We start from the raw sequence: 55,575 nt of genomic DNA, 5'->3' as shown, positions 1-55,575 counted from the left end.
CGTCGACTGGGACGGTGGGTGACTCCTATGACAAGGACCGCGCAGTTCCAGGGCATTGGGAAGGCGATCTCATCATCGGACAAGGAGGAACCACTGCACTTGTAACCTGTGTAGAACGCAGTACTCGCTACACCATGATCCGCAAACTAGATGTTCATGATTCCGCCACGACTGTCGATAAGTTGATCGAGATGTTTACCGGCAAAATACGCAACATCACTAAAACTCTGGCCTGGGACCAAGGCGTAGAACTAGCCCAAGTAGACAAGCTGAGCATCGCACGTGGACTAGCAGTCTACTTCTGTGATCCACACTCGCCGTGGCAACGTCCTACCAACGAAAACACCAACGGGCTAGTCAGAGACTTCCTGCCCGAAGGAAGCGACTTTAGTGCCCTGACCGACAAGGATGTCCAACACATTCAAGACCTTCTCAACGGGCGCCCCAGAAAAGTCCTCAACTGGTATAAACCAGAAGAGAAGATACAAGAACTATTCAAGTGATGCATCCACCACTTGAAACCGCCGAACTTTTTTGCTCACGATTTGGCATCTGGGGCGGTTTCGGCCGCATCTTCGGCGCCGTCTGCAGCGGGTTGTGCGCTCCCACCGTCTTGCGGTTGGTCCTCCCACTGCGTGGTAACCGGCCACATCTCGGTGATGGACTCCCATTCTTCCTTCCAGTCCTCGCCGATGGCTTGGTCTTGGAGCATGCGTACCTGCTGGGCAGGCATCGGCGGCTTGGGCCCCAGCTTCGGAGGCAGGACGGGGCGGTTGACCTTGGGGGCGAAGGGGGAAAGCGGCACGCGCGGAATGCGTGGCTTGCGGGCAGCTAGGCGGCTGGCCTGGTGGAACGAGAAGTGGCCCACGCGCTTGATGGTGGCATAAGGGCGGAAGTACTGCGGGCGACGCAGGCGGCGGGCCACGCGTTCGCCCAGCACAACTCCGGCAGCCAGCGCACCGGCGATGGCTAGTGCTCGTGACAGGTTGGTAAAGCCGGAGATCATCTGCTCATTCAGCGAGGCGTACATGCCGCGGTAGAGGGTAAGGCCAGGCAGCATCGGCGTATAGCCCACGATCATTGTGATGAGCGGCGGCATCATGTAGCGGCGCGAGAGCAGGCCGCCGGCCAGGCCCACCGCCGTGGCGGAGATGCCGCAGGCTACGACGTCGCTCACGCCGAAAGGAATGACTACGAAGTAGTAGAAGAGCATACCGGCGCCGGCGGTAAGTCCAGAGACGGTAACCTCAATCCAGGAAGCGCCGCAGGCCAGGGCGAAGGCGCCTGAACCGATGCTGCCGCAGAGGATGAGCAGCGGGACCTGGTGATAGACCGGCGGCGCGAGCGTAGCCAGGGGCGGCAGGGTAAAGCCCATCCAGTCAGAGAACTGAATGCCCACGCCGACGCCGGCGATGATGGCGCCGGTGGCCAGCATGGCTTCGAAGAAGCGAGCGGCCGATGTTACCGGTGCGCGGGTGATGCCGTCGACCAAACATTGCACCAGGGTAAGGCCGGCGACGAGCACAATGATGCCTGAACCAATGATCTGGGAAGGCGAGAAGGTAATGCCGATTCCGGCGGCCATGTTGTAGAGGATCGCCGCCGGTACGACGGCGAGGAATCCGCCCATGATGTTTTGGTAGAAGGGTGGCACGCGGAACTTTGCCGCCCAGGCGTTGACGCCCATAACCAGCAAAGAGACGAAAAACGCCATGACGCCCACCAAGGCGTCGCCGCCGAGCATCACGGAGAGAATGCCGCCCATAACGCCCCAGCCCAAAAGGACGGTGGAGGTGCGATAAGGCGGCTTCATGTTGTTGATCTCGTCCAAGACGCGCTCGGCCATGGCCGGTGGTGTGGCGCCGGAGCGGATCGAGTAGATCAGGCGGTCTACCGCGGAAAGCTTGGAAAAGTCCACCGAAATTGAAGGGGCCACGCGGAAGACGTGTAGGTTACGGCGGTTAGAGCCCGCGCCCATCGCGGTGTGAATGGTGATGGTATTCATCATGATGTCCACATGGCAGTAGTGGAGACCATAGGAAGAAGCCACCAGGTGAATCTGTGCCTTGGCATCGGAGTTGGCAGTGCCGGCGCTGATGAGGACTTCGCCCACGCGCGCAGCGATTTCCATGACACCGGTGACCTGCGCGGCGTCGGTCAGATCGACTGGCGCCAGCGGCGATGGTGGTGGCGCGGCCTTTGCCGCATCGATGGTGGCAACGTAGCCGGAAGAAGCACTAAAACGCTCCCTCAGTGCGGAAATAAATGACACGCAACAAACCCTTAAAAACCGATTGAGACTCTTGCTTGCACTCTATCCGCTGGGGTTGCGCGACGCACGGGCCACCCCAGTGTTTTCGTCCGCTCGCCTGCTCGGGTACGATTCTTCGCAGCGGCTCAATCCGCGGTGCTGGAGTGGCGCAATTGGTAGCGCAACGCACTTGTAATGCGTAGGTTGCGAGTTCAAGTCTCGTCTCCAGCTCAATGGCCCTGGTGAGATTTATTTCTACCGGGGCTAATTTCATTGGAAAGCAACGCCGAGCTTCTGACTTGGCAGTCGCCGACTGAGATTAATACCCCGTGACAATTGTCATCGCCGACTAATGACAATTGCTATACGTACTCTTCGCGGTGTCGCATGAGACTTGAACCATGGCAAACACGGAGTCCACGTTAAGAGTTGAATCACTAACAAAGTCATTTGGTGAGGTTTGTGCAGTAAAGGACCTCAGTTTCTCGATTGAGCGCGGTGAGGTCGTAGCCCTTTTGGGACCTAATGGTGCGGGTAAGACTTCCACCATCGATCTCATCTTGGGTCTAAGCAAACCAGATTCAGGAAACATTGAAGTATGCGGGACGACGCCGCGCAACGCGGTGGTGCTCGGTCGAGTTTCTGCAATGATGCAGTCGGGAGGCCTGCTTCCTAACTTAAAGGTTCGCGAAACGGTTGAGCTTATGGCCAGTTTCCATCGTGATTCCTTAAGCGCAGAGGAAGCGTTAGAACGCGCTGGTGCTGGCGAGTTTGCAGAACGGTACGTGGGTAAATGCTCAGGAGGCCAGCAACAAAAGCTACGTTTTGCAATGGCTTTGGTCAGCAATCCTGAACTCATCGTCTTAGACGAACCTACAGCTGGCGTGGATGTAGAAGCTCGACGCGATTTTTGGGCGAATATACGTGAAGATGCTCGCGAGGGACGAACCGTTATCTTCGCTACCCATTATTTGGAAGAAGCCGACGATTTTGCAGATCGAATCGTGATGATGAATCACGGTGTCCTTGTAGCGGACGGCAGCCCACAGGAGCTACGAGCGCAAGTTTCAGGAAAAACAATTCATGCCAAACTTCAAGCTTCGCAGTCAGAAGTGGAACAAGCATTAAGAGATTTTCCTCAGATATCGCTCGATATGCGCAGGGAAGAATTCGTTTTGGTAGCCGAGGATACTGACAAAATCGCACGCTTGCTTTTAACTCGAGGTCTTGCGAGAGACATCAGCATTACTGCGCGCAGCCTTGATGACGCCTTTATCGACCTAGCTCATCAGGAAAGGTAGATATGTATTTATACAAATTGGAAATGAAGCGCATTTTGCGCAATGTCCGTGGTCTAGTTTTCGTCGTGGTTATCCCCATTGCCTTTCTGTTCATATTTGCTACTGCAGACTATGCACAGCAGGAATATGGGAATGGAAACTGGGCAGCAAATATCTTAATAAGTCTTGCCCTTTATGCTGGGTTAATGGCGACTGCTGGAACTGGTGCAGCAGTCGGCATCGAAAGAGCAAGTGGGTGGAGTCGGCAGCTGCGTTTAACTCCTCTTCGCCCAATTAACTATGTAGGAGCTAAAGCCACAGCGGGATTAGCTCTGAGCGGTATAGCCTTGCTCACGGTTTATATCTGTGGACCGCTGGTCCATGCACACATGCCGGCTCTGGCTTGGGCTCAGTCTTTTGTCATCGCATGGTTGGGCTCAATCATTTTTATGTCTTTTGGGTTGTTCATGGGATACCTTTTGCCTGCAGAGACCACAATGCAGGTAGTTGGGCCTTTGTTAGCGTTGCTGTCTTTCCTCGGGGGAGTATTTATGCCACTGACTCCTGGATCGACTTTCGACAAGATTGGAAGTCTTACCCCGCTCTACGGACTTCATAAGTTGGCGCTTTCGCCGATGGACGCGAGCAACTTTTCGTGGGCTGCAGTGGCCAATGTTGTGGTTTGGCTGTTCGTATTCTTGGTCGGGGCAGCCCGGAAGATGCGCTATGATACGGCTCGGGTTTAGCTAAGATGAAAAAGTGATGACTCGGTATATTACCTGGCCAAACAGTATTTGGGCCATTTTCTGGTTGGCCCTTACTGTTCCAATTCTTTTGACGGTTCGAAGCCACCCGTATCCGGTTTCAAGCGCGGTTCTTGTTCTTTGCTGCGTATTTTGTCTCATTGGTTCCTGGGCTATCGCAATCGATGATCTGCGCCTAGGTGTGATGCGGGTCAATCTCCGTGCAGTTTCGTTGTTAGTGGTTGGAACCTTTCTCGCACTGATCGTGCTTAATCTTGTCGGAACCGATGCGATTCAACTTGCATACTTCATTGCCTCGGCTGTTGCATTTGTATTTCCGTGGCAGGTTTCCCTGCCTTTTACTGCAGTCGCCGCGATAGCGATTCCTCAGTCGCTATGGCCGTTCGGCCACTTGTCTTTGATTACAACCGGCATTGCCTGTTTAGCAAGCCGAATGGCGATTACTAGCCAAGCGCAAAGGAAGATACAGGAAGTTCGATCCCAAGAACTCGAAGTAAACGAAGAGCGCAACCGCATGGCTCGCGACATGCACGATATTTTGGGACATTCTCTCACAACGGTGACACTTAAAGCGGAGCTTGCAAAGAAGCTCATTGAGCTCGACCCGAATACGGCGAAGTCACAAATTGCAGAAATTGAGGAAATCTCGAGGTCTGCGCTGGCAGAAGTTCGCACCGCAATAAATGGCTATCGAGAGCTCAGCCTTTCCGGTGAACTAGCTCGGGCATTAAGCCTCCTTCAAAGCGCAGGTATTAAAGCGAAGATGCCGAATTCGGTAGATGAAGTACAGGTTGATTTGAGGGAAGTGTTTGCTTGGGTAGTGCGTGAAGGGACTACGAATGTTGTCCGACATTCCGGTGCAAAGAGATGCTCCATCAGTCTGACCTCCAAATCTGTATTGATTGAAGACGACGGAGTCGGAATAGCAGAGATAAGGGAAGGAAATGGTCTGCGAGGGCTGCGGGAGCGATGCCAAAATAACGGAGTCGAATTGTGCTTGGGTGAAACCACCATGGGAGGTCTGAAGCTTACAGCCCAGGCCGTTCAAACCGGGCCATGGGCTAAGGAGCATTAATGATAAAAGTGATGCTTGCTGATGATCAGGCTATGGTGCGAGGCGCATTAAGCGCCTTGCTTAGCTTGGAAAGTGACATTGAGGTAGTGGCCGACGTTGGCGACGGAAGCGAGGTCATGGAGGTCGCCTCGGTGGCTTGTCCTGATGTTATTTTGATGGATGTAGATATGCCGAATGTGGACGGTCTGACTGCTACGAAACGCCTTAGAGAAGCGCTACCGCAGGTAAAGATATTGATAGTTACAACGTTCGGGCGCCCGGGTTTCTTGCGTCGCGCGGTTTCCGCGGGAGCACATGGCTTCATCGTTAAAGACGCGCCTGCCGCAGAGCTCGCTGATGCGGTGCGCCGAGTTCACTCCGGCTTGCGTGTAGTTGATCCCAAACTTGCTGCAGATTCTTTTCTATTCGGTGAATCGCCTCTCACCGTTCGAGAATCCGAAGTGCTTCAAGCAGCCGCCGATGGTGCGGTCGTCGCGGAAATCGCGAAGCGGGTTAACTTATCGGAGGGCACGGTGCGCAATCACTTGTCGCGTGCGATGGCTAAGACTGGTGCTGACACTCGTGCAGCGGCAGTAAATCTTGCCATTGAGCGGGGCTGGATTATCAGTTGACGTTGCTTAATCTTTAAGCGGTGCGGTTTGTAGCTTTCCTGAATCTAGGAATTCCAAGACGAGTTCCACTGTCTTTTTGCGAGTAGCTGTGGGTATCTTTCGTTCAGTCAAGTGGTCGTGGACCCAGAGGCCATTGCCAAGGATGGTGGCGATGAGCGCGGTTTGGTCATCAGCTGCCGGATCTGGCAGCCAGCGCTTGTCGACGTCGCGCCATTGTTCCATGAAGTCCGGGTGTTGCTGGGAGTGGATGCTCATCAGCAGTTCGATCAGAGGGTCGTTCTTGCCTAGGGATTGCACGAGTGCGCGCAGGCGTTCCTTTTTGTCTAGCTCCGCGGCCTGCTTGCCGCCGGCTAGCTCTTCGAGTTCCGCTTCCCAGCGCGCGGCGCAGAAGCGGTGGCACTCGATGAGCAGATCGTGGCGGGAAGGAAAGTGATAGATGAGCCCGGACTTTGACATTCCCGTGGCGGTTGCCAGCGCGTCGTAGGTCACGGCATGCACGCCCTCGTTCTCGATGATGGTGAGGGCGGCTTTTAGCACTTCGGTCTTTTTACTGATGCGCGGCATCGTAGCCTCCCGACTTCGGGTTGTTTTTAAACAAATAGCCGGTCACTGCGGCGAAGAGCAGCATCATCGCGAGCAAGCCGCCGAGGGTCGTGAGGTAAGCGTTGTCGTAGGCGGCTGCGGCGAGGTCGTGGGTCGCGGCGTCGTAAAGCGCCTGCATGCCCTCGATATCCGCGGTTAGATTGCGGGAGTAAAGCAAAGGCACAATGGAGCCGGTGATAGCGATGGATAGCAGCGTGCCGAGCTCGTAGGAGACCTCCTCGACGCCTGCGGCCATGCCGGAACGATGGGGTGGTGCCGCGCCGATGATGGCGGTTGAGGCCACGGACATCGTGAGCCCCGCGCCGATGCCCATGCAGAGCAGCCCCGCAACGAAGCACCAAAAGATGCCGTGGTGGCCCGCCCACATCGCGATGGCGATGCCCGCAGCCATGAAAACAAACCCGCCGGCGATGATGGGCAGAAAGCCCCAGCGGTGCAGGTTGGCGCCGCCTAGGGTGGACATCGGAAGTGCCGCAATCGCCACCGCAGAAATGGTGATTCCCGCATGCAGGGGGCTTAAACCATTGACCATCTGCAGCTTCTGCGTGGTGAGCATCTCCAGCCCGGACATGCCAAACATCGCGCCGCCCGCAGCAATGACGCCGCCTGTGAAGACGGGGGAGCGGAAGACATCGAAGGTGAGCATCGGCTCAGAAAGCTGCTTTTGGCGGCGAGCAAACGCGAAGCTGCCGATGCCGCAGGCCACCAGCGCGCCGCCGGCCAGCCCATAATGGGAACCCGCCACCGACTTAATGGCCAGCACCAGGGAAGAAAGCGTAATAAGCGCATAGAGCGAGGATGCGAAATCCCAGTGCTTGTCCGGGTTCGGTTGGTTGGGCGGTGCCAAAAGGAAGGTCAGCAAGAGTGCGACGAGCACGATCGGCACGTTGATGAGAAAGACCGAGCCCCACCAGAAGTGCTCGAGGAGGAATCCGCCGACGGTAGGGCCGGCCGCAGCGCCTACGACCGCAACGGAGGCCCAGATGCCGATCGCGGTGTTGCGTTCGATTTCATCGTCGAAGGTCAGGCGAATCAGTGCCAAAGTAGCGGGCATCATCACGGCAGCGCCGAGGCCCAAGAATGCGCGCGCAGCCACCAAGAACCACGCGCCGGGGGCGAGCGCGGCGGCGAGGGATGCGCTGCCGAAAAGCACAAGGCCGATGACGAACATGCGGCGATGCCCAATGCGATCTCCCAGGGTGCCCGTGCCCAGCAATAAGCCGGCCAGCACTAACGCATAGGCGTTGATGATCCATAGCTGCTGGGTAGAGGTGGTGTGGAGCTGATCCGTCAGTGCCGGGAGGGCGGTGTAAAGGATTGAGTTATCGAGGCCGACCATGAGTAGGCCGAGCGAGATCACGGCAAAGAAAGTCCAGCGCTGTACGGCGGTGGACTCGGTGGTAGTGGCGGTGCTATTGGAATGGACTAAATCGGTGGCGGACATCGTATGAAAATGTACCGAACGTTCATTATAGTTTCAAACGCTCGAATGTGGCCTGTGTTTTGTATCACCAGTCAGGGGGCTTGGTGAGTCTTGAGTAAAAAGCTGGCACAAAGGGGAATTAATAAGGACACTGGATGGAGAAACTATTTACTATTCCTGAAAGAAGTAGTGATATGGCAAAGAATTACGCAGAACAGATCGTAGAAACTCTCGAGGCGCAAGGCGTCGAGCGCATTTATGGTCTGGTTGGTGACTCCCTGAACCCAATCGTGGATGCGGTGCGCCGTTCCTCCATCGAATGGGTCCACGTCCGCAACGAGGAAGCTGCTGCTTTTGCTGCTGAGGCAGACTCTCTGACCACCGGCAAGCTCGCCGTGTGTGCGGCTTCCTGCGGCCCGGGCAACACCCACTTGGTGCAGGGGCTTTACGACGCCCACCGCAACGGCGCCAAGGTTCTGGCCATCGCATCCCACATCCCATCTCGCCAGATTGGCTCCAAGTTCTTCCAGGAGACCCACCCGGAGATGCTCTTCACCGAGTGCTCCGCTTACTGCGAGATGGTCAACTCCGCTGACCAGGGCGGTGTCATTTTGCACCACGCTATCCAGTCCACCATGGCTGGCAAGGGCGTTTCCGTGCTCGTTATCCCAGGCGACGTTTCCACGCAGGAGGCTGAAGATGATACCTTCACCACCTCCACCATCTCCGCTGGACGTCCAGTTGTCTTCCCGGATCCGGCTGAAGCAGCCGCGCTAACCCAGGCTATTAATGAGGCTAAGACCGTCGCGCTCTTCGTCGGTGCTGGCGTCAAGGATGCCCGCGAGCAGGTGCTGGCGCTGGCGGAAAAGATTAAGGCGCCAATCGGCCACGCGCTGGGCGGCAAGATGTACATCCAGTACGACAACCCGTTCGACGTCGGCATGTCCGGCCTTCTGGGCTACGGCGCGGCACACGACGCCACCCACGAGGCCGACCTGCTTATCCTTCTGGGCACCGACTTCCCGTACAACGACTTCTTGCCCAAGGGCAACGTCGCACAGGTCGACATTGACGGCTCCCACATCGGCCGCCGCACCAAGATTAAGTACCCGGTTACCGGTGACGTGGCTGCCACCATCGAGAACATCCTTCCGCACATTGATGAGAAGAAGGATCGCCGCTTCCTCGACAAGATGCTCAAGGAGCACTACAACAAGCTCAACCACGTGGTGGAGGCATACACTAAGAAGGCTGAGAAGATGAAGCCTATCCACCCAGAGTTCGTGGCCAACATCATCGATGAAGAAGCAGCTGACAACGCCGTCTTCACCGTCGACACCGGCATGTGCAACGTCTGGGGCGCTCGCTACATCACCCCGAATGGCAAGCGTGAGCAGATCGGTTCCTTCCGCCACGGCACCATGGCTAACGCACTGCCGATGGCCATCGGCGCACAGGCCGCTAACGAAGGTCGCCAGGTCATCTCCTTCTCCGGTGATGGTGGACTGTCCATGCTGATGGGTGAGCTGCTGACCGTGAAGCTGCACAACCTGCCGGTGAAGACCTTCGTCTTCAACAACTCCTCGCTGGGCATGGTCAAGCTGGAGATGCTGGTCCAGGGTCTGCCAGAGCACGAGACCGACCATGAGCACGTGGATTATGCCGCGATCGCAGAGGCTGCCGGCATCAAGCACATCCACATCGAGGACCCGAAGAAGGCCCGCAAGCAGATTCGCGAGGCCATGGATTTCGATGGCCCGGTTCTGGTTGACATGATCACCGACCCGAACGCTCTTTCCATCCCGCCGACACTGACCTTCGAGCAGCTGCTGGGCTTCTCCAAGGCCGCCACCCGCACCGTCTTTGGCGGCGGCGTTGGTCAGATGCTGCAGCTCGCGCAGTCCAACCTGCGCAACATTCCGCGCCCGTAGGCGGCTAGCCGCTAGTCCGCTACGTACTCCATCGTTTCGAACCGTGCAGTTTCGGGTGTAGCCGTCAAGAACATTTCGGCAAGGCCTGAAGACTGCACCATGGTGTGGAAAGAAAGCGCGTCTTCCTTTTCACTGAGATCAGGAAATGCGCCCCACAGTCTGACCGTCCGCCCGTCATGGAGCTGTCGGTTCCACAAATCCAAGTGGTACCACGTGCTCTCTCCAGAAGGGTCTATGCTCCTGCGGGATTGAATTCCGACTCCGGTGAGAACGGTTCCTTCGGGCAGCATGTCGCTTTCAAAGACCTCGTTGGTGAGTTGGTCGATGAATCGGAACTGTTCTTCGGACAACGTGAGTTTCTTGCGCACTTGGAATCCTTCTTCAGATTGGTTGCCGTGATTGCCATCGGTGAAGTCGACTTGGTGTTCACCTTACGTATTCCGGCCTGGTTGTTGGCGCCGTTGGCTAGGATGGGAGTTCACAGGTGATGTCCAGACTCCCTTCAGTGCCCTTGGAAGGCTGGGTGTCATTATTGCGAAATAGCAACAAGCACTCGCTGAAGGAAGTAACAAGAGCTAATGGACGACAATAAAGAAGTAAAAGTCCTCGTCGTTGATGATGAGCCCAACATCGTGGAGTTACTCACCGTTTCCCTGAAGTTCCAGGGTTTCGAAGTATTCAGCGCAAACTCCGGCACTGAGGCGCTGCGGGTGGCCCGCGAGGTTAATCCTGATGCCTACATCATGGACGTCATGATGCCGGGCATGGACGGCTTCGAGCTGCTTGGCAAGCTGCGTCAGGAAGGCCTCGACGGCCCGGTGCTTTACTTGACCGCAAAGGACAGCGTCGATCAGCGCATCCATGGCCTGACCATCGGTGCCGATGATTACGTGACTAAGCCGTTCAGCCTGGAAGAGGTTATCACCCGCCTGCGCGTTATCCTGCGCCGCGGCGCGAACGTCGATGACGCAAACAGTGACGCCACCATTTCCTATGCTGACCTCACCTTGAATGATGACACCCACGAGGTCACCAAGGGAGGCGAAATCATCGAGCTGTCCCCAACCGAGTTCAACCTTCTGCGCTACCTCATGCAGAACAAGGAAGTGGTGCTGTCCAAGTCCAAGATCTTGGACAACGTCTGGCACTACGACTTCGGCGGCGATGGCAACGTAGTCGAGTCCTATATCTCCTACCTGCGCCGCAAGATCGACACCGGCGATACGCAGCTTATTCATACTGTTCGCGGCGTCGGCTATGTTCTGCGCATGCCGCGTAACTAGTAGTTCGCCACAGTCCTTTTTCGAGTACTAATACATGAGCACTACCCACTCGGCGGCGGAATCTACGCTGCCTGAAACCCCGTCCGTTGCGGTTCCCTCCGGGGAGCGCGCTAAGCGACGCCGCGTGCAGCGCCCCAAAGCGATGCCGCTGCGCACGTGGCTTTTGGTGCTCATGGTCTTGGTCTCTGGCCTCGGCCTGGCGGGTGCCTCTTTGGCGGTGTCCTCGATTATGTCCGACGTCATGTATGGCAACGTCGATGATCAGCTAAAGGATGCCACCAACGGCTGGGCGCGCAATATGAGCAACGACTACTATTTGGGGGACTACTCTAGGCGCCCGCCTACGGAATACGTGGCGCTTAGCTACCTGCCGAATGGCACCGTTTTATACACCGGCCCCAAGACCAGCATGCCGGACGCGAAGAACCTCTACATCGGTGACGAGCCTGCCACCGTCGGTTCCGTTGGAAACGACGAAACCAAGTGGCGCGCCGTGGCCATCAAGGTCGATGGCACCGTGACCGTAGTGGCCAAGGATCTCACCCACGAGCGGCTTATTCTCCGCGGTCTAGCGATCGTGCAAATAATCATCACTGCCGTGGTCATGGGCATTATCGCCGTGGTGGGCATGTGGTTTATCCGCCGCGCGCTGCGCCCGCTGCGCGTCGTTGAAAAGACCGCCTCCGAGATTGCCGCGGGTGACTTGGACAAGCGTGTGCCGGAGTGGCCGAAGCACACCGAGGTTGGTCAGCTCTCGGCTGCACTCAACGTGATGCTGGGTCAGCTGCAGCGCTCAGTTGTCCAAGCTCAAGATAAAGAGGAGCAGATGCGCCGTTTCGTCGGCGATGCTTCCCACGAGCTACGCACCCCGCTGACCAGTTTGCGTGGCTACACCGAGCTTTATCGCTCCGGCGCCACCAAGGATGTGGATCTCGTCTTTTCCAAGATCGATGACGAGTCCAAGCGAATGTCGCTATTGGTGGAGGACCTGCTTTCTCTGACCCGCGCCGAGGGCTCGCGCCTGGACATGCGCACTGTGGATATGCTGGAGCTGGTGCTTTCCGTCGGTTCCTCCGCGCGTGCCGCGTTTGCCGGCCGCCAGATCGACGTGGTTAACGAGACCCACGATATTCCGGTGGTCAAAGGCGACCCTGATCGCCTGCACCAGGTGCTGCTCAACCTCGTCTCCAACGGCATTCGCCACGGTGGCGAGGAAGCCAAGGTCAAACTCACCATCCGCGAAGAGGGCGAGGGCACAGACAAGGCAGTGCTTATCGACGTCGCCGATGACGGCAAGGGCATGTCCCCCGAGGACACCAGCCACATCTTTGAGCGTTTCTATCGCGCGGATTCTTCCCGCACCCGCGATACCGGCGGCTCGGGCTTGGGCCTGGCCATCGTGAAATCTTTGGTGGAGCAGCACGGCGGCAGCATTGCCGTGAGCTCCCAGCTGGGGGAGGGCTCCACCTTTACGGTGCGCCTCCCAGCTTCATAATTAATCGGCCGCTAACGAGGCCTTCTCACGAGGACGCTGCTAGTTAGCGGCGTCCTTCTTCGTCGGTGCCCAAGTGCTGGCGAATACGCGTCGCTGCCTCATCCATGGCGGCAGGATCGGTGGCGTCGGCAGCAAATGCCTTGGCGAAGTCATACTCTTCCATCTTCTCGGTGGGGAAGAGGTGGATGTGGGTATGTGGCACGTCGAAGCCGGCGATGATGTAGCCAGTGCGTGGCGAGTTAAACGCCGTCTTGATAGCGGCGCCAATCTCCAGTGCCACCTCGTTGAGGTGTGCCCAGGTCTGTGGGTCGAGGTCGGTCCACTTATCTATCTCCTCAATCGGAACCACCAGAGTGTGGCCGTAGTTGAGGGGCTCGATGGATAAAAAGGCCACGCAGGTCTCGTCGCGGTAGACAAAGCGTGCAGGCAGTTCACCATTAATAATCTTGGTAAATACAGAAGACATGGTGACTAGGCTACCTCCAGTTAAGATGGACGGCATGCGCATTCTCGTAATTGGCTCGGGCGGCCGCGAACACGCCCTGCTCAAAGGTCTCAAGGCAGATCCACTGACCACTGAACTCCACGTTGCCCCAGGCTCGCCGAACTTCGATTCCCTGGCCACGGTGCATCCTGAGTACTCCAAGGTTGATGACCCAGCACAGATGCTGGAGCTGGCGCAGAAAATTGACGCCGAGCTCGTCGTCGTTGGCCCCGAGGTGCCGCTGGTTGCCGGCGTCGCAGATGAGCTGCGCGCCAACGGCATCGCCGTCTTCGGCCCCTCCAAGGAGGCCGCGCAGATTGAGGGCTCCAAGGCCTTTGCCAAGGACGTCATGAATGCTGCTGGCGTTCGCACCGCTCGCGCGGAGCAGCTGGTGCCGGGGGCTTCCGACGCCGACATTGAGTCCGCCCTCGACCGTTTCGGCCCGCACTTCGTGGTGAAAGATGACGGCCTCGCCGGCGGCAAGGGCGTCGTTGTCACCGACGACCGCGCTGCCGCGAAGGAACATGTAAACGAGGTTCACGCGGCAGGAAACCCGGTCCTGCTCGAGTCCTTCCTCGATGGCCCAGAAGTTTCCCTGTTCTGCTTGGTCGACGGCGAGACCGTCGTTCCGTTGCTCCCAGCGCAGGACCACAAGCGCGCCTACGACAATGACGAAGGCCCCAACACCGGCGGCATGGGCGCCTATACGCCGCTGCCGTGGCTGCCTGCCGACGGCGTGCAGCGCATCGTCGACGAAGTCTGCAAGCCAGTTGCCGCCGAAATGGTGCGCCGCGGCACCCCGTACTCCGGCCTGCTTTATGCCGGCCTCGCGTGGGGCAAGGAGGGCATCGCCGTTGTCGAGTTCAACTGCCGCTTCGGCGACCCAGAAACCCAGGCAGTTCTTTCCATGCTCGAGTCCCCGCTGGCTGAGGCGCTTAACGCCACCGCCACCGGCAAGCTTGCCGAGCTGGACGAGCTGAAGTGGAAGGACGGCTACGCCGTTACCGTCGTCCTGGCCGCTGAGGGCTACCCAGCCTCCCCGCGTAAGGGCGACGTCATCACCGGCCCGGGCCTGGATGATCCGAACAAGGTCCTCCACGCCGGTACCTCGCAAGCCGAAGGCTCGCGCGGTGTTGAAGAGGAAGTCGATGTCATCTCCAACGGCGGCCGCGTGCTCAACGTCCTGGGCCAGGGCGCCACACTCGCCGAGGCCCGCGCCGCCGCCTACGAGGTGCTAGAAGGCCTTAAGTTGGACGGCAGCTTCTACCGTCGCGACATCGGAAAGCGTGCCGAAGACGGCGAGATTTCCATCTAGCTTTTCTCTCGCACCCCCGTATAGCCCAGCTTGCTACCAAAAGGTACAGGCTGGGCTTTGTACATGGAATAATGTTTCCCGTGGCTGAAAAGAAGAACATTTCCAACGTCCTATCCTCCCGCTATGCCTCCGCAGAGCTTTCCAATATTTGGAGCCCGGAGTACAAGATCATCCTGGAGCGCCAGCTGTGGATCGCCGTCATGCGCGCGCAAAAGGATTTGGGAGTCGATATTCCAGCAGAGGCCATTGCGGCCTACGAGTCCGTGGTTGAGCAGGTGGACCTCGAGTCCATCGCTGCCCGTGAGCGCGTAACGCGCCACGACGTCAAGGCCCGCATCGAGGAGTTCAACGCCCTCGCTGGCTTTGAGCACATCCACAAGGGCATGACCAGCCGAGATCTCACCGAGAACGTCGAGCAGCTGCAGATTCATTCCTCGCTGCGCCTCATCCGTGACAAGGCCATCGCGGTCGTCGCGCGCATCGGCAAGCATGCGGCTGCTTACCAGTCTCAGGTCATGGCCGGCCGTTCCCACAACGTTGCTGCTCAGGCCACCACCCTGGGCAAACGCTTTGCTTCCGCAGCCGATGAGATGCTGCTGGGCATCGAGCGCGTCGAATCGCTCCTGGCTGCCTATCCGCTGCGCGGCATCAAGGGCCCGATGGGCACCTCCCAGGACATGCTCGACCTGATGGGCGGCTCCGAGGACAAGCTGGCCTCCCTGGAGACTGCGATTGCTGATCACCTGGGCTTCCACCGCATCTTCAACTCCGTTGGTCAGGTTTACCCACGCTCCCTCGACTTCGACGCCGTTTCCGCTCTGGTTGAGCTGGGCGCCGGCCCGTCTTCCTTGGCCACCACCATCCGCTTGATGGCTGGCAATGAGACCGTCACCGAGGGCTTCAAGGAAGGCCAGGTTGGTTCTTCCGCGATGCCACACAAGATGAACGCCCGTTCCTGCGAGCGCGTGTGTGGCTTCCAGGTCATCCTGCGCGGCTACCTCACCATGGTTGCGGATCTCTCCGGTCAGCAGTGGAACGAGGGCGACGTATTCTGCTCCGTGGTGCGCCGCGTTGCGCTTCCCGACGCCTTCTTTGCCCTCGACGGCCAGTTCGAAACCTTCCTGACCGTGCTGGACGAGTTCGGTGCCTTCCCTGCGATGATCGACCGCGAGCTCGAGCGCTACCTGCCTTTCCTTGCCACCACCCGCATCCTGATGGCGGCCGTGCGTGCCGGCGTCGGCCGCGAGACCGCGCACGAGGTCATCAAGGAAAACGCCGTCGCAGTGGCGCTGAACATGCGCGAAAACGGCGGCGATCAGGACTTGGTCGAGCGCCTTGCCGCCGACGAGCGCCTGCCGATGTCCGCCGAGGACCTGGAGGCTGCCTTGGCCGATAAGCACGCCTTCATCGGCGCTGCGGAGTCCCAGGTCAACCAGGTTCTTACCCGCATCAACAACCTGGTCAGCGAGCACCCGAAGGCCGCCGCTTATACCCCAGGCGAGATTCTCTAAAAGCGAATTAGGATAGGACTCATGCGCCCAGAACTTTCTTCTTATAAGCACCTTGCTTCCGGCAAGGTCCGTGACATCTACGACGTCGACGAGAACACTCTGCTGATGGTCGTCTCTGACCGTATCTCGGCCTACGACCATTCCCTGGACCCGGCTATCCCGGACAAGGGTCGTGTTCTGACCGCGAACTCGAAGTTCTTCTTCGACGTCATCGATTTCCCGAATCACCTCGCCGGCCCGCTCGATGACGAGCGCATCCCGGAGGAGGTGCTGGGCCGCGCCATGGTGGTCAAGAAGCTCGACATGCTGCCTTTCGAGTGCGTCGCGCGCGGCTACCTTACCGGTTCCGGCCTAAAGGAGTATAAGGAAAGCGGTACCGTTTGCGGCATCGAGCTGCCGGAGGGCCTTACCGAGGCCTCCCGCCTGCCGGAGCCGATTTTTACTCCGGCCACTAAGGCGGAGCAGGGCGAGCATGATGAGAACGTGTCTTTTGACGCGGTCGTCGCCAAGCTGGGCAAAGAGCGTGCGGAAGAGCTGCGCGCTGCCACCCTGCGCATCTACTCCGAGGCCGCCCGCATCGCGGAGGAGAAGGGAATCATCCTGGCCGATACCAAGTTCGAGTTCGGTCTCGATGAAAATGGCACCCTGATTCTGGCCGATGAGGTCCTAACCCCGGATTCCTCCCGCTACTGGCCAGCCGATACGTATGAGGAGGGCAAGGTTCAGCCTTCCTTCGACAAGCAGTACGTGCGCAACTGGCTGACCTCGCCGGAATCCGGCTGGGACCAGGCTTCTGATGCCAAGCCGCCGCGCCTGCCTGACGACGTCGTCGAGGCCACCCGTGCGCGCTACGTCGAGGCTTACGAGCGTCTTTCGGGAAACTCCTTCTAAGGCCTAAAGCCTTCGTTACGGTAGGGTTTCGAGAAATCTCACTACAAATAAGCCCCCTAATCTAGCGAGGAGAACATGACTGAATTGACCCCGCCGATTGCCGCAAAACACCCCATCACCCGCGAGTTTCATGGCTGCAGCTTCGTGGATGATTACGAGTGGATGCGGGATAAAGAATCCGCAGAAACGCTCGATTATCTGCGCGCGGAGAATGCTTATACTGAGCAGGAGACTGCGCACCTTGAAGAGCTGACTGAGAACATCTTCCAGGAAGTAAAGTCGCGCGTGAAGGAAACGGACATGTCCGTGCCTTCGCGCAGGGGCCAGTACTGGTATTACGGTCGCTCTGTCGAGGGCAAGAACTATGGCATTAGCTGCCGCGTTCCGGTGACCGAAGGTGCTGACCCGTGGACCGCTCCCGTTATTCCAGAAGAAGGCGCGCCTGAGGGCGAGGAAATCCTCCTAGATGCCAACGAGCTAGCAGAAGGCACCGAATTCTTCGCGATGGGTGCCTCCACCGTCTCTGACTCCGGCAACCTGCTGGCTTATTCCGTGGATACCGCTGGCGACGAGCGTTTTTCTCTGGTCATCAAGGACTTGCGTACCGGTGAGCTGCTCTCCGACCGCCTCGAAGGCATCTTCTACGGTGCGACCTGGGTGGGCGATGACTACATCTTTTACACCACGGTCGATGATGCCTGGCGTCCAGATACCGTCTGGCGCCACAAGGTGGGAACCGCGCAGTCCGAAGACGTGCAAGTCATGCATGAAGCTGACGAGCATTTCAACATCGGCGTCGGCAGTATTCGCAGCGAGAAGTACCTGTTCATCGTTATCGGCTCGAAGCTGACCTCAGAGACCTGGGTGCTGGATCGTACGGACCCGGAAGGCGAATTCCAGGTTCTGTGGCAGCGCGAAGCAGGTGTTGACTACGACGTCGACTATGCCGAGATCGACGGCCAGGCCTATTGGTTTGTCACCCACAACGCCTCAGGCCCGAACTTCACCCTGGCCACCACGCCGCTGGCAGTAGGGGAGGACCTCGCACCGCTCCGCGAGCTCGATGTGCTGATTCCGCATCGCGAGGATGTGCGCCTGGAAGGCGTGGATACCTATCGCGACCAGGTCGTCGTAGGCTACCGCCGCGCCGGCATCGGGCGTGCCGCAATCATGGATGTACGCCATGGTTGGTCCGAATTTAAGGAGTTAAACTTCAACGAAGAGCTCTACACCGTGAGCGTTGGCGGCAACCCGGAATGGGATGCACCGGTACTGCGCGTGAGCTACACCTCCTTCATCCAGCCTTCGCAGCTTTTCGATTACCGCGTCGAGACTGGCGAGTACACCTTGCTCAAGGAACAAGAAGTCCCGGGCGGTTACAACAAGGATGACTACGTTGCTTACCGCATGTGGACGCAGGCTTCCGACGGCACGCAGATTCCGGTCTCCATCGTGCACCGCGCTGATCTTGACCGCACCAAAGCTAACCCGACGCTTCTCTACGGATACGGCTCTTATGAAACCAGCATGGACCCGTACTTCTCCGTATTCCGTCTGTCCCTGATGGACCGCGGGATGATTTTTGCGATGGCGCACGTCCGCGGCGGCGGCGAGATGGGCCGCACCTGGTACGACAGCGGCAAGCTTCTGCAGAAGAAGAACACCTTCACCGACTTCATCGCGGTGGCCGATGACCTCATCGCGCGCGGCGTCACCACCGCAGATCAGATGGTGGCTGAAGGCGGCTCCGCCGGAGGCCTGCTGATGGGCGCGGTGGCAAACATGGCCCCGGACCGCTTCACGGCCATCCAGGCCTCTGTGCCCTTCGTGGACCCGCTGACTTCCATCCTGAAGCCGGAGCTACCGCTGACGGTCATCGAGTGGGAAGAGTGGGGCGACCCGTACCACGACCCAGAGGTCTATGACTACATGAAGTCCTATGCGCCTTACGAGAACGTCACTGCGCAGAACTACCCGGACATTTTGGCGATTACCTCGCTCAACGACACTCGCGTGCTCTACGTGGAACCGGCGAAGTGGATTGCCAAGCTGCGTGATACCGCAAAGGGCGGGCAGTTCCTGCTCAAGACGGAGATGGTCGCTGGCCACGGTGGTGTTTCTGGACGCTATGACAAGTGGCGCCAGAATGCCTTCGAGTACGCGTGGACCATTAACAAGGCCACGGGGTTGAAAGCTTAGACGCTCCTCGCCGCGCGGACTCGCGGTGGCTGTGCGATAATTGCACTTATGCATGGCCACCTTCTAGTTTCGATTTCCAGCATCTTTTCTGACACGCGGAAGCAAACTAGTAACCTCCTCAAAGAACTAGACCGGGAAGAAATCCCGGTCTCTTTGCTGGTTGCCCCACACATTGATGGCAATTGGCACCTGGCCAAGGATGACAAGACCTTAGGCTTTCTCAAAGAGCAGGAATCCGCGGGTAGGTTGCTTATTCTGAATGGCTTCGACCAAGCGGTGCAAGGTCGTCGCGCTGAGTTCGCTAACCTCGACTCGCACGAGGCCAATCTCCGTTTGAAGGGCGCCACGCGGCAGATGGCCAAGTTGGGCTTCGAGTCGAGCATCTTCGCACCTCCACGCTGGCGTATGTCGCCTGGCACCTTGGAGGTCCTACCGAACTTTGCTTTCGACGTCGCGGTCTCCACGCGTGGCATTCACGAGCTGCGTTCCGGCAAGTTCCACCAGACCCGCAACCTGTCCTTCGGCGAGGGCTTCGGCGCGGCGAAGTGGTGGCGCCGCAACATTATTCGCGCAGCTGAGCGCTCCGCGCTGCGTGGCAACACCGTGCGTCTTTCCATCTCTGGCCGCAACCTTAATGACAGGAAAGTGGTCTCTGACTTCATCAAGGCGGTTGACCGCGCCGCGAGCGCCGGCGCGCAGCCCGCGGACTACGGCGTCTTTTTGACGAAGCGCTAAAAGCCTCCCGCGGAAGTGCACGCCGAGCGTGCACCGAACGCACGGCACGCGTGCAAAAGCGTGCACCGAACGCGCAAAAACGCACAATTTGCCAATTAGACTGCTGAATCCGCGCTAATTCAGGGCACTATTTGGCAAATTGTGCGTAGGGAGAGGAGACGCTCCGGGGAAGACGCCCCGGAGGAAACGCTCCCGGGAGCCTAGAGCTTGAGGAAATCCCGGACCTGCGGTGGCAGGGCGTCGATGAGCTGGGGTGTCAGGAACTTCAGCGAACCGCCGAGCAACATTGCGATGCCGGGGACGGCAACCGCAAGGATCAATGCGATGATGCTGCCGGTGCTCGAACCAGAGCTAGAGCCGTTACTGGAGCTGGAGCCTTTGTTGGTGCCGGGCTTGCTGTCTGGGTCGGTGTCTGGTTCTTCGTCTGGGTTAGCGGCCGCCTTGCCCAGGCTGAATCCGACCTTGACCGGGTCGTGGTCGGAGGCGCGGAACGGGGAATCGTCGTAGAAGTCCACGATGTTGTAATTGCGGCGAGAGTACTCAAAGGCCACCGGCTCGTCGGCATTGATGTTCCACACCTGGGCGTCGGTTACCTTGCCGGATACAACCTCGTTTGCCAGGACGTGGTCGAGGGAACCCAACAGGCCAGAGAACTGGTAGGAGGCATCCGCGTGGTAGTCCTCAGCGGGAACGGTGTAGCCGCTGTCGCGGAAGACATCGATGGCATCGCCGTGGGTATAGGTGTTGAGGTCACCCATCACGAAGGTGGCCTTGTCCTGCCAATCTGGCTGCTTAGCCAGGTGCTCAAGAACGGCTTCGGCCTGTGCCTTGCGCACGTTGGGGTTATTGCCCTGGCCGTCGCCGGTGTCGGCGTCACCCTTAACAACGGAACCCTTGGACTTGAAATGATTGGCCACGGCCACGAAGGTCTCGTCATCCGCGGCGTCGACTGGCGCGAACTCCTGCGCTAGCGGCTCACGGGCGGTTCCAGTGAAGCGGTCGTCGACGAAGATGCGGGATTCACCAACCGGCTTGACGCGAGCCCTTTTATAGATGAACGCGGTGCGGATGACGTCCACGGTGTCCGGCAGCTTCTCCGGGGAGGTCACGTAGGCCCACTTCTCGGAACCAGCGGCCGCGTTGAGCTCGTCTGTCAGGTGCGCCAAGGCTTGGTCGCGCTTGGACTTGTCGCCGGTGACGCCGTAGCCGTCTTCGATTTCAGAAAGGGCGATGACGTCGGCATCAAGACCGTTTACGGCCGCGACAATCTTGCGCTGCTGGTTCTCGAAGGCCTCCGCGGTATAAGCACCGCGGGTCGTGCCGCGCTTGACGGTGACCGGGTTGCCGTTCATGTCATCGTAGGAGCTGCCGCCGTACTCCTCGCCAAGGGAGGTGAAGTAGTTCAATACGTTGAAGGCACCAATGGTGTATTCGCCTTCGACGTCGAGTGCGTGCAGTTCCTTTTCGCGGGAGTCTTCCCAGGTAATCGGCAAATCGCTGCCTGCCGTATTGCCCGTTACCGGTGCGGTGGGCTGGTAGCGCCACTGTTCATGGGAGTAACCCACGATGACCGGGTGCTGGAAAGTTACCTGGTCAGTGGTGCGCAGGGACTTGATGGTCTGCGCGTTGTCCTGCGCGATATATGGCAGCGGGGTGGATTGGTCAGACTCGAGGTAGTTTTTCGTGCGGCCATCGTCCAGCGTGACCAGCTTGGCGGCGTTGGAAGCGGCGAGTTTCTGTAGGTCGGAGTCTGGGTCTGTCGACGGGTCATAAAGGTCCGACGGCTGGCGGAGTGCCTCAGTGCCCGGCGCCAGGCCTACCTCGCCATACTGGTTGAGCGCGTAGTTGTTGGTCACGGTGTGGGTGCCAGGCAGCACCAGCATGTGCTCGTAGGCCTCACGGGCGACGTCGCCTTCCGGCAGGGCCTCCAGTTCGAGCGCGGTGACCTCCGGCAGGGGAGCATCGAGCTTCTCGACGGCATCTGCGGTTAGCTGGGTGGCGTCAAAGAACTCCGAGACCTTGCCAGAAACCTGCACGGAATCCCCGAGCTGCGGATAAGCAGAGGCTTCCTTGTTACCCATGTAAATAAACAGCGCCGGGGAAGCAGCGGGAGCCTCGCTTCCGGTGCCGCCGGTCTGGATGGTGAAGCCGTTGATGCCGCCCTCGGACCACACGCCAGTGACGACGCCCTTGGTCGTGACGTTCTGGTCTTTAACCGGAGACTGAGCGCCGGTTCCCTGGATTTCTTCGATGCTTAGCTCGCGGCCGGGGTCTGCAGGCTGCGTTGGTTCCTCTGGCTCAGCGGGCGTGGTTGGTTCGTTGCCGGAAGGCGTAGGAGTGGGCGTGCTGACATGGAAATCGGCAGCGTTGTCGTCGGTATCGGTGCCCGCCTCATCGCGAGAGACTGACTCTGCATTGGAGGTGCTTGGGGCGGGGGTGCCTTCTGCCAGCTGGGCGGAACCGTAACCGGCGAGGTCAACCTTGTTGCCGGAGGCGTCGTAAAGCTTGACCGATCCCTTCGAACCGGACAGGTTCAGGGAGGATTCCGCGTCTGGGGTAGGCAGTGGCGTGGAGCCGCCGCTGCCCTGGCCAGCTTGAATCAGGTAGTGCTTGCCAGCCGGAATCGCGCCGCCGAGAGCAGCCTTGCCGCCCGAGTTGCCACCGGCGGAAAAGTACTCCACGGACCAACCATCCAGCGAGACCTCGGCTTCGGTGGGGTTGAAGAGCTCGATGAAGTCGTGGGTAAAGGTCGCACCAGAGTTTCCGCCGCCGCCGTAAACCTCAGAAAGGACCACGGCATCACCTGCGGGCGCTGCATGGGCGGGGACGGTGAGAGTGGAGAAAGTGGAGATGAGCGCGGTTAAAGAAAGCGCGCGAAGAGAACGAGAGCGCATGAGAAACCTTGCAATAGGAGATATATGACCATTTGTTTCTAAGGCACCGCGCCGGGCTTGCCAAGCGTTCATCCCCCAGATGTCTTGGGGGTTTACATGCACGCCCAAAAGGTTTGTCTTGCGGTTCACCGGGTGTTTACGCGGGCTTTGCGGGGCAGGGGCGTGCGAACTGCGCACAATTTGCCAAGCAAGCCCGGAAAATCAGCAAATTTGGGCGCACTATTTGGCAAATTGTGCCCACGCGAGGCCTCGGTGCCAGTAATCCTCCAAACCGAACCACCCCCAACCCGCCGCCCTATAGAATTGGTTTTCGTTCCCCGCGGGAAATACTGTGGGCACTAAGTCGACTACCGAGTTAAAACTTGAGCTGAATGAAACTGGAGGCACGATGGTTCAGCGCGTGTATGTGGAAAATCGCGAGGGCGGGCATGCCGCTGCATTGTCGAAGGAGTACGGCGTCAACGTGCGCGTGCTCAATCGCTACGACGTAGAGGGCACCACCGATTCCGAATTTGCTACCGCGGTCAAGTTGGTTCTTTCAGAACCGCAGGTAGACACTATTTTTTCCACGCTGGACGAGGCTGGAGTTGCAGGCGGGGTTCTCGCCGTTGAACCGCTTCCAGGCCAGTTTGATCAGCGCGCCGATTCTGCCGCACAGTGCATTCAGTTCCTCTTTGAAAGGGAGCGCCCCCGCGTGCGCACCGCGGTGGTCTATGCGGTAGATGGTGAGATTCCTGCCGCCATGCGCAAGGATCTGATTAACCCCGTCGAGTCCCGTGAAGCAGCGCTGGAGCTGCCGGAGACTTTGGCATTGCACGTCGATACCCCCGCAGACGTTGAGACCCTTGAGGGTTTCACCGCGCTTTCCGACGCCGCCCTTCCCGAGTTCGTTGCCTCCCACGGCTTGGCCATGGACGCGGACGACGCCACCTTGATTCGTAACTACTTTGCTTCCGAAGACCGCGAACCCACCATCACCGAGCTCAAGGTGATTGATACCTACTGGTCCGACCACTGCCGCCACACCACCTTCGAGACCGTCCTCGATTCCATTACCTTCAATGAGCCGACCGTTGAGGCCGCTTACCAGGACTACCTCGCAGCCCGCGAGTCCATCGGCCGCGCTAAGCCGGTGACTTTGATGGACATGGGCACCATCGCTGGTAAGGTGCTGCGTGCCACGGGCAAGCTCGACGCCATGGACGTCTCCGAGGAGATCAACGCCTGCACCGTTCATGTCACCATCACCGTGGATGGCAAGGAAGAGCCGTGGCTGCTGCTGTTTAAGAACGAGACCCACAACCACCCAACCGAAATCGAGCCTTTTGGCGGCGCTGCTACCTGCATCGGTGGCGCAATCCGTGACCCACTGTCTGGCCGCGGTTATGTCTACGGCGCGATGCGCATCTCCGGCTCCGGTAACCCGCTGGAGACCACCACTCGCGCAGGCAAGCTGCCGCAGAAGACCATTGCCCGCGTGGCAGCTGCCGGCAATTCCTCCTACGGCAACCAGATTGGCTTGGCTACCGGCCTGGTTGATGAGGTCTATCACCCGGGATACGTCGCCAAGCACCTCGAAATGGGTGCGGTAGTGGCGGGCGCACCGGCGGCGAACGTGCGTCGCGAAGTTCCGGCGGCGGGTGACCTCGTGGTGCTCGTCGGCGGTGCAACGGGCCGTGACGGTATCGGTGGCGCTACTGGTTCCTCCAAGTCGCACACCGTGGAGTCGCTGACCACCGCGGGCGCGGAGGTGCAGAAGGGTAACGCGCCGGAGGAGCGCAAGCTCCAGCGCCTGTTCCGCAACCCGGAGTTTTCCAAGCTCATCAAGCGCTGTAATGACTTCGGCGCCGGCGGCGTCGCCGTCGCAGTGGGCGAGCTGGCGGATTCGCTGGAGATCAACCTCGATGCGGTCCCGAAGAAGTACGAGGGCCTGAACGGCACCGAGCTGGCTCTGTCCGAATCCCAGGAGCGCATGGCCACCGTCGTTGAGGCAGGCGACCTCGACAAGCTGATCGCGCTGGCTAACGAGGAGAACCTCAACGCCGTGGTCGTTGCGGAGGTCACTGACTCGGGCCGCATGCGCATGCATTGGCGCGGCAACACCATCGTTGACCTTTCCCGCGAATTCCTAAACACCAACGGCGCCGACAAGCACGTCGACGTCGAGGTTGCCCCCGCCGCTGATTGGCGCGGCGCGGCCCGCGAGTGGGCACGCCGGGAGGACTTCAACGCGTCTTTCCTCGGCATGGCCTCCGACCTCAACGTGGCTTCCAAGCAGGGCCTGTCTGAGCGCTTCGACTCCACCGTCGGTGCCGGCACCGTGCTGATGCCTTTCGGCGGCACCCGCCAGGCCACCCCGATCCAGGCCACGGCACACACCCTGCCGGCGCTGGGAGAGACCACCAACTGCTCCGTGATGTCCTGGGGCTACAACCCATACGTCACTGAGGCCAGCCCGTTCCACGGGGCCTACCTCGCGGTGGTGGAGTCGGTGTCTAAGCTGATTGCTACCGGCGCCTCCTTCGACGAGACCTACTTGTCTTTCCAGGAGTACTTCGAGCGCATGGACTCCGCTGCGGCGTGGGGCAAGCCGGCTGCCGCGCTGCTGGGCACCATCAAGGCCCAGCTTGGACTCGGCGTCGCCGCGATTGGCGGCAAGGACTCCATGTCCGGCACCTTCGAGGAGCTCAGCGTCCCGCCGACGGTCATCTCGGTTGCCGTCAGCCACGACGATGCCACGCACATGGTGCCGAACTACTTCAAGGCAGCGGGCCACAAGGTCACGCTCTTCCAGCCGGAGATCGCTGGCGCAGAGGATACTGCGCTGGCCGGCCTGCCCACCCCAGATTCCCTGGTTGCCAACTTCCGCACCGTGACGGAGCTGCTGCGCTCCGGCAAGGTCATCTCCGCTTACACCCCGGGCTTCGGCGGCCCTGCCGAGTCCGTGCTGAAGATGGGCTTGGGCGAGGGCATCGGCTTCGCCTTTACTGACGACGCCCCGCTCTACGACTACGCCTACGGCGCCTTCGTCCTGGAGTGGGCAGACGGCGAGGAGCCAACCGCGGGCTCGGTTATTGGTGAGACCGCTGAGGGCGGCTTCACCTACCGCGGCACCGAGGTTTCCTTTGCCGACGCCGAGGCCGCCTACCTGGGCACTCTCGAAGAGATCTACCCGAGCTTCATTGAGCAGACTGGTTCGGTCTCCCTGGCAGACGCCACTTCTTCGGTCTCCGGATCTGAGGCGCCGACCATCACCCCGACCCACGGTGGCGCCAAGGCTTCCGCTCTCATCCCGGTCTTCCCGGGTACCAACTGCGAGTACGACTCCGCCCGCGCGCTGCGTCGCGCTGGCATCGAGCCGGAGATCCTCGTGGTGCGCAACCGCACCCCGGAAGACATCGCTGAGTCCGTCGACCGCATGGCCGCGGCTTTGGATCGCTCCCAGATGCTCTTCCTGCCGGGCGGCTTCTCTGGCGGCGACGAGCCGGACGGTTCCGCGAAGTTCATCACGTCCTTCCTGCGTAACCCGTCGCTTACCGCGGGTGTGCAGGGGCTTCTCGACGAGCGCGGTGGCCTGGTCCTCGGCATCTGCAATGGCTTCCAGGCGCTGATCAAGCTGGGCTTGGTGCCGTTCGGCAAGATTACTGAGCCGGGCACTGAGACCCCGACGCTAACCTTCAACACGATTGGTCGCCACCAGTCGCGTATTTCGCGTGTGCGCGTGGTCAATAACGCATCGCCGTGGCTGTCCAAGATTAACGAGGGTGATGTCTTCACCGTCCCGATTTCTCACGGCGAAGGCCGCATCACCGCTGGTGAGTCCGAATGGGAGCGTCTAAAGGCAGCTGCCGTTACCCAGTACGTCGACGTTGCAGGCAACCCGCTGATGGATATCTCCGTTAACCCGAACGGTGGCCTCTTCGCCCTTGAGGGCATCATGTCCGAGGACGGCCGCGTCCTGGGCAAGATGGGCCACTCTGAACGCATCTCGGCATCTACCTACAAGAACGTGCCGGGCGAGTACGATATGAAGCTCTTCGAGTCTGCGGCGGAGTACTTCCGCAAGTAGTTCCGAGCCCGGCTGGTTGGGTCCCCCTGGTTGGGTCTCATTCCTTGGCTCCCTTTGCTAGCAAAGGGAGCCTTTTTTACCCCAAAACACAAAACTCCACTCGCAATAGGACCCAACCAATGGGACCCAAAGACGGGGACCCAAAGACGGGGACCCAACCGGGGTGGAAGCCTCAGAGCGAATGGAGTTCGTGATGCCCAGGAGAAATCGCGTGAGCGCCGCGACTTAAGCGCCGATTGCGCGCGCGATGGTCTGCGCCCAGCTGACCTTCATCTCGTGTGTAAAGAGCCCGAAGGAGTGCGAACCCTGCTCGCTGTAGTAGCGGTTAACGTTCACGCCGGCGCGGCGCGCGTTGTGCGTGAAGGTCTCGGTGCACTGGTTGGCAACCACCTCAACTGCACGCGGGCCAACGCTGGTCACCGGGTTGATGTTGTTGCCATCAATCGGACCCGGGTTGCCGGATGCAGAAGCCACGAAGACATCTACACCGCGCAGGCGACCCGGATTGAAGTTCGGGTCATGGTCCGCCCACTGCGGCGAGCCCGGCAGACCCCACGCGTTGAAAGAGGAGCCGCCTCCGTAAGCCATCATTGCCGTCGAGGTCAGAACGCCCGTCGGATCAGAGCGCACTGGGCAGCCAGAGTAGGAAGCGGCCGCCTTGAAACGCTGTGGCGCATGCGCCGCGATATCGAGCGCCGCCGCACCGGTGGAGGAGAGGCCGCCGATGGCATCGCGGCCGGTGCCGTGGAATTCGGCGTCGATAAGCGGCGGAAGCTCCTGGGTCATGTAGGTGTTCCACTTGTTTACGCCCAGGATTGGGTCGGCCTGGTTCCAGTCCGTGTACAGCGAGTATGGGCCGCCAAGCGGCATGACTACGTTGACGTTTTTATCCGCGAACCATGGTCCGACGTCGGTATGCGTCATCCAGTTCATGCCCTCCTGGCCGCCCTGGATGCCAGGCAGGAGATAGAAGCTCGGGCGCGGTTGGTCGCCGCCCGGCAGCAGCACGTTGTTGGTGATGATTTCGCGGTTGGCAGGAGACCACACGTCGACGACCCAGTGGTTGCCGTTGATGTGGCGTTTGCCCACGATCTTGGCCTGGTCACCCAGCCAAGGCTGCGGGTTGGTCACGCGCGAGGAGACCTTCTCCAGGTGGCTCGACTGCGCCATGGCGGGGGTGGTGGTTGAGCCGATCGTCAGCGCGAGGACGCCGGCGGCAGCGACGGACTTGAGCAGGGTTCCAATGGAGCGTGTGGAAGTCATAGTGGGAGCAAGTGTACAAGGATTTTTCAGCTTGTATAAGTATTTCCCAGGAAAAGTTGAAAAAAGATTCAACTACTGAGACTAAAGTGGCACGCGCTATTCGATGCCGAGCGCTGGCCCGAGCGTCGTCTCCCAGGCCGTGTACAGCTGCGCTCCGAAGAAGATTTCGTAGTCGGTCGAATCCGGTCAGGCCTCGCCGATTTCGGAGGTGGTGCAAAATTTAATAAGCATAACAAAATAGTGGGCATTTCCTTGAAAGCGTCGGACGGGCGCCGTATAGTTACGGCGACGTAAGTTTTCTCCGAAGTGAGGCGGCTACCCATTGATGGCTAACAAGGAAAACACTGCGCTATTAGAAGGGGTGGAGCAGGCGCCACCTGAGGGGCTCGTCGAGCGGCGCTATTTCATCGCTGACCGTGGCCCACGCCCCCTCACTCGCGGCTGGGGCCACTTTTTTGCCGCGATTTGCTCGGTGATCGCATCTACTGTGCTGATTACCTATTCCTGGATGACGCTGCCCTGGTGGCACGCGCTAGCCGTTACCGTCTACGGCGTCGGCGTAGTGGGCTTGTTTGGCGTGTCCGCCCTTTATCACCGTTGGCCATGGCCGAGCTTGCGGGCAGTGCGTTGGTGGCGTCGGGCGGATCACGCAACCATCGCTGTCTTTATTGCGGCGACGTATACGCCGCTGTGTGCCATCGTCTTAGACGTGAAGCAGGCATCGCTCATGCTGGCTATTGCTTGGGCTGGGGCAATCTTGGGTGTCATCCTGAATCTGTTGTGGATAGACCATCCACGCTGGCTCGATGTGGTGGTCTATCTGGCATTGGGATGGTTGGTGGTCCCACTCATTCCCACCCTGTGGGGTGCCGCTGGCGCCGTAGTTGTGTGGCTGCTTTTTGCCGGCGGAGTGATCTATTCGCTAGGCGCTTTGGCCTATGGCTTCAAATGGCCGGGCCGCAACGCCCGGTGGTATGGCTACCACGAGCACTTCCACAGCGCGACTATCGCGGCTGCGGTTGTGCACATGGTGGCCATTTGGATGGTCGTGGCGGCCTAGGCGTTCAAATGGGGACAGGCGCCTAATCGCGCAGCGGGTCCACGCCGGCTTCGGTGAGCATCGGGATGTTGGATACCTCGGAAGGTAGGCCGAATGCGTCAACCAGAACCACGGACCACGGTGCCAAAGAATCCACCAGATCATTGATTGCAGCGCGGGCGGCCTTCATACGGCCGGCCGGAAGCAAGTTGTGCTCCTGATACCAGCCCGCGTGCTCGACCAGCGTGGACAGCACGAACAGGTGACGTAGCTGCTCGAAGACCTGGCGTGCGAGGGACCCTACCTCCAGGCGGTCTTCCGCCTCAATCATCGCTTGGACCAGCAGCGTATCTACACGGGCCCAGCCTGCCGCGATGAGGTGATCCTGGCATTGGTCCACGATGGCGGCTGCCTGCACCTTGTCGGCCTTGCGGGCCGGCTGGATACGATGAACGAGAGAAAGCAGGACGGACTGGGCACGGTCGTCGATGAGCTTGGCTTGGTAGACGGCGTCGAAAAGCGATGCCTCGTTCGGATTGACCAGGTCCACCAGCCCCTGCAGACGCGTGGTGAAACCAGTGCGGCGGCGCACGACTTCAGTGGCGGTCGTCGCGGCATAGCGCACGGTATCCCATGGAGACATGTCATTCATCGCGCGGCCGTAGGCGGTGAGCAGGTTCTTGCCTACCATCTGAATCAGCACGGTGTTATCGCCTTCAAAGGTGGCGAAGACATCGGAGTCGGCGCGGTAGGTGGTCAGGCGGTTTTCTGACATATAGCCCGCGCCGCCGCAGGCTTCACGGCATTCCTGAATCGTGCGGATGGCGTGCTGGGTCTGTGCGGCTTTAATCGCGCCGGCCAAAGACTCCATCTCGCGGGAGGCATACTTTTGCTCCTCGGTGGGAGTGGTCACGGACCACGAGCCTGCCTCCTGGCTGTCATTCATCTCCTGGTAGCGCTCCAGAATTTGGTTGTGTAGCAGGTGCAGCGCATAAGAGCGCGCCAGCGGGATGAGCAGGCGGCGGCGGTGCTGGCGGTGATCGATAAGGTGCTTTTCGGCGCCGGTTGCGCCTTCGAATTGGCGGCGTCGGTTGGCGTAGCGCACCGCGATGTCCAGCGAGGCCTCCGTGGCGGCGCCCGCGGCACCAGCCACGCCCATGCGCCCGCGGATCAGCGTGCCGAGCATGGTGAAGAAGCGGGCGTTGGGGTTTTCAATCGGCGAGGAATACCTGCCTTTTTCATCGACGTCTGCGAAGCGGTTGAGCAGGTTTACACGCGGTACGCGCACGTTGTCGAAGCGGAGCGTGCCATTATCGACGCCCACGAGTCCACCCTTGTGGCCGTGATCGCCCAAGGTGATGCCCGGCAGCGCGTTGCCTTGCTCGTCACGAATCGGAACGATGATGGCGTGCACGCCGTGGGTGCGGCCATCGCTTTCCGGGGTCATAAGCTGCGTGAACACGACGGCGGCACGGCCGTCCTGGGCGGCGTTGCCGATGTAGTTCTTCACCGCGGTATCGCTCGGGGTATTTATGATGAATTCATCGGTTTCCGGGTCGTAGTTCGCCGTGGTCTCAAGGGATTGCACATCAGAGCCGTGGCCGCGTTCGGTCATGGCGAAACAACCAGGTAGCTCCAGGGATGCGGCCTTTTGAACCCACTCGATGTGGCGCTCGGTGCCGAGCTGGTCGAGGGCGCCGCCCCACAGTCCCCACTGCACGCCGGACTTGATGGCGAGTGAGCCGTCGACCCAAGCCAGGCCTTCGAGTGTGAAAGTGGAAAGAATCGGTTTGCCGGGCCCGCCATTGTCGCGGCGCAGACCTTTTTGGAAACCGCCGAAGTCGCGCACCTTAGCGAGATTGTTGAAGGTATGTGCGCGCTGCTCGGCGACGGAGAGATCTGGATGCGGGAAGAGCTCCGGATCATTGATGAACTCGCGTAGCTCCTGACGGAAAGCGGCGTGTGGGCCATCGAGTAGGTTGCCCAGCTCGGTAGCTACGGATGGCTTCGGTGTCTTGGGCAGGCGGCGCGGGCTGCGCGGCTCTGCTTGGGCGGTGGTGGAACGAAGATTTGCGCGGTTTGCCTCGGTGGTGGAAGCAGCGCTGGAATCCTTGCTTTGAGTCTTGAGGAGTGCCATGATTTTTCCTTCTTTGGGCGGCTGCTTTTGGCAGCCGGGGATTTTTTGGGGTGCGGGTTAGCGTTCGATGATGGCGGCCACGCCTTGGCCGCCGGCGGCACAGATGGAGATAAGAGCGCGGCCGCCGCCTGCTTCCTGCAGGACCTTCGCGGCGGTGGCGAGGATGCGCGCCCCGGTGGCCGCGAAGGGGTGGCCGGCAGCCAACGAAGAACCCTTGACATTGAGCTTGCTGCGGTCGATGGGGCCGAGCGCGCCGGGCAGGCCGAGGCGCTCGCAGCAGTAAGTCTCGTCCTCCCACGCATTCAAGGTGGCAAGGACTTGCGAGGCGAAGGCTTCGTGGATTTCGTAGAAGTCGAAATCTTGCAGGGTGAGGTTGTTGCGCTCGAGGAGACGCGGCACCGCATAGGTCGGCGCCATGAGAAGGCCGTCTCCGCCGTGCAGGAAGTCCACTGCGGCGGTCTCGGAATCAACTAGGTAGGCGAGCGGCTCGAGGTTATGGCTTGCGGCCCAGGATTCGCTGCCCAGGAGGGTGACTGCCGCGCCGTCGGTAAGCGGCGTCGAATTGCCGGCGGTCATTGTGGCCTGGGTGCCGTGCTGCTCGGCATCGCGCTTTCCAAAGACTGGCTTTAGCTGGCCGAGCTTTTCTGGCGTGGAGTCAGGACGGAGGTTGGTATCGCGGTTAACACCCATGAAGCCGGTGCTGAGGTCGTTAAAGAAACCTTCCTCCCAGGCCTGATGAAGCTTCTGGTGAGAAGCGAGCGCGAGCTCGTCCTGGGCGGCGCGGCTTACGCCCATTTTGCGGGCCGTGATAGCCGCGTGGTCGCCCATGGAAAGCCCCGTGCGCGGCTCGCCGTTTTGGGGCTGCTCGGGCGCGAGCTGGGCGGGGCGAATTGAGCCGATGAGCTTTGCACGTTGGGAAAGAGTCTTTGCGCGGCTGAGTCCGATGAGGGTGCGCCGCAGGGAATCGTTTACGGCAAGCGGGGCGTCTGAGGTGGTATCCGTGCCGCCGGCGATGCCGGATTCGATGCGGCCGCGGGCAATGGCGTCACCAACATGGATGGCGGCGGCCAAAGAGGTGCAGCAGGCCTGCTGCATGTCGAGCGCCGGGGTAGTAGAAGTAAGCGCCGAGCCAAGGACTACCTCGCGGGTGAGGTTGAAGTCTCGCGAGTGCTTGAGTACCGCGCCTGCTGCTACGAGCCCTACCCGTTCCTCGTGCAGGCCGAAGCGCGCGACGAGTCCGTCGAGGGCGCTGGTGAGCATGTCTTGATTGGAGGCGTGCGCGTATTCCTTGTTGGAACGGGCAAACGGAATGCGGTTGCCGCCCAAGATTGCGACGCGGGGCGAACTGCTGGTCATTGCGACTCCTTGCTGGGAAACCAGAGGTGGAAAAGTTTTCACTGGAATGTCCTAAATCACATTCCGAATGATAGTGTTAGTTGTATCACTCAATTAACTAACCTTGCAACCTCTTACAAAAAGGCTTGCAACCTTGTTAAAGGAAGGATTTCGAATGCCCAAACTCAATTTCGCCGAGAAACTAATCAACTCTCCAGTGGCCGCGAAGGCGGGCGTGCCGCAGGGCTATCCGCTGCGCCGCTTCACCCCCGGGGAGCCGGCTTTAGGCGCCCCAGTGGTCATTGATTCTGCAGGAGCGGGCCGCATCGCCCACTTCCTTTCCACTGCGCTCGCAGTGGACTATCAGCTGCTTTCGGTGGAGGCGGAAACTGGGCGGGGTGCGCTGGTATTCGACGCCACCGGAATCGAGGAGCCAGAGCAGCTGCGAGAGCTCTACGATTTCTTCCATCCGCAGCTGCGCAACCTCGCACCGAATGCACGCTTGCTGGTCATCGGCACCACCCCGGAGAAAACTGCGACCATCGATGCCCGCATTGCCGCCCGCGCCCTCGAGGGCTTCACGCGTTCGCTGGCTAAGGAGATGCGCAAAGGCGGTACCGTGAACCTCATTTGGGTCGAACCCGGCGCCACGGCGGAAATCGAATCCACGGTGCGCTTCTTCCTCTCCGGTAAGTCAGCGTTCGTAGACGGCCAGGTGGTGCGCGTGAAGGCCGCTACCGCCGAGGCGGACGCAGACTGGCAGGCGCCTTCTCAAGACCGTCTCGCCGTGGTCACCGGCGCAGCCCGGGGCATCGGCGCCACTATCGCGGAGGTGCTGGCTCGCGATGGCGCGCAAGTCATCTGTATCGACGTCCCCGTCGCGAGTGAGCACCTCAGCAAAACGGCAAACAAGGTCAAGGGCACCGCGCTACCGCTGGACGTTACTGACCCGGGTGCTGCCGCGATCATCGCAAAGCATGCGCAGCGCCACTATGGCCGCCCCATCGACGTCATCGTCCACAATGCCGGCATTACCCGTGACAAGCTGCTGGCAAATATGAACGAGGGGCAGTGGGACGCCGTCCTCGCCGTTAACCTCATAGCTCCAGTGCGTATCACCGAGGCGCTGCTGGATAGCGGAGATCTTGCAGCCGGGGCAGCGGTGGTGGGCGTGTCTTCCATGGCGGGAATCTCCGGCAACCGTGGCCAGACCAATTACGCCACCACCAAGGCCGGCATCATTGGGCTGGTTGATGCCCTCACCCCGGTACTGGCAGACAACGGTTCCACCATCAACGCGGTGGCGCCGGGATTTATCGAAACTGCCATGACCGCAGCCATGCCCACCGGCCCACGTGAGATTGGCCGCCGCATCAATTCCCTGCAGCAGGGCGGCTTGCCAGTTGACGTCGCCGAGACCGTCGCCTACTTCGCCGCCCCGGCCTCCGCGGCGGTCACAGGTAACACCGTGCGCGTGTGCGGCCAGAACATGATGGGAGCGTAAATGCTAGACCGCAATGTGCAGAACCTGAAAGAGATTCCGCAGCTTTCCAAGCTTTACCGCAAGCAGGTGATAAAGGCGCTGCCCGGTGTTGCGGGAAAACGCGTTATCGATGACCCACCAATTGCCTACCGGGTAGAAGGTGTATACATTGATCCGGAGCATCTTGCTGCTTATTGCCAAGCAGTGGGTTTCCGCCTGGGCAACGAGGTTCCGGTTACCTACCCTTATGCGCTGGCCTTCCCGCTAGCGGTCAAAGTCATGGACTCGCCGGGTTTTCCTTTCCCCGCCATGGGCATTGTTCATCTTTCAAACAAGATTGAACAATTCCGCCCTTTGCACGTGGAAGATGCTTTTACCATCGACGTCCACGCGGAGAACCTGCGCAGCCACCGCAAGGGGCTGGTGCTCGACATGATTACCTCCATCTATGTAGAAGGCATCTTGGTCTGGCAGCAAACCTCCGCATTCCTAGGGCCAAAAGCACACTTTTCTTCCTCCACTCCGGCAGATGTGCAGGTAAGGCCAGAGGCCGCCCGCTTCTTGCCGCAGCCGGAAAAGCCCGCGCCGGGGGTAACGGCCATTGCAACGCTGCGTTTTAGCCCGGAAACTGTAAAGACCTACGCAGCCGCTTCTGGGGATAAGAACCCCATTCACACCTCCCGGCTGGGCGCGAAGGCCTTTGGTTTTCCGAACACGATTGCCCATGGCATGTTCACCCACGCCAAGATGCTCACTGCGTTTGAGGGGCGCCTGCCCGATGCAGTGCGCGTGCAAGCAGACTTCTACAAGCCGGTCATATTGCCGGCCACCACGGCGCTTTTTAAACAAAAAGAAGGCTCCGGTTGGAACGCGCAGCTGCGCCAAGCCAAAAACGTTGAAAAGCTCCACGTTGCCGTCAACGTGGAGCCAGCGCACTAATCCAAGTGCTGGTGCTGCGGAGCCACAACCAGTGGCTTCGGGGAGTACTTTCCGCGCAGCTCGCGCAGGACGCCGGCGTGCTCCCACAGCGCCTTGTCCTCTGCCGTCTTCGGCGTGAACTGACGGGCTGCCATCGGCTGCCAGTCGGCGTCCATCGCCATATAAGAAACCGTGGCGTGGATGGCAGTCTCCAGATTCTGGCGTCCACCGCGCGGGTTGCCAGAGCGGACGTGGATGGACATCTGCATGGAGCGTGCATCGGTGCGCATCATACGGGCATCCACCTCGATGAGGTCACCGATGGCAATCGGCTGGTAAAAGCGAATACCGCCGGCATAAACGGCCACGGTGTGCTCGCCCGACCACTCCATGGTGCAGGCCGCGCCCGCCTCATCGATCCACTCCATGGCGGTGCCGCCGTGGACCTTGCCGCCCCAATTGACGTCGGTCGGCTTTGCTAGGAAGCGGTTGATCATGCGCGGGGCGTCGGAAGGTCCGTCATAAGTCTGCTTTTCCATCTCATCCTCGATGGCTCGGCGCAGCTCGATGCGGGACTCGGCCGCCTCCCAGACACGATGTTGGTCGTCGGAAGTCGGCTCAAACGGTGGCACAGGGGTGGACTTACCCGTTTCCGGATCCTTCGCCACGAAAATAACCAAGCAATCGCAAGCGCGCGTGAAGATGCCATCGCGTGGGTCTGCGGAAAGGACTTCGTTGACGATGTGCATCGAAGAACGGCCTGTCATGGCGATTCGCGAGCGCACCTCCACCAAGTGCCCGGAAGGAATCGGGCGAGTGAAATGGATGTGGCCCACATAGGCGGTAACGCAGTAGGCACCGGACCACTGGACCGCGCACGCATACGCTGCCTTGTCGATCCACTCCAAGACGCGGCCGCCGCCAATGCCCTGCGCACCAGCGATGGTCATATCCGTGGGCGCCGCCATGAATCGGAGGGTGATCGATGGCGACTTCGCGGTTTCAGTATTCTCTTGTTCCGGAAGGGTTAGTGACATGCATAGAAAGTTATCAGGGAGGCCGAATTAGCGCATGAAAAATAAGGTAGACCCAGCGGCCACGCGCGCTGCCGTGGTGGCGGTCCAAGACTGGATAAAACGCCCCGATGAGGTGGAAAAACCAGGTAGGGCATTGCTTGCCGATGCCGTCCGTCGCACCGCCCGCACCCTCGAAGTCGACGCGCCGGGCCATTCCGTGGAGCTGCGGGTGCCCCCATTCGTGGCAGTTCAATGCATCGAAGGTCCTCGCCATACGAGGGGTACCCCACCCAATGTGGTGGAGATGGACCCATTGACGTGGTTGCAGCTGGCCACGGGCCTGCTCCGCTGGGAAGAAGCCGTTTCCGCCGCTTGCCTCGAAGCTTCCGGCTCCCGCTCCGGCGAAATCGCAGGATGGCTGCCAGTCATTCCGTTAGTTTCTACTGCCCACAACGACTAGGATTAGCGCCGTGGTAGCTGAAAGAACTCCCCATATCACCAATCTCGATGATCACAACGAGACCGAACCCCGCGAGGAATGCGGCGTCTTTGGCGTCTGGGCTCCGGGGGAAGAGGTTTCGAAGCTGACCTACTTTGGTCTCTTCGCCTTGCAGCACCGCGGCCAGGAGGCCGCCGGTATCGCAGTCGGTGACGATGACAGCCTTGTCGTATTCAAGGATATGGGCCTGGTGTCCAATATCTTCGATGAATCCATCCTGGCCTCTCTTCAAGGCAACGTCGCCGTAGGGCATACCCGGTACTCCACCGCAGGCGGCAAGGAATGGGCCAACGTACAGCCCATGTTTGCCACCACCTCCAATGGCATCGACATTGCCTTGGGCCATAATGGCAACCTTGTTAACTACTTGGAGCTGCGCGAGGAAGCAGTAGAGCGCGGGCTGGTTGCACCGCAGCAAGAGTCGGTTTCCGATTCCATGTGCTTGTCCATGCTGCTTGCCGACGGCGTGAGTGATAGCGTCAGCATCTTCGAATCCGCTCGTGCGCTGCTCCCGCGTGTGAAGGGCGCATTCTGCCTGACCTTTACCGATGGGCACACGCTCTACGCTGCGCGTGACCCACACGGCGTGCGCCCGCTGGTGCTGGGCCGTTTGCCAAAGGGCTGGGTAGTAGCTTCGGAGACGTGTGCGCTCGACATCGTCGGCGCGCAGTTCATCCGCGAGATTGAACCGGGCGAGCTCATCTCCATCGACGAGGCGGGCATCCGCTCGGAGAAGTTCGCGGAGCCAACTCACCACGGTTGCGTCTTCGAGTACGTCTACCTGGCACGTCCTGACACCGACATCAAGGGCCGTTCGGTGAATGCGACGCGTGTGGAAATCGGGCGTCGCCTAGCGCGGCAATACCCGGCCCCAGATGCGGACCTAGTCATTCCAGTGCCTGAGTCCGGTAACCCGGCGGCCGTGGGCTATGCCCGCGAGTCCGGAATCACCTTCGCGCACGGCCTGGTGAAGAATGCGTACGTTGGCCGCACCTTCATTCAGCCCACCCAGACGCTGCGCCAGCTGGGCATTCGCCTGAAGCTGAACCCGCTGCGCGAGGTCATTGAGGGCAAGTCCCTGGTGGTCGTGGATGACTCTATCGTGCGTGGCAACACCCAGCGCGCGCTGATTCGCATGCTGCGCGAGGCGGGCGCGGCGGAGGTGCACGTGCGCATCGCTTCGCCGCCAGTGAAGTGGCCATGCTTCTATGGCATTGACTTCGCCTCCCCGGGCGAGCTCATTGCGAATGCGAATCCGTCGGATGACCCAGAGGTAGTCTGCAAGACTATCTGTGACGCCATCGGTGCGGACTCCCTCGGCTTCGTCTCCATCGATGAGATGGTCGCCGCGACCCAGCAGCCTCACCATGAGCTGTGCACCGCCTGCTTTGACGGTGTCTACCCACTCGGCCTCCCGGCCGGCAACCCGAACGCTGAGGCCGTGCGCTCCCTGCTCGGCGAAGAATCCTAAAACACAAGGCAAGGAACAAAAATGAGCGAGAATACTTACGCGGCAGCTGGCGTCAGCATCGAAGAAGGCGACCGCGCCGTCACCCTGTTTGCGCCGCACGCAAAGCGTGCAACCCGACCGGAGGTCATGGGCGGCCTGGGCGGCTTCGCGGGCCTGTTCAAGCTGGGCGAATACAAAGAGCCGGTCCTGGCTGCAGGCTCCGATGGCGTTGGCACCAAGCTGGCTGTTGCGCAGGCGATGGACGTCCACGACACCATCGGTATCGACCTGGTTGCAATGTGCGTCGATGACCTCGTGGTGTGCGGCGCGGAGCCGCTATTCCTGCAGGACTACATTGCCGTGGGCAAGGTCGTACCGGAGAAGGTCGCAGAGATTGTGAAGGGTATCGCTGAGGGCTGCGTGCAGGCAGGCGCTGCGCTGCTCGGCGGCGAGACCGCTGAGCACCCAGGAGTAATGGACCCAGAAGAATACGACGTCTCCGCAACCGCCGTGGGAGTAGTCGAGGCAGATTCCATCCTGGGCCCGGACAAGGTCCGCGACGGCGATGTCCTCATCGCGATGGCCTCTTCCGGCCTGCACTCCAACGGCTACTCCCTGGCTCGCTACGTCCTGCTGGAGCAGGCAGGTCTGCCGCTCGATGGCCACATCGAGGAGCTTGGCCGCACCCTCGGCGAGGAGCTGCTGGAGCCGACTCGCATCTACGCCAAGGACTGCCTGGCTCTGACCGCTGAGTGCAACGTTTCCACCTTCTGCCACGTCACCGGCGGTGGCCTGGCCGGCAACCTGGAGCGCGTCATTCCGGAGGGCCTGACCGCTGAAGTTAACCGTTCCACCTGGACCCCGGGCCAGATCTTCAAGACCATCGCTTCTGTGGGCAAGGTTTCCCTGGAAGAGATGGAGAAAACCTTCAACATGGGCGTTGGCATGATTGCCGTCGTCGCTCCGGAGGATCGCGAGCGCGCCCTGGCTATGATGGCTGCCCGCCACGTTGATGCGTGGGAGCTCGGCACCATCCGCGCCGCCGGCGAGGGCGAAGAGCGCGTCATCATGAACGGCGAGCACCCGAACTACTAAGCCCGCCCAACCACTTCTGCTTTCGGCCTTCCGTTCTCTGCCACATCGCGGTGGAGGAGGGGAGGTCGTTTGTGGTTTTCCTCTTCCGGCGCCGGTTTTCCTGCGCTTCCGCTCGGCTCTTCGGCGTTTTCGCGCGGATGGTAAAACCGCACCATTTAGGGCCGTCTGTCCAGCGGACGCCAAATGCAGTTGAAGCCTAGTGTGGTTTTCAAATGGTGAGGTTGCACTGTAACCACTGTGGCTGTAGTGGGCTCCTGGGGCGGGTGACGCCTCACCTCACCATTTGTTCCTCACCATTTGGAAATGCCGGCCGAGGGAAGGCCGAGGGAAGGGTAGGGGCAGCCCAGGCAGACCAGGGAAGCGGCCGTGAAGAGCAGGGTGCCGCGGGAAAGAGCCGGGCAGCGGCCAAAAGCAAAAGGCCGCAACCACGCGAAGCGGCCGCGGCCTACAGCTGGAGTCCCAGCGGCGAAAAGGAAAGCGCCTTAGCGCTGGTCCTCCTCGTCGTCTTCGTCCCACTCGTCGACGTAGTCGGCGTAAGGATCCTCGTCCTCGTAATCGTGGGAGTTGTTCGGGTTTTGGGAGGCAAGCTCCCGCTGGAGCGAATCCAGATCCATTTCAGGCGAATTGTACTTCAGCTGGCGTGCAACTTTGGTCTGCTTTGCCTTTGCGCGTCCGCGTCCCATGTGCATGACCCCCTTGAGGTGAGTAGGGCGTTCCAGGGATTCTTGGACGCCCCATCGGCTTAAATCTAAAAGTGTATCTTCCTGTTAGACACAATAGCCTGTGTGACGAAAAAATTCCGCACCACCCCCCTACATATGCCAAAACGAGTGGGATAACTCGCGCAGAGGGCTAAATGAGTTATCGGCCACGCAACTTTTCTACCGCAGCTCGTCCCGCCTTCGGGCCCTCATCGACGGGGATTGAGTCATTTTCCACGGATGCAGCGACATCCCCAATGGAAAGCTGTTGGCCGCTCAAAGCCGAGCGCTTGACCAGCGCGAGTGCGATGGGACCAAAGTCGCAGTCATCGACCACTGTGCCGAGACGTCCCACGCGGCGCCCGCCGAGAGTAACGTCCGCACCAATCTCCGGACGAGTAGGCGCCGAGCCATCCAGATAAAGCATCACCAAAAGCCGCGGCGAGCGGCCGAGATTCTCCACCCGGGCGACGGTCTCCTGGCCGCGGTAGCACCCCTTGTTCAGGTGCACGAATGCCGGCGCATCCCCGCGTGAAATCCAGTGCGGGACCTCGTGGGCAATCGCCTTTGCATCCAGGTCCGCGGCGAGCTCCGGCTCCAGCGCCTTTACACGCTCGGCGGTGTAGGCCATCAGTCCCACCAAGGTTCCGCCAGCCGATTCCAGTTCCGCCACGGCTGCCTCTAGGTCTTCACGCGGGACGAGATAGTCCGCGCGCTGCGGGCCGCGCCAGGCGACGTCGCGCGACACCACCGCGCTCGCTGGCGCCGGCAGGGCAGAACCCAGCACGGTGATAACCGCCAAGTGTGCTTCTTTCACCGTCACCTGGGACCAGAAGATCATTTTGGTCAAAAAATCCAGCAGCGAAGAAAACTGGGCTTCTGGAATATCCAGGTAGAAGGCCTCGCCAACTCGGGTGAGATCCATGTGGTGGAGCACGTGGCCCTGTATGTCTAGGTCGAGGGCGCCGGCGCTGAAGCCAGAGGGGGCGTCGTCAAGCTTTTGCGATAACAAGTTGTTGAGGAAGGTCGCAGCCTCTGGGCCCTCGACCTTGATGACGCGGCGCTGGGAGCGGTCCACGATCCCGGAGCCGGTTTCGATGATCCTTTGCTCCTTGAGCGGGTTACCGTAGTGCCAGGCGACGCCCGCGGCGTCGATTGCAGTGGCGTCTTGGAACTCAGCGGCGCCTGTGCGCGCTAAAAGTGGCGAAGAATAACTCACGAGATCCGATGGTAGGGCATAATAAAAATTATGGAGTTCACGCCTCGAAAAGAGCCGGTCATCTACGTTGTAGAGCCCTATGGTGGCTCTGTGCGCAAGCATCATCCGTCGCTGCCACTTATCTATTGGGATGACGCCGCTGTCACTCGCGGTGACGGCATCTTTGAGTCGCTGCTGGTGCGTGATGGCAAGGTGGCCAACATTGCCCGGCATAGCGCGCGCTTCGTGAACTCAGCACAGGCCCTCGAGCTGCCGGAACCGCAGATTGAAAAGTGGAAGGAAGCCACCGAACTCGCCATCGCGGACTACTTCGGCGGTGATGAGACAGGCGAGGCCAAGTGCACGTGGACATATACCCGCGGGCGTGCCTCGACAGGCCACCCGAGCGCTTGGGTCGTGGTGCAGGCAATCGATAAAAAGCTACTTGAGCAGCGCGAGAAGGGCGTCAAAGTAATGACTACCCCGCGCCTGTGGCACGTGGCCGAGGAACTGCCCGCCAAGACGCTGAACTACGCTGCCACCATGGCTACCTTGCGCCTGGCAAAGGGGAAGGGATTTGATGATGTCATCTTCGTCGACCCAGACAGCGGCATCGTCTTGGAAGGCGCCACCTCCTCCGTCGTGGCAGTGCGTGGAAACAAGCTGCGCACCCCGGCAGCGAAGGGGATTCTCTCCGGCACCACGCAGGCTGCGCTCTTCGAATACGCGCAGCAGCAGGGCTATCGCTGCAAGGCTAAGGAAATCACGCCGGAGTATCTTGAGCGCTGCGATTCGGTGTGGTTGGTCTCTTCAGTACGCACCGCCGTGCGCGTTACAAGCCTCAATGACGCAAAGCTAAAGGCCCCGGATAACGCTGCGGAAATCCGAGGCCTGCTTGATGCCGCGCTTGCGCGGTATGGCTTAAACTAGCCTGCTACGCGCTCAAGCTCAGCGGACATGTACGGGCGCATCTCGCCGTCGACCATGCGCTCGTCGACCCAACCCAGGTTGTTGTTCGGCATCAAGCCGTACATGCGCTTGCCTGGGCCGAAGTTTTTCGGTCCGGTTTCGGTAACCATGGTGGAGGCGGACTCGAGCTGCCATGCACGCTCGTTGAAAGGCTCGCCGTAGAAGATCTCCACGATTCCGTTAGAGGAGGTGTAGGTCATCTCGATCTCGTCCTTCAAGGAGATTCGCCAGTAACCGGATTCGCGGATATCGGCACCCTGTGGCTTGCCCTCGGTGTCGATGCGCCAGGTACGAGAGCTATAAGTCAGGTAATTCTCGCCGTCGTGGCTGACAATAAGCTGCTGACCAAAGGTGTACTGCTCGCCGGAAGCATCGTGGGCCTGGCCTTCGCCCTGCCAGACGCCTACGAGGGGAAGAAGGGCTAGCAGGCCGTCGTGAAGCGACGGGCCCTGGCGCAGGTTAGCGGTTTCCTGCGGCAGAGGGTTGTTGCCGAGTTTCATGGCCGGGATGTTGCGGTTCGCTGCGTCCTTCCATGCCTCGGCGGCATTGTTGACAGCGTCGTTGCCATTTAGCTTTTCGTTGCTATTTTCGCTCATGACGCACCAGCCTAGTCGCCTTAAAGGGATATAAACCACTAGGCTGGTTCGCTGTGCGAGCATTAATGATTTCAAATCCGAACTCGACTTCGCAGAGCGATGCTTTATTCAGGCAGGTCATTCCGCTGTTGCGAGATGTCGAAGGCGTCCACCTGCGCATGCAATTTACCCATTATGCGGGGCATGCAGAAGAGATCGTGCGCGGTCTTCGGCGTGCGGATTATGACGCCATTGTCGTCTTTGGTGGCGACGGTACGGTTAATGAGGTTGTCAACGGATTGCTCGGTCCGGCAGACAATGACCAGCGCCCGGCTCCGGAGGAGCTGCCGGTGCTCGGCGTTATTCCGACTGGTTCTGCCAACGTTTTCGTCCGCGCTTTAGGCATTCCGAATACCCCTGTGGAGGCCGCCCACGTACTGGCACGCCTGCTGGAGCGCGATACTCGGCGCACCATTCGCCTTGGCACCTGGAACGAGCGCTGGTTCGCGGTCAACGCCGGCTTCGGCCTCGATGCGGATGTCTTGGCGCGCGTCGATCGTGCCCGCGAGATGGGCTTTGCAGCCACCCCGTTGCGCTATCTGACGGTCTCCGCACAGGCTTATCTGCGTGCGCGCGTCATTCCACCGGAGATTTCCGTCCATGCGGTCAATCGTGATGGCAAGGAATTTACTGCGCACAAGGTGCCTTTGATGTTTACCTCCAATACCAACCCGTGGACCTTCTTGGGCCCGCTGCCGGTGGTTACTAACCCGCGCAATTCTTTTGACAAGGGTCTGGGGCTCTTCGGCGTTTCTGACTTGGGCGGCATTCACGGTTTGGTGGGCATGCTGCACCTGATGGGCGTTGATCGCAAGCACGTGTTGAGCAAGATTACCCAGGCCCGCGCATTGCAATTCGACGATGCGCAGGTGGTCGACCTGGAAACGCCGACCCCGAAGCGCTTCCAGGCCGATGGTGAGTCCGAAGGCAAGTTCACCAAGGTGCATTTGGAGTCGGTGGCAGATGCCATCGAGGTCTTTGCGCCTTCGCAGCCGCGCCCACCGCATGAGCGCAGCGTGCGCGAGATTCTTCGCGATCTGGTGCGGATTAAGTAGCGCTAGCTGGCCTGACCAACGCGCTGGGCGGTGTCCACGGCGCGCTTTTCCGCGTCCTTCACCGCCTTTTCCTCCGAACCCTCGATTTCGAGAGGGGACAGTTGGGTGGACTTCAACTTGATGTTGCGGCGCTGCACCTCAAAGGTGATGGAGCCACCATGCAGTTTCACGGACGTCGCCTGTGCAGGCAGCGGTAGGTCGCGGGTGTCGAATTGCATCGAGAAGGCCTTCTTCAGGCGCGGATCCTCGGTGTCGTAGACATTCATGTGGAATTGCTCGCCAACCAGGCGCAGCGCGACCTTTGCCGTTGACTTCTTTTTATCTCCTGGCAGCGTACCCGTCAGCTCTGCCTCGGCTGCGGTGCCGCCGATAGGAGAGATGTTGTCGGGGTTTGCAATCGAAAGATCAGTAATGCCCATCAGCCTGCCCAGCGCCACGCCATCCAGGCTGATGCTGCGGGTATAGGTCGAGACGGGGGCGCCTTCGAATTTCCCGCTAAAGACTTGTTGCGGGGTAATGGTGATATCGCGCATGGTGGTCGAAGCATTGACCATGCCTAGCTTTGGCACCTCGACGTCGAGAGATTGTACCTCGAGATAAGGAATCTCTTTGGTCAGTGTGGCGAGCGTATAAGGGAAGCCGCCAATGTAGACGTCGGGAGTATTTTCGAGGCGCGAGACAGCCTTCGATTCTTGGGCCACGGTGTGCTCTGCGTGCATGGCCACGGCAGAATCCGAAAGCCAGGCGAGGGTGCCCACGATGGCGACGATGCCGAGGCGGACAACGTTGCGGTTGATTTGCAGAACAGTCACTCTTCTATTCTTACCGCACGTACGCTGGTGGGTATGAATATCGAAACCTATCAACTTCCAGAGTGCCCAGAACTCGCAGGCAAGCTCAAGAAAATCGCTGATTTAGCACGGGGCGTCGACGGTATTGCGCCCCTGTCGGAGCAATTCATCTTGGGCCTGGATGACGCGCGCTTGGAACACACGCACTTGGTGCTCAGCGACGCCGCGGAGCCGGTAGGCCTTGCAGCTGTCGCCGGAGACGACGCCGAGATGTTTATCCACCCCGAATATCGCGGCCGTGGCTGGGGCAACGAGCTGCTGAATGCCGTGCGGGCGATAAAGCCTGCGGCAAATGTCTGGGCCCACGGCAATCTGCCGGCAGCCCAGGCTGTGGCGCAGAAGAACCACATGGAAAAGGTGCGTCAGCTTCTGGTCATGGAGGTTGCCGGTAAGGATTTGGCAAAGCACTCCACGCTTGGCGACGCCCCGTATACTCCCGCCAACTTCACCGATTCGGTAGAGCGGTGGGGCACGGACTTGGTCGAGCAGGAATGGGTGCGTGCCAACAACGAAGCCTTTTCCTGGCACCCGGAGCAAGGCGGATGGGATATAGAGCGTTTGCACCGCGGGATGGAAGCGGAATGGTTCGATCCGGCAGATGTCCTTTTCTATTGGGACACCAAGAAAGGCGATGATGGGGCAGCCCCCGTGCTGGCCGGATTCCACTGGACCAAATGGCACAAGGAGGAAATTGATGAGTTTGGTGAGGTTTATGTGATCGGCATTTCGGAGGCCTATCGCGGTCAAGGTTTGGGAAAGCCTTTGCTGCGTTATGGTCTGAATCGAATGGTGGAAAAGGGTGCTGACCGGGTAATTCTCTACGTAGAAGCGGATAATAAACCGGCTGTAAAGCTTTATGAGCGCCTCGGGTTTAGCGTTATTGAAGACCACTCTGTCTACTCGGGGCGTGATTAGTCTCACCAACTTTGGCGACATGTTCATTTGTTGTTCACCTGAAACCACCTCTGTGGTTAACCCGCCGCGGATAGCTTTACGTTTTGTGAGTTAACCGCGGTGTTGGTAGTTCTCTTTCAACTCTTTCGCTTTTACCAATGCGATGTGCGGTTTGCTCGGATAACAATCTCTGTTCTGCTTTGGAAAGGTTTCCTGTGATCCGCAACTTCAAGCGCACCGCTGCAATCTTCGGCATTGTTGCCGCAACCTCCACCGGCCTTGTTGCCTGCTCTGAATCCGGTTCGGGCTCTGAGGGCGGCTCTGAGGTCTCCGGTGACCTCACCGGTGAGGGCGCATCCTCCCAGAAGAGCGCAATGTCCGTCTTTGAGAAGGCCTTCCTGGACGAGCACCCAGACGCTAACTTCTCCTACACCTCCTCCGGCTCCGGCGCTGGCGTTGAGGCTTTCACCAACGGCACCGTTGACTTCGCTGGTTCCGACTCCGCTCTGAAGGAGGACAAGGGTGAGGTTGAGGCTGCCAAGGAGCGTTGCGAGGGCAACGACGCATGGCACCTGCCAACCACCATCGGCCCGGTTGCAATCGCATACAACCTGGGTGACAAGGAAGTAAACCTGAAGACCGAGACCCTGGCAAAGATCTTCAAGGGCGAGATCACCAAGTGGAACGACGAAGAGATCAAGGCTTCCAACGAGGGCGTTGACCTCCCAGACACCGACATCACCGTCATCTTCCGTTCTGACGAGTCCGGTACCTCCGACAACTTCCAGAAGTTCCTGAAGACCGCCACCGGCAACTGGGACAACGAGGGCAAGCAGTTCCCGGACGCTGTCGGCGAGGGCGCAAACGGTTCCTCCGGCGTTGCTGACCAGGTTGCTTCCATCGACGGTGCAATCACCTACGTTGAGGCTGGCTACGCACACCAGAAGGAATCTGACGGCGTCAAGATTGCCAAGATTGACTTCGGCAACGGCCCGGTTGAGCTGTCCAACGAGACCGTCGGCGTTGCACTCGACAACCTGAAGTTCAAGGAGACCGGCTCCGAGCACAACATGGTTGTTGACTCCGAGGCGCTCTTCGGTTCCGACACCAAGGGTTCCTACCCGCTCATCCTGACCACCTACAACATCGTTTGCTCCGCTGGGTACGATGAGGAGACCTCCGCGCTGGTCAAGGCTTTCTTCAAGACCGTTCTGGATAACCAGAGCTCCGACCTCGAGTCTGCTGGATTCATCCCTGTTACCGGTGACCACCTCGAGCGTCTGAAGTCTGCTGTTGACGCAATCCAGTAATTTGCTGGATACGCAATAAAAGACAGCACTGCCCGCCCCCAAATCCGTTCATCAGAGCGCCTTTGGGGGCTGCGGTGTGTTGCACATTAATTCCCACAGTTTCCGTTGAAAAGGATTTCGTAGTCTCATGGCAGACAACAATCTCACCACGGCGCCACCAAATGAGCAGACAGAAGCCGCCTCGCGGCCTGCTTCTTCTGCTGGTAGCTCCGAGGCCGCAATCGTGAAGTCCGGTTCGGGTGTAAAACGCCCAGGTGACCGAATTTTCGAGTTTCTCTCCACCGCCTCCGCAACCTTAATCACCGTGATGATCGCTGCCATTGCAGCCTTCCTGATTTGGCGCGCAGTGCCTGCACTGAACGTCAACGAGGGCGGCTTCCTAGGCTTTTTCACCTACGGTCAGCGCTGGGAGACTAACAACACTGACGCAATGCAGTTCGGTATCCCGACCATGTTCGGCTCCACGGTGCTCATATCCGTTGTTGCCTTGCTGATCGCGATGCCGGTTGCGCTTGGCATTGCTATCTTCCTTTCCAACTACGCTCCGGCCCGCGCAGTGAAGCCGCTTGGCTTCTTGGTCGACATGCTCGCTGCAGTTCCGTCCATCGTTTACGGTCTGTGGGGCTGGCAGGTTCTTGGCCCGGCTCTTTCAGGCTTTTATAAGTGGATTCATTCGTGGGCTGGCGGCTTCTTCCTGTTCACCACCTACGACAACTCGCCTTCCTTCGAGACCGGCCGCAACATCTTCACCGGTGGCATCGTGCTGGCAGTGATGATTCTGCCCATCATCGCCGCCACCGCGCGTGAGGTCTTTGTGCAGACCCCTCCGGGCCAGATTGAGTCCGCGTTGGCGCTGGGCGCTACCCGCTGGGAAGTTATCCGCATGACCGTCCTGCCTTTTGGTATGTCCGGTTACATCGCCGGTTCCATGCTGGGCCTGGGCCGTGCGCTGGGTGAGACTATGGCGCTGTACATGGTTGTCTCGCCGCTGATTGATTTCCGCTTCTCGCTTTTCGACGGCGGTACTACCTTCGCTACTGCGATCGCTCTGGCAGCTTCCGAGTTCGGTAACGAGATGCGTGCGGGTGCTTATATCGCAGCCGGCCTCATGCTGTTCCTGCTGACCTTCGTGGTCAATGCCATTGCCCGTTCCATCGTGAAGAAGAAGTAGGAAGAGGTAAACCTGAATGTCTACCCCAGTAAAGACCCTTCCGCAGAACTCCGGATCGGCGTTCCTTGATATTTCCGGCGGCCGCAAGACCGCCAACAACATCGCCACCTTCGTCGTGTGGGCCACGATGATCATCGCGATGATTCCACTCGTCTGGGTGCTCTGGGAGCTTTTTGCTCGCGGTGCCGGCGCCATTTTCAATCCTGAATGGTGGACTACCTCGCAGCGCGGAATCCTTGATACCGAGGCTGGCGGCGGTGCATTGCACGCGATTATCGGTACCTTCGTCCAGACCCTCCTGGCAACCATCATTTCCGTCCCGATTGGCATCTTCACCGCTATCTACTTGGTGGAGTATTCCCGCGGCGGTCTGCTGAGCCGCCTGACCACCTTCATGGTCGACATCCTTTCTGGTGTTCCTTCCATCGTCGCTGCGTTGTTCGTCTTCGCAATGTGGATCACGCTCTTCGGCTTCGACCGTTCCGGCATGGCAGTGGCGCTTTCTCTGGTGCTGCTGATGATTCCAATCGTCGTTCGTAACACGGAGGAGATGCTGCGCGTCGTCCCGATGGACCTGCGTGAGGCTTCCTATGCGCTGGGAGTGCCGAAGTGGAAGACCATCGCCCGCATCGTTCTGCCAACCGCTCTGTCCGGCATCGTCACCGGCATCATGCTGGCCGTTGCCCGCGTCATGGGTGAGTCCGCTCCGGTTCTGGTCTTGGTCGGCTCGACCTCTTCCATCAACTGGGACGCAATGGATGGCGCAATGTCTTCCTTGCCGCTGATGATGCTTGATATGTACAAGTCCGGCGCCCAGCCGGCCGTTCTGGACAAGCTGTGGGGCGCGGCACTGACGCTGGTCCTGCTGATTGCAATCCTCAACATTGCGGCGCGCTTCGTTTCTGCGAAGTTCTCCGTCAAGAAGTAACACGCCCGCCCGCCACACCTAAAGCCCCTCAACAGGAGTAATTCAAAAAATGTCAAAGCTTGAGCTCAATGACGTGAACATCTACTACGGTGATTTCCACGCCGTACAGAACGTCAACATGCAGATCCCAGCACAGGCAGTTACTGCGTTCATCGGCCCTTCCGGCTGCGGTAAGTCCACCGTTCTGCGCACCATCAACCGCATGCACGAGGTCATCCCTGGCGCTTCCGTCAAGGGTGAGATCCTGCTCGACGGCCAGAACATCTACGGCCCAAAGGTTGACCCAGTCTCCGTCCGTAACACCATCGGCATGGTCTTCCAGAAGGCAAACCCGTTCCCAACCATGTCCATCGAGGACAACGTTGTCGCCGGCCTGCGTCTGTCCGGTGAGAAGAACAAGAAGAAGCTGAAGGAAGTCGCCGAGAAGTCCCTGCGTGGCGCAAACCTATGGGATGAGGTTAAGGACCGTCTGGACAAGCCGGGCGGCGGCCTGTCCGGTGGTCAGCAGCAGCGTCTGTGCATCGCTCGCGCGATTGCCGTGGAGCCAGAGGTTCTCCTCATGGACGAGCCTTGCTCTGCACTGGACCCAATTTCCACCTTGGCCGTTGAGGACCTTATCCACGAGCTGAAGGAAAACTTCACCATCGTTATCGTGACCCACAACATGCAGCAGGCAGCGCGTGTGTCCGACAAGACCGGTTTCTTCTCCCTCGAGGCCACCGGCAAGCCGGGCCACCTGGTGGAGTTCGATGACACCACCACCATTTTCAAGAACCCGTCTAAGAAGGACACTGAGGACTACATCTCCGGCCGCTTCGGCTAAGCCTTAGTAGCTTCCATGTAGCAGACGGATAAACCCCGCTTCCTTTGAAACAAGAGGGAAGCGGGGTTTAGCGTTATTAGAGACAGTGAAGATTGATCTAGATAGATAGTTTTCGTGAAACGCCTGTAGTTGGATTGAATGTGCTTCAGCGTTGCCTTAAAGGTCTAGCTACCTAGTGAGGATTAATGGCGGAACTGGCGCTCGAGCTCGGCCATGCGGGACTCGAACTCTTTGTCCCTTTCTTCCTCGCTCAATTTGGCCATATAGGCCTCCGGAGCGAGCCCGGTGGACAGGTAAATGATGCGGCCGGCCACGCTGACGCAGTGATCGGCGAAACGCTCGTAGTAGCGGGTCATTTGGGCAGTTTCCACGGCCTCGCGCACGCTTGCTTCCCACTCTCGATTCGTCAGGATGGACAAAAGGTAGTGGTTGATGTCATCTACCGCATCATCTTCAGAGGTCATCCGCAGGGCGGTATCGGGGTCCGGGGTCACTAAGATTTCGCGCAACATCCTAATCATGTCGTCGTTTAAGCGTGCGAGCTCCTCAAAATAGCCGATGTACTCTGCGGGCACCACGTTTTCTGGGTGGCGTCGGCGGGCAGCCGATGCCACGTGTTGGGCCAGACGGCCCATGCGGTGGAGGTCTTCCACGATGTAGATGGAGGAGACGACCTGGCGGAGATCTTTGGCCATGGGATTTTCGAGCGCGAGCAGCAAGACAGCGCGCTCCTCGCAGCGGTTGCGGACTTCGTCCAGTTCCTCGCGCAAAGACATGGCCTCTTCAGCGGCGTGGAGTTCGGAGTCAATCAGTGCTTCAGAGGCGAGCCTTAAGGTGTTATGGACGATGTCGCACATGATAATGAGGTCGTGCGAGAAGCTATCTAGATGTTCGCGATATGCGGTGCGCATGTCGGAAATGATAGACCACTTTTTGGTCTAATGCTCGTTATGGCTTTGTCTATCCGCCCGAATGCATAATTTCTGCACCTTCGGGCACTGTTGCGTCCTCTGGATCGTCCAGCCAACCCTCGGGTAGAACCACCTTGGCAGGTGAGCCTTGACGTCCACGTGCGCCATCCGCGTCGTCGGCAAGCGCCTGCGAATCGGCCCACGGTGCCAGCAATTCGCGCAGGTTATCTACCGAATCCACCCGCGAAAGGCCCGAGCGTACCTCGCCTCCCACGGGGAATCCGCGCAGGTACCAACCCACGTGCTTGCGGATATCGCGGCTGGCCTGACGCTCGCCATCGTGCTGCGCCAGCAGCTCCGCATGCCTAATCATAATCTGCGTCACTTCGCCCAAGGTTGGCTCGGAAGGAATTGGCTCGCCACGCAGCTCCGCAGACAGTTCCGCGAAGAGCCACGGGCGGCCGAGGCAGCCGCGCCCGACGACGACGCCGTCGCAGCCCGTCTGCTCCATCATGGCGCGGGCATCGGTGGCTTTGAAGATATCGCCGTTGCCCAGCACCGGGATGCCGGTATCGGCCAGGTGCTCCTTGAGGCGTGCGATCTCATTCCAATCGGCGTGACCGGAGTAGCGCTGAGCGGCTGTGCGCCCGTGCAAGGCGACGGCCGCGGCACCCTCCTCCACTGCGATGCGTCCTGCGTCCAAGTGTGTGTGGTGCTCGTCGTCGATGCCCACGCGCATCTTCACGGTAACCGGAATGTCGGTGCCCTCTGTGGCCTCAACTGCGGCGGCGACGATGTTGCCGAAGAGTCGGCGCTTATAGGGCAGAGCTGAGCCGCCACCGCGACGAGTTACCTTGGGCACGGGGCAGCCGAAATTCATGTCGATGTGATCGGCCAAGTTTTCATCCACGATCATCTTTGCTGCCTTGTAGGTGTACTCCGGATCGACGGTGTACAGCTGTAGCGAGCGTGGATTTTCATCTGGCCCGAACGTGGTCATGTGCATGGTCTTTTCATTGCGCTCGACCAACGCGCGAGCGGTGACCATCTCGCATACATATAGTCCGGAGACCGTTCCGGTCTTCGCAATTTCTTGTTCCCGGCAGAGCGTGCGGAAGGCCACGTTGGTTACGCCCGCCATAGGGGCTAGGACAACGGGGGAGTTGAGCTCGATTTTTCCGATTGCAAGATTCACGCAGCCAATTGTGCTCTTTGGGCAGGTGGCGTGGCAAGTTTGGCGCGTCGTTGTGACGGGGGTGTGTAAGTTTGCGAAGTTTTCGGTAAAACCTCAACAAGTTCGCTAATGTGGTGCATGTAACTTAAAGGGGCTGATCGTGTCGTACGGTTGGCCCTATATATAAAGGAGGATTTACTTTGACCGATAGGATCGGATACGCGCCGTTTAAGGAGCTTGTCGTTTCTGCTGAAGAAGCTGCAAAGTTTGTCAATCACGGTGACCGCGTCGGTATCTCTGGCTTTACCGGTGCGGGCTACCCAAAGGCGCTGCCTACCGCCATCGCTGAAAAGGCAAAGGCTGCACACGCTGCTGGTGAGGAATTCAAGATCGATGTCTTCTCCGGCGCTTCCACCGCACCGGATTGTGACGGTGTGCTGGCAGAGGCGGACGCATTGCGCTTCCGCTCTCCGTACAACTCCGATCCGACTCTGCGTAACAAGGCCAACGCAGGCGAGATTCTTTACCAGGACATTCACCTTTCCCACTCCGGCCAGCAGGTAGAGGAGGGCTTCTACGGCGATTTCCAGGTCGCAATCATCGAGGTTGTCCGCATCCTGGAAGACGGCAACATCATCCCGTCTTCTGCAGTGGGCAATAACCTGGAATACATCGAGGCTGCAGACAAGATTATTCTCGAGGTAAACACCTGGCAGTCCGAGAACCTCGAGGGCATGCACGACATTTACAAGATCGAGAAGCTGCCTAACCGCCAGCCAATCCCGATCACCAAGGTTGATGACCGCATCGGTACCCCGTACATCGAGCTGCCGACCGAAAAGGTAGTCGCAGTCGTCGAGACCAACGCTCCGGACCGCAACGCGCCATTTAAGGCTCCGGATGAGGTATCCGAGAAGATCGCTGCTAACTTCATCGAGTTCCTCGAAGGCGAGGTTGCTGCTGGCCGCCTGGAGTATGACAAGTTCATCATGCAGTCCGGCGTGGGTAATGTCCCGAACGCCGTGATGGCAGGCCTGCTGGAGTCCAAGTTTGAAAACATCCAGGCCTACACCGAGGTCATCCAGGACGGCATGCTCGACCTTATCGACGCCGGCAAGATGTCTGTCGCTTCCGCTACCTCCTTTGCGCTTTCCCCGGAGTACGCAGAGAAGATGAACGCTGAGGCAGAGCGCTACCGCAAGCACATCATCCTGCGTCCGCAGCAGGTCTCCAACCACCCTGAGGTCATCCGCCGCGTGGGTCTTATCTCCTCCAACGGCATGATTGAGGCCGATATTTACGGCAACATCAACTCCACCAACGTTGGCGGCTCCCGCATCATGAACGGCACCGGCGGCTCCGGTGACTTCACCCGCAACGGTTACATCTCCACGTTCGTTTCCCCGTCTGTGGCAAAGGGTGGCGCAATCTCCGCGATTGTTCCTTTCGTTTCCCACACTGACCACACCGAGCACGACACCATGGTCATCATCACCGAGTACGGTGTCGCTGACCTGCGTGGTCTCGCACCGCGTGAGCGCGTGGAAAAGGTCATCGCCGTGGCACACCCGGACTACCGCCCGCTGCTGGAGGAGTACTACGAGCGTGCTTCCGCCAACAAGTTCGTCCACACCCCGCACGATCTGAAGACTGCCTTCGACTTCCAGATTAACTTCGCCGAAAAGGGCGACATGCGCGGCTAAGCAAACTCAGCGGCATTTAGCCCCTGACAAGCAAACATGACTGGCTCCCCGCAATAAAGTGGGGGGCCAGTTTCGTTTCTTTAGCGGGGCCTACTAAAATGGTTTCGCGATGGGCCTTTAGCTCAGCTGGTAGAGCTACGGACTTTTAATCCGCAGGTCCCGGGTTCGAGCCCCGGAGGGCCCACATTTGATTCCCCTTGGTAAAAGCCAAGGGGAATTTTTATGCCTTTTGTGCCTTGTTTGTTTGGATTCACTCTTGCTACCTATTTCCGACGTTACATGTGGTAGTGATCAGCCTCTTGCTTATTGGCGAAATACGGGAGCCAGAGGTATCTAGAAGCAAAACCCAGGGCTCTTCGCTTGGCTTTGTTCCGGAGTTCTGCCAACTTCCGGGTGGAATAGCCGGGGTGGAATATCAAAGCCATAATTTTGACTTATCTCATTTATTTATGTAAAAATAGCCAAGCTTTAGGTATTAATATCATCTCTCCCTGTTCGGCGCTTGAAGCAAGCTTTTGTTCAGGTAAGGCAAGTCTCTTTTGCCTAGTTCTCAGAAAGAGGTGTGAAATCCGGTGAAGAAAATAGTCGTAGCAGGGCTGACTGTAGCCTTGGCGATCACTTCATTTGTTGTCCCAGCTAATGCTGAGGGGCATTTTGAAACCAGCGTGAATGGAATTCGCGATGGCTTTAAAACTCGTAGTTGGTACGATCGAAATATTGATGGGTTTAACACGGAAATCACAGCAGCTACCTGCTTGAACACTCCGCACGGATCGCCAGGAAAAGTCGAGATGACCCTACGCCGAACTCTCGCAGGGCAGCCGGATCCGGACCTGGGTTCACGTTCTCTCAACAGGTGCTATGGGGGTTGGGATCGAGGTGGCTGGGGGCGTCAGGCTGCAGGCAACTATCATGCCGATATTCATACGTTTGATTGGAACCGTTTGACCATCAATTGGATGAAAGTCGTATGGTAGATACGATTCGAGTTGATGCTTTAAAGATAAGGCGTTCAAACAAAACAATTCTGGATATACCGCAGTTGACGATAGATGAACGTCCAACGCTTCTTCTTGGGGCAAACGGTGCAGGAAAGCCGACTCTTTTTTCCGTCCTGGCATCAGATTCTTCTCCGCACGACGGGGTCGTCTTAAGGGTGGGCTCTATATCGTTAGTCGAGCAGAAATTCATGCCGATTGTGGGTTTCACTTCTGGAGAATACTGCGCTTATGTTGCGTGGCTGTTTGGTCAGGATAGGAAAATCGCAAAGAAACATAGCTTGGAGTGGCTAAACTTTGTTGATTTGTCGAAGGCTGCCGATCAGAGATGTGAAAGTCTTAGCGGAGGGGAACGCTCTAGATTGGCAATCGCTACAGCATTGAATTCTGGGTCGAAAACTCTGCTTCTTGATGAGCCTAGTGCGGCGCTTGATCCCCTTAGCAAGGAGCTCATTACAAAGGTTTATCAAAAGATCGTGGAAATGGGGCATAATTTAGTTGTCTCCACCCATGATGCAGGTGAACTGCAGAAACCATTCGAGCGCGTTCTTGTCCTTGATAAAGGCAAGTTGCGATTCGATGGTTCAAGGTCAGAATTCATACAGTTAGCATCAGAATTAGACGACAATCCAGTGCACAATCTCGCACGCTCTTTTGCGCGGAGGAGGAACGATGATGGTTCCTAATTTCGGATTCAGACATTGGTTTCGACGCCCGTCATTGTGGATTTGTCTTGCTGGAATCGTTCTCAGTGCAGTTCCTATATCAGAGCTTGGGAAAACAACCTATTTCCAGTCAAACGCTGCCCAATCTACTTTAGTGTTCGTTGTTATTGCTCCAGCGGTTTCTGCCGGAATGGCTTGGGAAGCATCACGTTTTCGCGAAATTGCGCAATTGGGGCGAAGCTCTGTAGTTCGTATCTTTAGAGACCGAATGCTTTTATGGTCGCTAGTTTTTCCTGTTGGCTACGTATTGGCTAACCTAGCCCAAAGTACTGAATCGATATCGTTCGCGTCCAAGTTCTTTTGGATGATGTTGGCATACTCATGCGTCGTAGGTATTTGCTGGGTGTTGATTGGAAGCGCACTTGGCTTTTCGCTTAAGCCTCTTATTTCTGTCTGTGCTGCGGTTGCGCTTGCATATACTTGGTATGCGATCGTTCCAGCCACTTCTGAAGCGTCCTGGGTTTAGTTCCTACCTCAGCT

The 55,575-nt window shown here is 59.2% G+C and carries 47 protein-coding genes and 2 tRNA genes; 33 read left to right on the top strand and 16 right to left on the bottom strand.

Annotated features, from left to right (window positions below; genetic code table 11):
• A partial coding sequence (locus tag HMPREF2692_RS00885; protein WP_141761288.1) for an IS30 family transposase occupies positions 1–503 on the top strand: 503 nt, incomplete at its 5' end.
• A 35-nt stretch (positions 504–538) separates the two neighbouring features.
• On the opposite strand, the gene HMPREF2692_RS00880 is transcribed toward HMPREF2692_RS00885, so the two are convergent.
• Positions 539–2,272, bottom strand: coding sequence for a threonine/serine exporter ThrE (locus HMPREF2692_RS00880; protein ID WP_083291073.1), 1,734 nt, complete (start codon positions 2,270–2,272; stop codon positions 539–541).
• 137 nt (positions 2,273–2,409) lie between these two features.
• Between HMPREF2692_RS00880 and HMPREF2692_RS00875 the strand changes: the two genes are divergently transcribed.
• The 5 genes from HMPREF2692_RS00875 (at position 2,410) to HMPREF2692_RS00855 (ending at position 5,981) form a co-directional block, all read left to right on the top strand.
• Positions 2,410–2,482: transfer RNA gene (locus tag HMPREF2692_RS00875), tRNA-Thr, on the top strand.
• A 170-nt stretch (positions 2,483–2,652) separates the two neighbouring features.
• Positions 2,653–3,552: an ABC transporter ATP-binding protein gene (locus HMPREF2692_RS00870; RefSeq protein WP_070455444.1), complete on the top strand. Its 900-nt coding sequence runs from the start codon at positions 2,653–2,655 to the stop codon at positions 3,550–3,552.
• A 2-nt stretch (positions 3,553–3,554) separates the two neighbouring features.
• Entirely contained in the window at positions 3,555–4,277 is a 723-nt protein-coding gene (locus tag HMPREF2692_RS00865) for an ABC transporter permease (RefSeq protein ID WP_061924599.1), read from the top strand.
• A 16-nt stretch (positions 4,278–4,293) separates the two neighbouring features.
• Entirely contained in the window at positions 4,294–5,370 is a 1,077-nt protein-coding gene (locus HMPREF2692_RS00860) for a sensor histidine kinase (protein WP_082778651.1), read from the top strand.
• Positions 5,370–5,981 (top strand): response regulator transcription factor, encoded by a 612-nt coding sequence (locus HMPREF2692_RS00855; protein ID WP_061924591.1) that lies wholly within the window; start codon positions 5,370–5,372, stop codon positions 5,979–5,981. Before HMPREF2692_RS00860 ends, HMPREF2692_RS00855 begins: the two co-directional genes overlap by 1 nt.
• A 6-nt stretch (positions 5,982–5,987) precedes the next feature.
• Here the strand turns inward: HMPREF2692_RS00855 and HMPREF2692_RS00850 are convergent, their stop codons facing one another.
• Together HMPREF2692_RS00850 and HMPREF2692_RS00845 are read right to left on the bottom strand one after the other, a co-directional pair.
• Positions 5,988–6,545, bottom strand: a complete 558-nt coding sequence (locus HMPREF2692_RS00850) for a TetR/AcrR family transcriptional regulator (RefSeq protein WP_061924588.1) — start codon at positions 6,543–6,545, stop codon at positions 5,988–5,990.
• Positions 6,529–8,028, bottom strand: a complete 1,500-nt coding sequence (locus HMPREF2692_RS00845) for an MFS transporter (RefSeq protein ID WP_061924587.1) — start codon at positions 8,026–8,028, stop codon at positions 6,529–6,531. The genes HMPREF2692_RS00850 and HMPREF2692_RS00845 overlap by 17 nt, the downstream gene beginning before the upstream one ends.
• A 173-nt stretch (positions 8,029–8,201) precedes the next feature.
• On the opposite strand from HMPREF2692_RS00845, the gene HMPREF2692_RS00840 reads away from it, so the two are divergent.
• A complete protein-coding gene (locus HMPREF2692_RS00840; protein WP_061924585.1) occupies positions 8,202–9,938 on the top strand; it encodes a pyruvate dehydrogenase in 1,737 nt (578 codons plus the stop codon).
• Positions 9,939–9,949: 11 nt separating this feature from the next.
• Here HMPREF2692_RS00840 and HMPREF2692_RS00835 read toward each other — a convergent pair whose 3' ends face one another.
• A complete protein-coding gene (locus HMPREF2692_RS00835; protein ID WP_061924582.1) occupies positions 9,950–10,306 on the bottom strand; it encodes a hypothetical protein in 357 nt (118 codons plus the stop codon).
• Positions 10,307–10,516: 210 nt separating this feature from the next.
• Between HMPREF2692_RS00835 and HMPREF2692_RS00830 the strand changes: the two genes are divergently transcribed.
• Positions 10,517–11,221 (top strand): response regulator transcription factor, encoded by a 705-nt coding sequence (locus tag HMPREF2692_RS00830; RefSeq protein ID WP_061924579.1) that lies wholly within the window; start codon positions 10,517–10,519, stop codon positions 11,219–11,221.
• Positions 11,222–11,255: 34 nt separating this feature from the next.
• Positions 11,256–12,716, top strand: coding sequence for a sensor histidine kinase (locus HMPREF2692_RS00825; protein WP_082778650.1), 1,461 nt, complete (start codon positions 11,256–11,258; stop codon positions 12,714–12,716).
• Positions 12,717–12,759: 43 nt separating this feature from the next.
• On the opposite strand, the gene HMPREF2692_RS00820 is transcribed toward HMPREF2692_RS00825, so the two are convergent.
• Positions 12,760–13,182 carry an HIT family protein gene (locus HMPREF2692_RS00820; protein ID WP_061924576.1) on the bottom strand — a complete coding sequence of 141 codons (423 nt, stop codon included), beginning with the start codon at positions 13,180–13,182 and terminating at the stop codon, positions 12,760–12,762.
• 34 nt (positions 13,183–13,216) lie between these two features.
• Here HMPREF2692_RS00820 and purD point away from each other — a divergent pair, with 34 nt between their 5' ends.
• The 5 genes from purD (at position 13,217) to HMPREF2692_RS00795 (ending at position 19,851) form a co-directional block, all read left to right on the top strand.
• A complete protein-coding gene (gene purD, locus HMPREF2692_RS00815) occupies positions 13,217–14,515 on the top strand; it encodes a phosphoribosylamine--glycine ligase (RefSeq protein WP_061924611.1) in 1,299 nt (432 codons plus the stop codon).
• 71 nt (positions 14,516–14,586) lie between these two features.
• Positions 14,587–16,026, top strand: coding sequence for an adenylosuccinate lyase (purB, locus tag HMPREF2692_RS00810; RefSeq protein ID WP_061924572.1), 1,440 nt, complete (start codon positions 14,587–14,589; stop codon positions 16,024–16,026).
• A 21-nt stretch (positions 16,027–16,047) separates the two neighbouring features.
• Positions 16,048–16,917: a phosphoribosylaminoimidazolesuccinocarboxamide synthase gene (locus tag HMPREF2692_RS00805; protein ID WP_061924569.1), complete on the top strand. Its 870-nt coding sequence runs from the start codon at positions 16,048–16,050 to the stop codon at positions 16,915–16,917.
• Between the two features lie 75 nt (positions 16,918–16,992).
• Positions 16,993–19,116, top strand: coding sequence for a S9 family peptidase (locus HMPREF2692_RS00800; RefSeq protein WP_061924566.1), 2,124 nt, complete (start codon positions 16,993–16,995; stop codon positions 19,114–19,116).
• A gap of 48 nt (positions 19,117–19,164) precedes the next feature.
• Entirely contained in the window at positions 19,165–19,851 is a 687-nt protein-coding gene (locus HMPREF2692_RS00795) for a DUF2334 domain-containing protein (RefSeq protein ID WP_061924562.1), read from the top strand.
• 200 nt (positions 19,852–20,051) lie between these two features.
• Here HMPREF2692_RS00795 and HMPREF2692_RS00790 read toward each other — a convergent pair whose 3' ends face one another.
• Positions 20,052–22,745, bottom strand: coding sequence for an ExeM/NucH family extracellular endonuclease (locus HMPREF2692_RS00790; RefSeq protein WP_070822411.1), 2,694 nt, complete (start codon positions 22,743–22,745; stop codon positions 20,052–20,054).
• A gap of 388 nt (positions 22,746–23,133) precedes the next feature.
• Here HMPREF2692_RS00790 and HMPREF2692_RS00785 point away from each other — a divergent pair, with 388 nt between their 5' ends.
• Positions 23,134–26,814 carry a phosphoribosylformylglycinamidine synthase gene (locus tag HMPREF2692_RS00785; RefSeq protein WP_070822409.1) on the top strand — a complete coding sequence of 1,227 codons (3,681 nt, stop codon included), beginning with the start codon at positions 23,134–23,136 and terminating at the stop codon, positions 26,812–26,814.
• A 225-nt stretch (positions 26,815–27,039) separates the two neighbouring features.
• Here the strand turns inward: HMPREF2692_RS00785 and HMPREF2692_RS00780 are convergent, their stop codons facing one another.
• Positions 27,040–28,077: an alpha/beta hydrolase gene (locus HMPREF2692_RS00780; protein ID WP_070432613.1), complete on the bottom strand. Its 1,038-nt coding sequence runs from the start codon at positions 28,075–28,077 to the stop codon at positions 27,040–27,042.
• 325 nt (positions 28,078–28,402) lie between these two features.
• Here HMPREF2692_RS00780 and HMPREF2692_RS00775 point away from each other — a divergent pair, with 325 nt between their 5' ends.
• Positions 28,403–29,137 (top strand): PAQR family membrane homeostasis protein TrhA, encoded by a 735-nt coding sequence (locus HMPREF2692_RS00775; protein ID WP_062043373.1) that lies wholly within the window; start codon positions 28,403–28,405, stop codon positions 29,135–29,137.
• A gap of 22 nt (positions 29,138–29,159) precedes the next feature.
• On the opposite strand, the gene HMPREF2692_RS00770 is transcribed toward HMPREF2692_RS00775, so the two are convergent.
• A complete protein-coding gene (locus HMPREF2692_RS00770) occupies positions 29,160–31,253 on the bottom strand; it encodes an acyl-CoA dehydrogenase family protein (RefSeq protein WP_070432614.1) in 2,094 nt (697 codons plus the stop codon).
• Between the two features lie 57 nt (positions 31,254–31,310).
• The gene (locus HMPREF2692_RS00765) at positions 31,311–32,609 is read right to left on the bottom strand and encodes an acetyl-CoA C-acetyltransferase (protein WP_061924545.1); all 1,299 of its coding nucleotides are present in this window, start codon (positions 32,607–32,609) and stop codon (positions 31,311–31,313) included.
• 154 nt (positions 32,610–32,763) lie between these two features.
• Here HMPREF2692_RS00765 and HMPREF2692_RS00760 point away from each other — a divergent pair, with 154 nt between their 5' ends.
• Both HMPREF2692_RS00760 and HMPREF2692_RS00755 read left to right on the top strand, forming a co-directional pair.
• Positions 32,764–34,092, top strand: a complete 1,329-nt coding sequence (locus tag HMPREF2692_RS00760; RefSeq protein WP_070432615.1) for a 3-oxoacyl-ACP reductase — start codon at positions 32,764–32,766, stop codon at positions 34,090–34,092.
• The gene (locus HMPREF2692_RS00755; protein WP_070432616.1) at positions 34,093–35,010 is read left to right on the top strand and encodes a MaoC/PaaZ C-terminal domain-containing protein; all 918 of its coding nucleotides are present in this window, start codon (positions 34,093–34,095) and stop codon (positions 35,008–35,010) included.
• Here HMPREF2692_RS00755 and HMPREF2692_RS00750 read toward each other — a convergent pair.
• Positions 35,007–36,026 carry an acyl-CoA thioesterase gene (locus tag HMPREF2692_RS00750; protein ID WP_070432617.1) on the bottom strand — a complete coding sequence of 340 codons (1,020 nt, stop codon included), beginning with the start codon at positions 36,024–36,026 and terminating at the stop codon, positions 35,007–35,009. The two genes, HMPREF2692_RS00755 and HMPREF2692_RS00750, sit on opposite strands and share 4 nt — an antisense overlap.
• A 34-nt stretch (positions 36,027–36,060) precedes the next feature.
• Between HMPREF2692_RS00750 and HMPREF2692_RS00745 the strand changes: the two genes are divergently transcribed.
• From HMPREF2692_RS00745 to purM, 3 genes are read left to right on the top strand one after another with little or no spacing between them, the layout of a single operon-like run.
• Positions 36,061–36,465, top strand: a complete 405-nt coding sequence (locus tag HMPREF2692_RS00745) for a sterol carrier family protein (RefSeq protein ID WP_070822407.1) — start codon at positions 36,061–36,063, stop codon at positions 36,463–36,465.
• Between the two features lie 10 nt (positions 36,466–36,475).
• On the top strand, positions 36,476–37,975 hold the full coding sequence (gene purF, locus HMPREF2692_RS00740) for an amidophosphoribosyltransferase (RefSeq protein WP_061924528.1): 1,500 nt from the start codon (positions 36,476–36,478) through the stop codon (positions 37,973–37,975).
• Positions 37,976–37,996: 21 nt separating this feature from the next.
• A complete protein-coding gene (gene purM / locus HMPREF2692_RS00735; protein ID WP_061924525.1) occupies positions 37,997–39,049 on the top strand; it encodes a phosphoribosylformylglycinamidine cyclo-ligase in 1,053 nt (350 codons plus the stop codon).
• Between the two features lie 482 nt (positions 39,050–39,531).
• Here the strand turns inward: purM and HMPREF2692_RS00730 are convergent, their stop codons facing one another.
• Together HMPREF2692_RS00730 and HMPREF2692_RS00725 are read right to left on the bottom strand one after the other, a co-directional pair.
• Positions 39,532–39,732 (bottom strand): DUF3073 domain-containing protein, encoded by a 201-nt coding sequence (locus HMPREF2692_RS00730; protein WP_179294342.1) that lies wholly within the window; start codon positions 39,730–39,732, stop codon positions 39,532–39,534.
• Between the two features lie 178 nt (positions 39,733–39,910).
• Positions 39,911–40,969 (bottom strand): CAF17-like 4Fe-4S cluster assembly/insertion protein YgfZ, encoded by a 1,059-nt coding sequence (locus HMPREF2692_RS00725; RefSeq protein WP_070432618.1) that lies wholly within the window; start codon positions 40,967–40,969, stop codon positions 39,911–39,913.
• Positions 40,970–40,999: 30 nt separating this feature from the next.
• Between HMPREF2692_RS00725 and HMPREF2692_RS00720 the strand changes: the two genes are divergently transcribed.
• Positions 41,000–41,878: an aminodeoxychorismate lyase gene (locus HMPREF2692_RS00720; RefSeq protein ID WP_070822405.1), complete on the top strand. Its 879-nt coding sequence runs from the start codon at positions 41,000–41,002 to the stop codon at positions 41,876–41,878.
• Here the strand turns inward: HMPREF2692_RS00720 and HMPREF2692_RS00715 are convergent.
• Entirely contained in the window at positions 41,875–42,513 is a 639-nt protein-coding gene (locus HMPREF2692_RS00715) for a heme-binding beta-barrel domain-containing protein (protein WP_061924518.1), read from the bottom strand. The genes HMPREF2692_RS00720 and HMPREF2692_RS00715 overlap by 4 nt on opposite strands.
• 53 nt (positions 42,514–42,566) lie before the next feature.
• Between HMPREF2692_RS00715 and HMPREF2692_RS00710 the strand changes: the two genes are divergently transcribed.
• Positions 42,567–43,607 (top strand): diacylglycerol/lipid kinase family protein, encoded by a 1,041-nt coding sequence (locus tag HMPREF2692_RS00710; protein ID WP_061924515.1) that lies wholly within the window; start codon positions 42,567–42,569, stop codon positions 43,605–43,607.
• Between the two features lie 2 nt (positions 43,608–43,609).
• Here the strand turns inward: HMPREF2692_RS00710 and HMPREF2692_RS00705 are convergent, their stop codons facing one another.
• Positions 43,610–44,419 carry an LmeA family phospholipid-binding protein gene (locus tag HMPREF2692_RS00705; protein ID WP_061924512.1) on the bottom strand — a complete coding sequence of 270 codons (810 nt, stop codon included), beginning with the start codon at positions 44,417–44,419 and terminating at the stop codon, positions 43,610–43,612.
• A gap of 33 nt (positions 44,420–44,452) precedes the next feature.
• On the opposite strand from HMPREF2692_RS00705, the gene mshD reads away from it, so the two are divergent.
• The 5 genes from mshD (at position 44,453) to pstB (ending at position 49,584) form a co-directional block, all read left to right on the top strand.
• On the top strand, positions 44,453–45,373 hold the full coding sequence (mshD, locus tag HMPREF2692_RS00700; RefSeq protein WP_061924509.1) for a mycothiol synthase: 921 nt from the start codon (positions 44,453–44,455) through the stop codon (positions 45,371–45,373).
• 194 nt (positions 45,374–45,567) lie between these two features.
• Positions 45,568–46,662: a phosphate ABC transporter substrate-binding protein PstS gene (gene pstS, locus HMPREF2692_RS00695; RefSeq protein WP_061924506.1), complete on the top strand. Its 1,095-nt coding sequence runs from the start codon at positions 45,568–45,570 to the stop codon at positions 46,660–46,662.
• A gap of 127 nt (positions 46,663–46,789) precedes the next feature.
• The gene (pstC, locus tag HMPREF2692_RS00690) at positions 46,790–47,833 is read left to right on the top strand and encodes a phosphate ABC transporter permease subunit PstC (protein WP_061924504.1); all 1,044 of its coding nucleotides are present in this window, start codon (positions 46,790–46,792) and stop codon (positions 47,831–47,833) included.
• Between the two features lie 16 nt (positions 47,834–47,849).
• Positions 47,850–48,761, top strand: a complete 912-nt coding sequence (gene pstA, locus HMPREF2692_RS00685) for a phosphate ABC transporter permease PstA (protein ID WP_062037334.1) — start codon at positions 47,850–47,852, stop codon at positions 48,759–48,761.
• Between the two features lie 49 nt (positions 48,762–48,810).
• Positions 48,811–49,584: a phosphate ABC transporter ATP-binding protein PstB gene (gene pstB, locus HMPREF2692_RS00680; protein ID WP_061924498.1), complete on the top strand. Its 774-nt coding sequence runs from the start codon at positions 48,811–48,813 to the stop codon at positions 49,582–49,584.
• A 182-nt stretch (positions 49,585–49,766) separates the two neighbouring features.
• On the opposite strand, the gene phoU is transcribed toward pstB, so the two are convergent.
• Complete coding sequence (gene phoU, locus HMPREF2692_RS00675) at positions 49,767–50,495, bottom strand: phosphate signaling complex protein PhoU (protein ID WP_070822403.1); 729 nt, start codon at positions 50,493–50,495, stop codon at positions 49,767–49,769.
• A 49-nt stretch (positions 50,496–50,544) separates the two neighbouring features.
• Positions 50,545–51,690 carry a tRNA dihydrouridine synthase DusB gene (dusB, locus tag HMPREF2692_RS00670; protein ID WP_061924491.1) on the bottom strand — a complete coding sequence of 382 codons (1,146 nt, stop codon included), beginning with the start codon at positions 51,688–51,690 and terminating at the stop codon, positions 50,545–50,547.
• A gap of 179 nt (positions 51,691–51,869) precedes the next feature.
• Between dusB and HMPREF2692_RS00665 the strand changes: the two genes are divergently transcribed.
• The 5 genes from HMPREF2692_RS00665 (at position 51,870) to HMPREF2692_RS12880 (ending at position 55,561) form a co-directional block, all read left to right on the top strand.
• Complete coding sequence (locus HMPREF2692_RS00665; protein ID WP_061924487.1) at positions 51,870–53,372, top strand: acetyl-CoA hydrolase/transferase family protein; 1,503 nt, start codon at positions 51,870–51,872, stop codon at positions 53,370–53,372.
• A gap of 111 nt (positions 53,373–53,483) precedes the next feature.
• Positions 53,484–53,556, top strand: a tRNA-Lys gene (locus tag HMPREF2692_RS00660).
• A gap of 388 nt (positions 53,557–53,944) precedes the next feature.
• Entirely contained in the window at positions 53,945–54,349 is a 405-nt protein-coding gene (locus HMPREF2692_RS12485; protein WP_235597022.1) for a hypothetical protein, read from the top strand.
• Positions 54,343–55,056 (top strand): ATP-binding cassette domain-containing protein, encoded by a 714-nt coding sequence (locus tag HMPREF2692_RS00655; protein ID WP_070455476.1) that lies wholly within the window; start codon positions 54,343–54,345, stop codon positions 55,054–55,056. The genes HMPREF2692_RS12485 and HMPREF2692_RS00655 overlap by 7 nt, the downstream gene beginning before the upstream one ends.
• Positions 55,043–55,561, top strand: a complete 519-nt coding sequence (locus HMPREF2692_RS12880; RefSeq protein ID WP_141761286.1) for a hypothetical protein — start codon at positions 55,043–55,045, stop codon at positions 55,559–55,561. Before HMPREF2692_RS00655 ends, HMPREF2692_RS12880 begins: the two co-directional genes overlap by 14 nt.
• The last annotated feature ends 14 nt before the right edge of the window (positions 55,562–55,575 follow it).

This window comes from Corynebacterium sp. HMSC036D03 (assembly GCF_001836185.1).
Taxonomy (GTDB): domain Bacteria; phylum Actinomycetota; class Actinomycetes; order Mycobacteriales; family Mycobacteriaceae; genus Corynebacterium; species Corynebacterium simulans.
This window is presented reverse-complemented; position numbering and strand designations above follow the sequence as displayed.

Excerpts from the sequence above, each read along its gene's own strand:
- HMPREF2692_RS00870 (WP_070455444.1), top strand. The coding sequence starts at position 2,653 with ATGGCAAACACGGAGTCCACGTTAAGAGTTGAATCACTAACAAAGTCA.
- HMPREF2692_RS00865 (WP_061924599.1), top strand. The coding sequence starts at position 3,555 with ATGTATTTATACAAATTGGAAATGAAGCGCATTTTGCGCAATGTCCGT.
- HMPREF2692_RS00860 (WP_082778651.1), top strand. The coding sequence starts at position 4,294 with ATGACTCGGTATATTACCTGGCCAAACAGTATTTGGGCCATTTTCTGG.
- HMPREF2692_RS00855 (WP_061924591.1), top strand. The coding sequence starts at position 5,370 with ATGATAAAAGTGATGCTTGCTGATGATCAGGCTATGGTGCGAGGCGCA.
- HMPREF2692_RS00850 (WP_061924588.1), bottom strand. The coding sequence starts at position 6,545 with ATGCCGCGCATCAGTAAAAAGACCGAAGTGCTAAAAGCCGCCCTCACC.
- HMPREF2692_RS00845 (WP_061924587.1), bottom strand. The coding sequence starts at position 8,028 with ATGTCCGCCACCGATTTAGTCCATTCCAATAGCACCGCCACTACCACC.
- HMPREF2692_RS00840 (WP_061924585.1), top strand. The coding sequence starts at position 8,202 with ATGGCAAAGAATTACGCAGAACAGATCGTAGAAACTCTCGAGGCGCAA.
- HMPREF2692_RS00830 (WP_061924579.1), top strand. The coding sequence starts at position 10,517 with ATGGACGACAATAAAGAAGTAAAAGTCCTCGTCGTTGATGATGAGCCC.
- HMPREF2692_RS00825 (WP_082778650.1), top strand. The coding sequence starts at position 11,256 with ATGAGCACTACCCACTCGGCGGCGGAATCTACGCTGCCTGAAACCCCG.
- HMPREF2692_RS00820 (WP_061924576.1), bottom strand. The coding sequence starts at position 13,182 with ATGTCTTCTGTATTTACCAAGATTATTAATGGTGAACTGCCTGCACGC.
- purD (WP_061924611.1), top strand. The coding sequence starts at position 13,217 with ATGCGCATTCTCGTAATTGGCTCGGGCGGCCGCGAACACGCCCTGCTC.
- purB (WP_061924572.1), top strand. The coding sequence starts at position 14,587 with ATGTTTCCCGTGGCTGAAAAGAAGAACATTTCCAACGTCCTATCCTCC.
- HMPREF2692_RS00805 (WP_061924569.1), top strand. The coding sequence starts at position 16,048 with ATGCGCCCAGAACTTTCTTCTTATAAGCACCTTGCTTCCGGCAAGGTC.
- HMPREF2692_RS00800 (WP_061924566.1), top strand. The coding sequence starts at position 16,993 with ATGACTGAATTGACCCCGCCGATTGCCGCAAAACACCCCATCACCCGC.
- HMPREF2692_RS00795 (WP_061924562.1), top strand. The coding sequence starts at position 19,165 with ATGCATGGCCACCTTCTAGTTTCGATTTCCAGCATCTTTTCTGACACG.
- HMPREF2692_RS00790 (WP_070822411.1), bottom strand. The coding sequence starts at position 22,745 with ATGCGCTCTCGTTCTCTTCGCGCGCTTTCTTTAACCGCGCTCATCTCC.
- HMPREF2692_RS00785 (WP_070822409.1), top strand. The coding sequence starts at position 23,134 with ATGGTTCAGCGCGTGTATGTGGAAAATCGCGAGGGCGGGCATGCCGCT.
- HMPREF2692_RS00780 (WP_070432613.1), bottom strand. The coding sequence starts at position 28,077 with ATGACTTCCACACGCTCCATTGGAACCCTGCTCAAGTCCGTCGCTGCC.
- HMPREF2692_RS00775 (WP_062043373.1), top strand. The coding sequence starts at position 28,403 with ATGGCTAACAAGGAAAACACTGCGCTATTAGAAGGGGTGGAGCAGGCG.
- HMPREF2692_RS00770 (WP_070432614.1), bottom strand. The coding sequence starts at position 31,253 with ATGGCACTCCTCAAGACTCAAAGCAAGGATTCCAGCGCTGCTTCCACC.
- HMPREF2692_RS00765 (WP_061924545.1), bottom strand. The coding sequence starts at position 32,609 with ATGACCAGCAGTTCGCCCCGCGTCGCAATCTTGGGCGGCAACCGCATT.
- HMPREF2692_RS00760 (WP_070432615.1), top strand. The coding sequence starts at position 32,764 with ATGCCCAAACTCAATTTCGCCGAGAAACTAATCAACTCTCCAGTGGCC.
- HMPREF2692_RS00755 (WP_070432616.1), top strand. The coding sequence starts at position 34,093 with ATGCTAGACCGCAATGTGCAGAACCTGAAAGAGATTCCGCAGCTTTCC.
- HMPREF2692_RS00750 (WP_070432617.1), bottom strand. The coding sequence starts at position 36,026 with ATGTCACTAACCCTTCCGGAACAAGAGAATACTGAAACCGCGAAGTCG.
- HMPREF2692_RS00745 (WP_070822407.1), top strand. The coding sequence starts at position 36,061 with ATGAAAAATAAGGTAGACCCAGCGGCCACGCGCGCTGCCGTGGTGGCG.
- purM (WP_061924525.1), top strand. The coding sequence starts at position 37,997 with ATGAGCGAGAATACTTACGCGGCAGCTGGCGTCAGCATCGAAGAAGGC.
- HMPREF2692_RS00730 (WP_179294342.1), bottom strand. The coding sequence starts at position 39,732 with ATGGGACGCGGACGCGCAAAGGCAAAGCAGACCAAAGTTGCACGCCAG.
- HMPREF2692_RS00720 (WP_070822405.1), top strand. The coding sequence starts at position 41,000 with ATGGAGTTCACGCCTCGAAAAGAGCCGGTCATCTACGTTGTAGAGCCC.
- HMPREF2692_RS00715 (WP_061924518.1), bottom strand. The coding sequence starts at position 42,513 with ATGAGCGAAAATAGCAACGAAAAGCTAAATGGCAACGACGCTGTCAAC.
- mshD (WP_061924509.1), top strand. The coding sequence starts at position 44,453 with ATGAATATCGAAACCTATCAACTTCCAGAGTGCCCAGAACTCGCAGGC.
- pstC (WP_061924504.1), top strand. The coding sequence starts at position 46,790 with ATGGCAGACAACAATCTCACCACGGCGCCACCAAATGAGCAGACAGAA.
- pstA (WP_062037334.1), top strand. The coding sequence starts at position 47,850 with ATGTCTACCCCAGTAAAGACCCTTCCGCAGAACTCCGGATCGGCGTTC.
- pstB (WP_061924498.1), top strand. The coding sequence starts at position 48,811 with ATGTCAAAGCTTGAGCTCAATGACGTGAACATCTACTACGGTGATTTC.
- phoU (WP_070822403.1), bottom strand. The coding sequence starts at position 50,495 with ATGCGCACCGCATATCGCGAACATCTAGATAGCTTCTCGCACGACCTC.
- HMPREF2692_RS00655 (WP_070455476.1), top strand. The coding sequence starts at position 54,343 with ATGGTAGATACGATTCGAGTTGATGCTTTAAAGATAAGGCGTTCAAAC.
- HMPREF2692_RS12880 (WP_141761286.1), top strand. The coding sequence starts at position 55,043 with ATGATGGTTCCTAATTTCGGATTCAGACATTGGTTTCGACGCCCGTCA.